This window comes from Agrobacterium sp. ST15.13.015 (genome assembly GCF_027871645.1).
GTDB classification, from domain to species: domain Bacteria; phylum Pseudomonadota; class Alphaproteobacteria; order Rhizobiales; family Rhizobiaceae; genus Agrobacterium; species Agrobacterium leguminum.
This window is the reverse complement of the sequence record NZ_JAQAHF010000008.1, coordinates 57672-114993: the sequence shown is the minus strand read 5'-3', so window position 1 is coordinate 114993 and position 57322 is coordinate 57672. Positions and strand designations below refer to the sequence as shown.

General features: G+C 60.6%; 52 protein-coding genes and 1 tRNA gene (1 of these 53 running past the window's edge). 26 read left to right on the top strand and 27 right to left on the bottom strand.

Annotation, left to right across the window (positions count from 1 at the left end; translation table 11 throughout):
* Positions 1–134: 134 nt before the first annotated feature.
* From PIB16_RS14290 to PIB16_RS14260, 7 genes are all read right to left on the bottom strand, one after another.
* The gene (locus tag PIB16_RS14290) at positions 135–1763 is read right to left on the bottom strand and encodes an alpha-D-glucose phosphate-specific phosphoglucomutase (protein WP_104679825.1); all 1629 of its coding nucleotides are present in this window, start codon (positions 1761–1763) and stop codon (positions 135–137) included.
* Positions 1764–1767: 4 nt separating this feature from the next.
* The gene (gene glgA / locus PIB16_RS14285) at positions 1768–3210 is read right to left on the bottom strand and encodes a glycogen synthase GlgA (protein WP_065657373.1); all 1443 of its coding nucleotides are present in this window, start codon (positions 3208–3210) and stop codon (positions 1768–1770) included.
* A gap of 5 nt (positions 3211–3215) precedes the next feature.
* Positions 3216–4478 carry a glucose-1-phosphate adenylyltransferase gene (glgC, locus tag PIB16_RS14280; protein ID WP_003522150.1) on the bottom strand — a complete coding sequence of 421 codons (1263 nt, stop codon included), beginning with the start codon at positions 4476–4478 and terminating at the stop codon, positions 3216–3218.
* A gap of 21 nt (positions 4479–4499) precedes the next feature.
* Positions 4500–6707, bottom strand: coding sequence for a 1,4-alpha-glucan branching protein GlgB (gene glgB / locus PIB16_RS14275; protein ID WP_035263407.1), 2208 nt, complete (start codon positions 6705–6707; stop codon positions 4500–4502).
* Positions 6707–9169 (bottom strand): glycogen/starch/alpha-glucan phosphorylase, encoded by a 2463-nt coding sequence (locus PIB16_RS14270; RefSeq protein WP_065657372.1) that lies wholly within the window; start codon positions 9167–9169, stop codon positions 6707–6709. Before PIB16_RS14270 ends, glgB begins: the two co-directional genes overlap by 1 nt.
* Positions 9170–9608: 439 nt before the next feature.
* Positions 9609–10379, bottom strand: coding sequence for a class II glutamine amidotransferase (locus PIB16_RS14265; RefSeq protein WP_065657371.1), 771 nt, complete (start codon positions 10377–10379; stop codon positions 9609–9611).
* Positions 10380–11093 carry an aspartate/glutamate racemase family protein gene (locus PIB16_RS14260; protein ID WP_065657370.1) on the bottom strand — a complete coding sequence of 238 codons (714 nt, stop codon included), beginning with the start codon at positions 11091–11093 and terminating at the stop codon, positions 10380–10382. It lies immediately after the preceding gene.
* A gap of 166 nt (positions 11094–11259) precedes the next feature.
* On the opposite strand from PIB16_RS14260, the gene PIB16_RS14255 reads away from it, so the two are divergent.
* Positions 11260–11721 carry an Lrp/AsnC family transcriptional regulator gene (locus tag PIB16_RS14255; RefSeq protein ID WP_003522155.1) on the top strand — a complete coding sequence of 154 codons (462 nt, stop codon included), beginning with the start codon at positions 11260–11262 and terminating at the stop codon, positions 11719–11721.
* An 18-nt stretch (positions 11722–11739) separates the two neighbouring features.
* On the opposite strand, the gene PIB16_RS14250 is transcribed toward PIB16_RS14255, so the two are convergent.
* The 3 genes from PIB16_RS14250 to PIB16_RS14240 all read right to left on the bottom strand — a co-directional run bounded on the left by PIB16_RS14250 (position 11740) and on the right by PIB16_RS14240 (position 14616).
* Complete coding sequence (locus PIB16_RS14250) at positions 11740–12723, bottom strand: aldose 1-epimerase (protein WP_065657512.1); 984 nt, start codon at positions 12721–12723, stop codon at positions 11740–11742.
* 158 nt (positions 12724–12881) lie between these two features.
* A complete protein-coding gene (locus tag PIB16_RS14245; protein ID WP_065657511.1) occupies positions 12882–13775 on the bottom strand; it encodes an NAD(P)-dependent oxidoreductase in 894 nt (297 codons plus the stop codon).
* An 85-nt stretch (positions 13776–13860) separates the two neighbouring features.
* Complete coding sequence (locus tag PIB16_RS14240; RefSeq protein ID WP_065657510.1) at positions 13861–14616, bottom strand: SDR family oxidoreductase; 756 nt, start codon at positions 14614–14616, stop codon at positions 13861–13863.
* A 220-nt stretch (positions 14617–14836) separates the two neighbouring features.
* On the opposite strand from PIB16_RS14240, the gene PIB16_RS14235 reads away from it, so the two are divergent.
* The 7 genes from PIB16_RS14235 (at position 14837) to cydX (ending at position 23362) form a co-directional block, all read left to right on the top strand.
* Entirely contained in the window at positions 14837–15868 is a 1032-nt protein-coding gene (locus PIB16_RS14235) for an L-idonate 5-dehydrogenase (protein WP_065657369.1), read from the top strand.
* Between the two features lie 459 nt (positions 15869–16327).
* Complete coding sequence (locus tag PIB16_RS14230; protein WP_003522458.1) at positions 16328–16906, top strand: GbsR/MarR family transcriptional regulator; 579 nt, start codon at positions 16328–16330, stop codon at positions 16904–16906.
* Positions 16907–16923: 17 nt separating this feature from the next.
* Entirely contained in the window at positions 16924–18720 is a 1797-nt protein-coding gene (cydD, locus tag PIB16_RS14225; RefSeq protein ID WP_104679826.1) for a thiol reductant ABC exporter subunit CydD, read from the top strand.
* Entirely contained in the window at positions 18717–20408 is a 1692-nt protein-coding gene (cydC, locus tag PIB16_RS14220) for a thiol reductant ABC exporter subunit CydC (RefSeq protein ID WP_271045782.1), read from the top strand. The genes cydD and cydC overlap by 4 nt, the downstream gene beginning before the upstream one ends.
* 67 nt (positions 20409–20475) lie before the next feature.
* Entirely contained in the window at positions 20476–22053 is a 1578-nt protein-coding gene (locus PIB16_RS14215) for a cytochrome ubiquinol oxidase subunit I (RefSeq protein WP_065657366.1), read from the top strand.
* Positions 22054–22059: 6 nt separating this feature from the next.
* Positions 22060–23217: a cytochrome d ubiquinol oxidase subunit II gene (cydB, locus tag PIB16_RS14210; RefSeq protein ID WP_065657365.1), complete on the top strand. Its 1158-nt coding sequence runs from the start codon at positions 22060–22062 to the stop codon at positions 23215–23217.
* Between the two features lie 22 nt (positions 23218–23239).
* Positions 23240–23362, top strand: coding sequence for a cytochrome bd-I oxidase subunit CydX (cydX, locus tag PIB16_RS14205; protein WP_065657364.1), 123 nt, complete (start codon positions 23240–23242; stop codon positions 23360–23362).
* Between the two features lie 233 nt (positions 23363–23595).
* Here the strand turns inward: cydX and PIB16_RS14200 are convergent, their stop codons facing one another.
* The 7 genes from PIB16_RS14200 to PIB16_RS14170 all read right to left on the bottom strand — a co-directional run bounded on the left by PIB16_RS14200 (position 23596) and on the right by PIB16_RS14170 (position 28963).
* Entirely contained in the window at positions 23596–23784 is a 189-nt protein-coding gene (locus PIB16_RS14200; protein WP_003522463.1) for a hypothetical protein, read from the bottom strand.
* Between the two features lie 22 nt (positions 23785–23806).
* Positions 23807–24178: a DUF3597 domain-containing protein gene (locus PIB16_RS14195; RefSeq protein ID WP_271045781.1), complete on the bottom strand. Its 372-nt coding sequence runs from the start codon at positions 24176–24178 to the stop codon at positions 23807–23809.
* Positions 24179–24190: 12 nt separating this feature from the next.
* Positions 24191–24442: a GlsB/YeaQ/YmgE family stress response membrane protein gene (locus PIB16_RS14190; RefSeq protein WP_003522465.1), complete on the bottom strand. Its 252-nt coding sequence runs from the start codon at positions 24440–24442 to the stop codon at positions 24191–24193.
* A gap of 150 nt (positions 24443–24592) precedes the next feature.
* Entirely contained in the window at positions 24593–25450 is an 858-nt protein-coding gene (gene nadC, locus PIB16_RS14185) for a carboxylating nicotinate-nucleotide diphosphorylase (protein ID WP_065657362.1), read from the bottom strand.
* Position 25451: 1 nt separating this feature from the next.
* Entirely contained in the window at positions 25452–27023 is a 1572-nt protein-coding gene (locus PIB16_RS14180; protein WP_065657361.1) for an L-aspartate oxidase, read from the bottom strand.
* Complete coding sequence (gene nadA, locus PIB16_RS14175; protein ID WP_059756932.1) at positions 27020–27991, bottom strand: quinolinate synthase NadA; 972 nt, start codon at positions 27989–27991, stop codon at positions 27020–27022. The genes PIB16_RS14180 and nadA overlap by 4 nt, the downstream gene beginning before the upstream one ends.
* A gap of 69 nt (positions 27992–28060) precedes the next feature.
* Positions 28061–28963: an NUDIX hydrolase gene (locus PIB16_RS14170; protein WP_065657509.1), complete on the bottom strand. Its 903-nt coding sequence runs from the start codon at positions 28961–28963 to the stop codon at positions 28061–28063.
* 206 nt (positions 28964–29169) lie between these two features.
* Here PIB16_RS14170 and PIB16_RS14165 point away from each other — a divergent pair, with 206 nt between their 5' ends.
* Positions 29170–29544, top strand: a complete 375-nt coding sequence (locus PIB16_RS14165) for a PAS domain-containing protein (protein WP_065657360.1) — start codon at positions 29170–29172, stop codon at positions 29542–29544.
* Between the two features lie 73 nt (positions 29545–29617).
* Positions 29618–30118, top strand: a complete 501-nt coding sequence (locus PIB16_RS14160) for a hypothetical protein (protein ID WP_065657359.1) — start codon at positions 29618–29620, stop codon at positions 30116–30118.
* A 76-nt stretch (positions 30119–30194) separates the two neighbouring features.
* Here the strand turns inward: PIB16_RS14160 and PIB16_RS14155 are convergent.
* Together PIB16_RS14155 and PIB16_RS14150 are read right to left on the bottom strand one after the other, a co-directional pair.
* Positions 30195–30270: transfer RNA gene (locus PIB16_RS14155), tRNA-Ala, on the bottom strand.
* A 152-nt stretch (positions 30271–30422) separates the two neighbouring features.
* Positions 30423–30809 carry a TIGR02300 family protein gene (locus PIB16_RS14150; protein ID WP_003522472.1) on the bottom strand — a complete coding sequence of 129 codons (387 nt, stop codon included), beginning with the start codon at positions 30807–30809 and terminating at the stop codon, positions 30423–30425.
* Between the two features lie 199 nt (positions 30810–31008).
* Here PIB16_RS14150 and cmk point away from each other — a divergent pair, with 199 nt between their 5' ends.
* Together cmk and rpsA are read left to right on the top strand one after the other, a co-directional pair.
* The gene (cmk, locus tag PIB16_RS14145; protein ID WP_065657358.1) at positions 31009–31668 is read left to right on the top strand and encodes a (d)CMP kinase; all 660 of its coding nucleotides are present in this window, start codon (positions 31009–31011) and stop codon (positions 31666–31668) included.
* Between the two features lie 170 nt (positions 31669–31838).
* On the top strand, positions 31839–33539 hold the full coding sequence (rpsA, locus tag PIB16_RS14140) for a 30S ribosomal protein S1 (RefSeq protein WP_004437832.1): 1701 nt from the start codon (positions 31839–31841) through the stop codon (positions 33537–33539).
* Positions 33540–33872: 333 nt separating this feature from the next.
* On the opposite strand, the gene PIB16_RS14135 is transcribed toward rpsA, so the two are convergent.
* The 4 genes from PIB16_RS14135 to PIB16_RS14120 form a co-directional block, all read right to left on the bottom strand.
* A complete protein-coding gene (locus tag PIB16_RS14135; RefSeq protein WP_065657357.1) occupies positions 33873–35420 on the bottom strand; it encodes a hypothetical protein in 1548 nt (515 codons plus the stop codon).
* A gap of 254 nt (positions 35421–35674) precedes the next feature.
* Positions 35675–35983 carry a hypothetical protein gene (locus PIB16_RS14130; RefSeq protein WP_065657356.1) on the bottom strand — a complete coding sequence of 103 codons (309 nt, stop codon included), beginning with the start codon at positions 35981–35983 and terminating at the stop codon, positions 35675–35677.
* 48 nt (positions 35984–36031) lie between these two features.
* The gene (locus tag PIB16_RS14125; protein ID WP_065657355.1) at positions 36032–37258 is read right to left on the bottom strand and encodes a hypothetical protein; all 1227 of its coding nucleotides are present in this window, start codon (positions 37256–37258) and stop codon (positions 36032–36034) included.
* Positions 37259–37340: 82 nt separating this feature from the next.
* Positions 37341–37967 (bottom strand): ribonuclease D, encoded by a 627-nt coding sequence (locus PIB16_RS14120; RefSeq protein WP_003522478.1) that lies wholly within the window; start codon positions 37965–37967, stop codon positions 37341–37343.
* Positions 37968–38143: 176 nt separating this feature from the next.
* Here PIB16_RS14120 and PIB16_RS14115 point away from each other — a divergent pair, with 176 nt between their 5' ends.
* From PIB16_RS14115 to PIB16_RS14080, 8 genes are all read left to right on the top strand, one after another.
* Positions 38144–38758 (top strand): nucleoside 2-deoxyribosyltransferase, encoded by a 615-nt coding sequence (locus PIB16_RS14115; RefSeq protein ID WP_174000396.1) that lies wholly within the window; start codon positions 38144–38146, stop codon positions 38756–38758.
* Complete coding sequence (locus tag PIB16_RS14110) at positions 38755–39504, top strand: SDR family oxidoreductase (protein WP_065657353.1); 750 nt, start codon at positions 38755–38757, stop codon at positions 39502–39504. Before PIB16_RS14115 ends, PIB16_RS14110 begins: the two co-directional genes overlap by 4 nt.
* A gap of 553 nt (positions 39505–40057) precedes the next feature.
* Positions 40058–41245: a M24 family metallopeptidase gene (locus PIB16_RS14105; RefSeq protein WP_065657352.1), complete on the top strand. Its 1188-nt coding sequence runs from the start codon at positions 40058–40060 to the stop codon at positions 41243–41245.
* A 120-nt stretch (positions 41246–41365) separates the two neighbouring features.
* The gene (locus tag PIB16_RS14100; protein WP_065657351.1) at positions 41366–42970 is read left to right on the top strand and encodes an ABC transporter substrate-binding protein; all 1605 of its coding nucleotides are present in this window, start codon (positions 41366–41368) and stop codon (positions 42968–42970) included.
* 63 nt (positions 42971–43033) lie between these two features.
* A complete protein-coding gene (locus PIB16_RS14095) occupies positions 43034–44041 on the top strand; it encodes an ABC transporter permease subunit (RefSeq protein WP_065657350.1) in 1008 nt (335 codons plus the stop codon).
* Positions 44038–44952: an ABC transporter permease subunit gene (locus tag PIB16_RS14090; protein ID WP_065657349.1), complete on the top strand. Its 915-nt coding sequence runs from the start codon at positions 44038–44040 to the stop codon at positions 44950–44952. The genes PIB16_RS14095 and PIB16_RS14090 overlap by 4 nt, the downstream gene beginning before the upstream one ends.
* A 3-nt stretch (positions 44953–44955) precedes the next feature.
* Positions 44956–45795, top strand: a complete 840-nt coding sequence (locus PIB16_RS14085) for an ABC transporter ATP-binding protein (RefSeq protein ID WP_003522485.1) — start codon at positions 44956–44958, stop codon at positions 45793–45795.
* Positions 45792–46637 (top strand): ATP-binding cassette domain-containing protein, encoded by an 846-nt coding sequence (locus PIB16_RS14080; RefSeq protein ID WP_065657348.1) that lies wholly within the window; start codon positions 45792–45794, stop codon positions 46635–46637. Before PIB16_RS14085 ends, PIB16_RS14080 begins: the two co-directional genes overlap by 4 nt.
* Positions 46638–46687: 50 nt before the next feature.
* On the opposite strand, the gene PIB16_RS14075 is transcribed toward PIB16_RS14080, so the two are convergent.
* Both PIB16_RS14075 and PIB16_RS14070 read right to left on the bottom strand, forming a co-directional pair.
* On the bottom strand, positions 46688–48157 hold the full coding sequence (locus PIB16_RS14075; RefSeq protein WP_065657347.1) for a mannitol dehydrogenase family protein: 1470 nt from the start codon (positions 48155–48157) through the stop codon (positions 46688–46690).
* Between the two features lie 109 nt (positions 48158–48266).
* Positions 48267–48941 carry a GntR family transcriptional regulator gene (locus PIB16_RS14070; RefSeq protein ID WP_065657346.1) on the bottom strand — a complete coding sequence of 225 codons (675 nt, stop codon included), beginning with the start codon at positions 48939–48941 and terminating at the stop codon, positions 48267–48269.
* Between the two features lie 232 nt (positions 48942–49173).
* On the opposite strand from PIB16_RS14070, the gene PIB16_RS14065 reads away from it, so the two are divergent.
* Entirely contained in the window at positions 49174–50292 is a 1119-nt protein-coding gene (locus PIB16_RS14065) for a mandelate racemase/muconate lactonizing enzyme family protein (protein WP_065657345.1), read from the top strand.
* Between the two features lie 186 nt (positions 50293–50478).
* Here PIB16_RS14065 and PIB16_RS14060 read toward each other — a convergent pair whose 3' ends face one another.
* Both PIB16_RS14060 and PIB16_RS14055 read right to left on the bottom strand, forming a co-directional pair.
* The gene (locus tag PIB16_RS14060) at positions 50479–51501 is read right to left on the bottom strand and encodes an LLM class flavin-dependent oxidoreductase (RefSeq protein ID WP_065657344.1); all 1023 of its coding nucleotides are present in this window, start codon (positions 51499–51501) and stop codon (positions 50479–50481) included.
* 135 nt (positions 51502–51636) lie between these two features.
* Positions 51637–52554, bottom strand: a complete 918-nt coding sequence (locus PIB16_RS14055; protein WP_065657343.1) for a LysR family transcriptional regulator — start codon at positions 52552–52554, stop codon at positions 51637–51639.
* Positions 52555–52786: 232 nt separating this feature from the next.
* Here PIB16_RS14055 and PIB16_RS14050 point away from each other — a divergent pair, with 232 nt between their 5' ends.
* The 5 genes in view from PIB16_RS14050 to PIB16_RS14030 are tightly spaced (at most 25 nt apart) and all read left to right on the top strand, a layout consistent with a single transcriptional unit that may run on beyond the window.
* Complete coding sequence (locus PIB16_RS14050; protein ID WP_065657342.1) at positions 52787–53995, top strand: ABC transporter substrate-binding protein; 1209 nt, start codon at positions 52787–52789, stop codon at positions 53993–53995.
* 25 nt (positions 53996–54020) lie between these two features.
* On the top strand, positions 54021–54806 hold the full coding sequence (locus PIB16_RS14045) for an ABC transporter ATP-binding protein (protein ID WP_065657341.1): 786 nt from the start codon (positions 54021–54023) through the stop codon (positions 54804–54806).
* Position 54807: 1 nt separating this feature from the next.
* Positions 54808–55509, top strand: a complete 702-nt coding sequence (locus PIB16_RS14040) for an ABC transporter ATP-binding protein (protein ID WP_065657340.1) — start codon at positions 54808–54810, stop codon at positions 55507–55509.
* A 2-nt stretch (positions 55510–55511) separates the two neighbouring features.
* A complete protein-coding gene (locus tag PIB16_RS14035; protein ID WP_065657339.1) occupies positions 55512–56399 on the top strand; it encodes a branched-chain amino acid ABC transporter permease in 888 nt (295 codons plus the stop codon).
* 1 nt (position 56400) lies between these two features.
* Positions 56401–57322: the 5' portion of a branched-chain amino acid ABC transporter permease gene (locus PIB16_RS14030; RefSeq protein WP_065657338.1), read on the top strand. It continues 86 nt past the right edge of the window; the window shows 922 of its 1008 coding nt (coding positions 1–922); its start codon is at positions 56401–56403; the stop codon falls past the right edge of the window.

Here is a 57322-nt window from a genome sequence, read left to right as displayed (position 1 = left end):
ATGCGTTGGCAGATCCTCGGCACAAGGCCGAGAATGACGTCGAGTTTGGAGAGAGGTCTGCTACTTCTCAGACGTCCTTGTGGCCGCCTCCCGTCTTTTCGATTCTGCGCCTCTCCAGCAACTGAACAAAACCCTCAGGTAATAACGCTCGGCTCGCTACGGCCGGTATGGGCCTTGATGCCGGCGATCGTATCGGCAACGGAAATCAGGTCGGCAAGCGCCTCCTGCGTTTCGATGCCGTGACGGGCTGCATCCGGCTCGTAACGCTCGACATAGAGGCGAAGCGTGGCGCCCGCAGTACCCGTGCCGGAAAGGCGCAGCACGATGCGCGAACCGCCTTCGAACAGGATGCGGATGCCCTGATTCTTGCTGACCGACTGATCGACCGGATCGTGATAGGCAAAATCATCCGCCGCCGCGACCTTCAGATTGCCGTAGCTGGTGCCGGGAAGTGTGGCGAGTTTTTCGCGCAGGGTTGCGACCAGCGTGTTGGCGGCGTCCGAATCGACTTCCTCATAGTCATGGCGGGAATAATAGTTGCGGCCATATTCGGCCCAATGCTTTGTGACGATGTCCTTCACGCTTTCCTTGCGCGCGGCGACGATGTTCAGCCAGTAGAGCACGGCCCACAGGCCGTCCTTTTCGCGCACATGGTTGGAGCCGGTGCCGAAGCTTTCTTCGCCGCAGATCGTTACCTTGCCGGCATCCATGAGATTGCCGAAGAATTTCCAGCCGGTCGGCGTTTCATACATGCCAAGGCCGAGCTTTTCGGCCACACGGTCCGCTGCCGCACTCGTCGGCATGGAGCGGGCAATGCCGGAAATGCCGGCGGCATAACCGGGGGCGAGTTTCGCATTGGCGGCGATGATCGCCAGACTGTCGGACGGCGTGACGAACATGCCCTTACCGACGACCATGTTGCGGTCGCCGTCGCCATCCGACGCCGCGCCGAAATCTGGACCTTCCGGGCTCATGACATCGTCATAAAGCTCCTTGGCGTGGACAAGGTTCGGGTCTGGATGGTGGCCGCCGAAATCCGGCAGCGGCGTTGCATTGCGGACCGAGCCCTTCGGCGCGCCGAGGCGCTTTTCGATGATCTCCACGGCATAGGGGCCGGTGACGGCGCTCATGGAATCGACCACGACCCTGAAGCCGCCGGCGATCAGCGCGCGGATGGCGGCGAAATCGAACAGTTCTTCCATCAGAGCGGCGTAGTCGGCAACCGGGTCGATCACCTCGACCGCCAGTTCGTCCACCTTGAAGCTGCCCATCTTGTCGAGATCGATATCGGCGGCGTCGGAGATTTTATAGCTGTCGATGACCTTCGAGCGGGCGTAGATCGCATCGGTGATCTTTTCCGGTGCGGGGCCGCCATTGCCGATATTGTATTTGATGCCGAAATCTTCGTTCGGGCCGCCGGGATTGTGGCTTGCGGAAAGCACGATGCCGCCGAAGGCCTTGTATTTGCGGATGACGTTGGAGGCGGCAGGCGTCGAGAGAATGCCGCCCTGACCGACCAGAACCTTGCCGAAACCGGCGGCGGCGGCCATCTTGATCGCCTTCTGGATGACTTCGCGATTGTAATAACGGCCATCGCCGCCGATCACCAGCGTCTGGCCCTGAAAGCCCTCAAGCGCGTCGAAGATCGACTGGATGAAGTTCTCGGCGTAATTTTCCTGGGCGAAGACTGGCACCTTCTTGCGCAGGCCGGATGTGCCCGGCTTCTGGTCCTGATAGGGCTTCGTCTGAACGGTCTTGATCATTGTTTCAATGGCCTTTCGAAATAAGCTGGCTGTAAAGCGCGGCGTAAAGACCGGCGCTCTTTTCCCAGGAAACATCGGATTTCATTCCGAGTTTCTGCATTTGTGTCCATAGTTTCGGGTCGTGGTAATAACGGACGGTCCGGCGGATCGCCTGTTTCAGACCATCGAGCGTGACGGGTGAAAATTGCACGCCGGTCGCCGATTTATTGGCGATGGCGGCATGGTTGGCGTCGATCACCGTGTCGGCAAGGCCGCCGGTGCGGGCGACGACCGGAATGCAGCCATAACGCAGCGCATAAAGCTGGGTGAGGCCGCAGGGTTCGAAACGCGAGGGAATGATGATCGCATCGCAGCCCGCCTGCATCAGATGCGACAGCGGCTCGTTATAACCGACAGCAACGCCGATGCGGCCATGGTGGCGGGATGCTGCCGCCAGAAGCGCGCCTTCCAGCGCCACATCGCCGGCGCCCAGCACCACCAGACGGCCGCCGAGGGAAACGATCTCGTCCACGGCTTCCGCCATGAGGTCGATGCCCTTCTGCCAGGTGAGGCGGGAGATGATGCAGAAAAGCGGGCTGTCATCATCGTCGATGCGGAAATGTTCGGCAACCGCCTTCTTGTTCAGGGCGCGGTTCTTGAGATTGGCGGCTGAATAATTGTCGTGGATCAGATGGTCCGTCGCCGGGTTCCAGACATCGGCATCGATGCCGTTGACGATGCCGTGCAGCACATGGGCGCGGCTGCCGATGACGCCGTGCAGGCCCATGCCGAATTGCGGGGTGAGGATTTCCTCGGCATAGGACGGGCTGACGGTGCTGAGCGCCGTTGCCGTCTGCAGTCCGCCTTTCAGGAAGCTCACATCGTTATAATATTCGATGCCTTCCATGCCGAAGGCATGGGCGGGCAATGCAAGCTTGCTGAAGATATTCGCGCCGAACTGGCCCTGAAAAGCGATGTTGTGGATGGTGAGAAGGCTCGGAATCTCCGGCGTTTCGGCATAACGCATATAGACCGGCGCCATGGCGGCCTGCCAGTCATGAGCATGCAGCATATCCGGCCGCCAGCCGGGAAGCGCGCCGGCGGCGATGCGGGCCGCAGCCAGCGACAGCGCCGCGAAACGCTTCCAGTTGTCCGGATAATCCTTGCCGGTCTGGTCGAGATAGGGGCCGCCGGAGCGCTCGTAATAGGCCGGCGCATCGAGAATGAGGAGGTCGAGCCCCTCATGCCGCACTTCGAGCACATCGGCTTTTTCGCCGAGCAGATCGGTAAATTCGAAACATTTGACGGGGTCGGTCACGGCGGCTTTCACCGCCGGATATCCGGGTATCAATGTGCGCGTCGTGACGCCATGGGCTTCCAGCGCGATGGGGAGCGCGCCGGCAACGTCGGCGAGCCCTCCGGTCTTGATCAGGGGATAGATTTCGGATGAAACCGAAAGGACATTCATGGGCTCTACAGGTCCAGCTTGTCGATCATCGATTGGGTGATAAGGCAAATGCCGTTTTCGGTGCGGCGGAAACGTTTGGCATCCAGTTCTGGGTCTTCTCCTACAATCAGTCCTTCCGGAATGACCACGCCATGGTCGATGACGACATTGCTGAGCTGGGCATGACGCCCGATCTTCACACTCGGCAGTACTACGGCATTCTCAAGGCGGGAGTATGAATTAGCGCGCACCCCGGTAAACAGCAGGCTGCGCTGAAGCGAGGCGCCGGAAATGATACAATCGCCGGAGACGACCGAAGACACGGCTGAGCCGCGGCGGTTCTCGTCATCGTGCACGAATTTTGCCGGCGGCGTGATTTCCGCATAGGTCCAGATCGGCCAGGACTTGTCATAGATATCGAGGTCCGGCACCACATCCGTCAGGTCGATATTAGCCTGCCAATAGGCGTCGATGGTGCCGACATCGCGCCAGTAAGGACCATGCTCGAAATCCGAACGCACGCAGGAGTCTGCGAAGCGATGGGCGACGGCTTTGCCGTGTTCGACGATATAGGGAATGATGTCCTTGCCGAAGTCGCGGCTGGAAGTCGGGTCGGCGGCGTCGCGGCGCAGGGCTTCCATCAGGAATTTCGTGTGGAAGACGTAGATGCCCATCGAGGCGAGAGCAAAGCCTTCATTGCCGGGAATGCCCGGCGGATCGGCCGGCTTTTCGATGAAATCGATGATTTCGTCTTTTTCATTCACATGCATCACGCCGAAGCCGGTCGCTTCCATGCGCGGCACTTCAAGGCAGCCGATCGTCACGTCCGCACCGGAATCGACATGCTGCTGCAGCATGTATTCGTAATCCATTTTGTAAATGTGGTCGCCGGCGAGGATGACCATATATTCCGGCGCATAGGGCTCGATGATGTCGATGTTCTGGTAGACGGCGTCGGCCGTGCCTTCATACCATTGCGTTTCGGAAACGCGCTGGGAGGCCGGCAGGATATCGAAGCTTTCGTTACGTTCAGGGCGGAAGAAGTCCCAGCCGCGCTGCAGGTGCCGAATGAGCGAGTGCGCCTTGTATTGCGTGGCGACGCCGATGCGGCGAATGCCGGAATTGAGCGCGTTGGAGAGCGCAAAATCGATGATGCGCGCCTTGCCGCCGAAATAGACGGCGGGTTTTGCCCGGCGGTCCGTCAGCTCCTTCAGGCGGCTTCCTCTGCCGCCTGCGAGGACATAGGCCATTGCATCGCGTGCCAAAGGCTGAACTCTTTTTTCCGACATGGTGTCCTCCCTCTCTGTCTGTCAGTTTTCCGGCTCGAGCATGATCGTTGCGAGTGGCGGCAGGACGAGCATTGTCCCGATGTCTCCCCCGGCATCGACCGCCTGAACGCGTCCGCCATTTCCCTTGCCGCTGCCGCCATAAATTTCGGCGTCGGTGTTGAGAATCTCCCTCCACCGCCCCGCAAGCGGAAGCGGCACATAATAGTTTTCCCGATAGACCGGCGTGAGATTGCAGATGACCGCCACCGGCTTTTCACCCGGCGCCATGCGCAGCCAGGCGAAGACGGAATTGTCGTGGTCATCCACCACAAGCCAGCGGAAACCTTCCGGTTCGCAGTCGCGGGCGTGCAAAGCGGGTTTTGAACGGTAGGTGAGGTTGAGATCGCGCACGAGGCGGCGCATGCCCTCATGCATCGGATATTGGCGCAGGTTCCAGTCGAGCGAGCCCTTTTCGCTCCATTCGCTCCATTGTGCGAATTCCTGTCCCATGAACAGCAGCTTCTTGCCGGGATAACCCCACATGAAGGCGTAATAGGACCGCAGATTGGCGAATTTCTGCCAGTCGTCGCCGGACATCTTGGCGATCAGCGATCCCTTGCCGTGCACCACCTCGTCATGGGAAAGCGGCAGCACGAAATTTTCGCTGAAGGCGTAAAGCAGGCCGAAGGTCAGCTCCTGATGGTGGAACTTGCGATGCACCGGCTCGCGCGAGAAATAACTCAGCGTATCGTGCATGAAGCCCATATTCCATTTGAAGCCGAAGCCGAGGCCGCCCTCGTGGACGGGCTGCGACACTTTCGGCCAGGAGGTGGATTCCTCGGCAATGGTCATGACGCCCGGATGGGTGCCGTAGACGAGGGAATTCATCTTCTGCAGGAAGCGGACGGATTCGAGATTTTCCCGTCCGCCATATTCGTTGGGGATCCACTCGCCTTCCTTGCGGGAATAATCGAGATAGAGCATCGAGGCGACCGCATCCACGCGCAGGCCGTCTAGATGGAATTTTTCGGCCCAATAAAGCGCATTGTTGATGAGGTAGGACATCACCTCGATGCGGCCGAAATTATAGATGGCCGTGTTCCAGTCGGGGTGAAAACCCTGACGCGGATCGGCATGTTCGTAAAGCGCCGTTCCGTCGAACCAGCGCAAGCCGTGCTCGTCGGTTGGAAAATGCGCCGGAACCCAATCGAGCAAGATGCCGATGCCGACCTTGTGAGCGCCATTGACGAAACGCGCAAAGCCCTCCGGATCGCCGAAACGGGCGGACGGCGCATAAAGCCCGGTCGTCTGGTAACCCCAGGAAGGGTCATAGGGATGTTCGGTGATGGGCAGGAACTCGATATGGGTGAAGCCCATATCCGTGCAATAGGGAATGAGCTGGGCGGCCAGTTCGTCCCAGCTCAGGAACGTGCCGTCCTCGCGCCGCCGCCAGGAGCCGGCATGCACTTCGTAAATGCTGATCGGCTGGCGGCGCTGGTCCACCTGCGCCCAATGTTCCCGGTGGGCCTGGTCTTCCCATTTCTGGGTAAGTTCCGGTGCGGTAACGGAGGCGTTCTTCGGCCGCAACTCGGCGCGCCGCGCATAGGGGTCGGCTTTGAGGGGCAGAAGCTCGCCGTTTGCGCCGAGGATTTCGAACTTGTAGGCGCAGCCGGCATAGACGTCAGGCGCGAAGATTTCCCAGATGCCGGTATCCTTGCGGAACCGCATGACATGCCGGCGGCCATCCCAATTGTTGAAATCGCCGACGACGGAAACGCGCCGCGCATTGGGAGCCCAGACGGCGAAGTGGAAGCCCTCGACGCCCTCGAGCTTCAGAGGATGTGCGCCCATCCTGTCGAAGAGCCGCAGATGCGATCCTTCGCGGACGAAATAATCGTCCATGGGGCCGAGAACTGGGCCGAAACTGTAGGGGTCGGTCACCGCCCATTCGGCGTCGTCGCGGCTGGCGCGATACCGTACCGGCTGTCGCTTCGAAAGATCGATGCGGCCTTCGAAAAAGCCATCCGGATCGAGCCGCTTCAATTCGCCCACGAAATTTCCGTCCAGCGTCAGGACGGAAACCTCCTCGGCGCCGGGAATGAAACAGCGGGCGGAAAACCCTTCCGGCGTTTCGTGAACGCCGAGAAGGGCAAAGGGATTGGAATGCAAACCGCTCTTGATCGCCTCGATTTCAGCCTTCGTGATGTCGCCAGTCTTTTTCTCTTCGGCCGAATTGAGCGGTTTTTTCATCAGGCTCTCCAGATCTCGGTGGCATATTGGCGGATTGTCCGGTCGGACGAGAACCAGCCCATACGCGCCGTGTTGCGCACTGTCTTGGCATACCAGCTATCTGGATCGCTCCAGATCGCGTCCACCTCGCGCTGCGCATTGGCATAGGCGTCGAAGTCGGCGGCGACCATGAACCAGTCGCTGTTATAAATACCGTCGATCAGGCCGGCGAAACGGGAGCGGTCATCCGGCGAGAAGACGCCGGAGGCGATGGAAGACAGCGCCTGCGACAGCTCGGCCGATCCTTCGATGATCGCGCGGGGATTGTGGCCGTCGGCGCGCGCCTTGGCCACTTCATCCGCCGTCATTCCGAAGATGACAATATTCTCCGCGCCGACATGATCGCGCATTTCGACGTTCGCGCCATCGAGCGTGCCGATGGTGAGCGCGCCGTTGAGTGCGAATTTCATGTTGCCGGTGCCGGAAGCTTCCATGCCGGCCGTCGATATCTGTTCGGAAAGGTCGGCGGCGGGAACCATGATTTCCGCAAGCGAGACGTTATAGTTCGGAACAAACACCACTTTCAGAAGCCCGCGCACGGCCGGATCGTTGTTGATGACCCGGGCAATATCGTTGGCAAGCTTTATGATCAGCTTCGCGTTGTGATAACTCGGCGCCGCCTTGCCTGCGAAGAACTTAACGCGCGGCACCCAATCCAGTTCCGGGTGAGAACGGATCTGATCGTAAAGCGCGACCGTTTCCACGAGGTTCAGAAGCTGACGCTTATATTCATGGATACGCTTGATCTGGATGTCGAACATGGCCGAGGGATCGACGCGGATGCCCATGCGCTGCGCGACAGTATTGGCAAGCCGCACCTTGTTCAGACGCTTCACCTCGGCGAATTTTTCGCGGAAACCGGCATCGTCGGCAAAACGGTCGAGCGCGGTGAGCTTTTCCGCATCGTCGAGGAAATCGTCGCCGATTGCTTCGCGCAGCAGGCTGGTCAGGCCCGGATTGCACTGCATCAGCCAGCGGCGCGGTGTGATGCCATTGGTCTTGTTGTTGATACGCTCAGGATAAAGGCTATGCAGGTCGGCAAAGACCGTTTCCTTCATCAGGTCGGTATGAAGGGCGGAAACGCCGTTGATGGAATGCGAGCCGATGAAGGCGAGGTTGCCCATGCGCACGCGGCGTTCGCCGCCTTCATCGATCAGCGAGATCGAACGGATCTGCTGATCCGTCATCTTCTTTTCCTTGCGGGCGTAAACCAGCGTGTTGGCGTTGATCGCATAGACGATCTGCATATGTCTTGGCAGAAGACGCTCGAGCAGCGGTACCGGCCAGCTTTCCAGCGCCTCCGGCAGAAGCGTGTGGTTGGTATAGGAGAACGTGCCCTGCGTGATCTTCCACGCTTCCTCGAATTCCAGACCGTGCACATCGCACAGAAGACGCATCATTTCGGCGATGGAAATGGCCGGATGCGTATCGTTGAGCTGGATCGAGACCTTCTCGGGCAGCGAGGTGAAATCGGGATATTGCTGCAAATGGCGGCGCAGAATGTCCTGCAGCGAGGCGGAGGAGAAGAAGAACTCCTGCCGCAGGCGCAGTTCCTGACCGGCCGGCGTCGCATCGGCGGGGTAGAGAACCCGCGTCAGGCTTTCCGCCTTGTTGCTTTCGCGCAATGCGCCGATATGGTCGCCGGCATTGAAGGCGGCCAGCAGAATGGGGTCGATAGGCTGCGCCGACCACAGGCGAAGCGTATTGACGCGGGTGCCGCGCCAGCCGACGACCGGTGTGTCGTAAGCCATGGCGATCACGCGTTCGGCCGGTTTCCAGACGAAACGCTGCGGATCTTCATAACCGCCGATGGTTTCCACCGAGCCGCCGAAGCCGACCTCATAGGAGCTTTCGCGGCGCTCGAATTCCCAGGGGTTGCCGTGCGCCAGCCAGGTTTCCGGCAGTTCCACCTGCCAGCCATCCGCCATCTGCTGGCGGAAGAGGCCGTGCACGTAACGGATGCCGTAGCCATAGGCGGGGATGTCGACGGTCGCCATGGATTCCATGAAACAGGCCGCAAGCCGGCCGAGGCCGCCATTGCCGAGCGCCGCATCCGGCTCCAGACCGGCGATGACATCCAGATCGACGCCGAGCGAGGACAGGGCATCGCGGATTTCGTGCATCAGGCCGATATTGGAGATGGCGTCGCGCATCAGGCGGCCGATCAGGAATTCGAGCGACAGATAATAAACGCGCTTGGAATTGTTGGCATAGGCCTTGCGGGTGGATTCCATCCACTTGTCGATGATGCGGTCGCGCACGACGAGAATGGTTGCGGTCAGCCAGTCATGCGGCTTGGCAACCTTGACGTCCTTGCCGATACGGTAGGTGAGGCGTTCGATGATTTCCGACGCCATGATTTCCGGGTTGGAACTGCGCGGGGCGGGACGGGGAAGATCGGCGGCGTTAAGATTATTGATCATTGGTCGGTCAGCACCTTGGTGGGAGGAGAGGGTCTGAGAGGTTGATCCGGCTTGCCTTTGCTGATGCCAGTTTATGCATCGATATGGAGGCGTGGCAACAGCATTTTTTTCGGAAAATTGAACAGCTTAGCGCAATGAAAAATAAGTGTTTTTCTCGGCGCCCAAAGGATCGCCGAAGGCATTGATCGCCCTGTCTGCGCCGTTCTTCAGCGAATTTTCTTGGTCCTTGCGATGCCGGGCATCGCGCGGAAAAGGGGAAGAGGCTGCAATACTTCTGAAATGGTTCACCGGTCCTGAAATCTGTTTCGAACTATCGGATCACACACTAGCCTTCGCGGTTGCGAAAATTCAATGAAAATAAACAGGGCATCGCCGCTGCCGCGCCGACCTGTGGTGGAGCGGTGTAAAAACCGGCTGCGATCATCGCCAGTGGCGCTGTTTACGGCAGGAGGAAAGGCTCCATGGCCATCTCGCCGGCGCGGATCGTCACCCTGGTATTGGGGGGAACGGCGCACCAGGGCGCGCAATCGAAGGAAAAGGGTTCGGAACTCAATGCGATGCCGTCATCAAGCCCGCGCCAGTAGAGTGTCGGCGGCTTGTCGTCGCTCGACCAGCGGAAGGCATGCAGGCAATCGCCATCCATCAGCACGGCGCTGAATCGCAGTGCGGAAGAAACACCTGCCGCCATCATCTTTTCCTGGCAGAGCCGCAGCGCGGTGGAAATGGCGCGAACCGGCTCGGCATCGAGGCCATGCCCGGCGGCGATGAGGAAGATCGCTTCGCTGTCGCCGGTGCCGCGTCGCGACGCATAGATATCGTCGGGAATGAGGGAATCGATGTCGCGCCTGATCTGCTCGTAACCGCCGATCTGGCCGTTATGCATGAACAGGTATCGCCCATGCGCAAAGGGATGGCAGTTGGCGCGGGACACTTCGCCTGACGTGGCGGAGCGGACATGGGCCATGAACATGCCCGAGCGGAGCTGGTGGCAAAGCGCCGCCAGATTGGCGTCGGACCAGGCGGGCCTTGTATCGCGAAAAACGCCGGGCGTTCCGCGTTCGCCATACCAGCCAAGGCCGCAGCCATCGCCATTGACGACGGTTTTCGCTTCCCTTGCGGCCATGGACTGGCTGACCAGCGATGCTTCCGGCTCGATCAGCAGACTGTCGAGCCAGACCGGCTTACCGGAATAGGCAAAGAGGCGACACATTCATGCGGCTCTGTTCAGGGCCTTGTTTCCGAGCGCGAAGCCGACGGCGGCCTTCGCGTGAATGGCGGTCGAATCGTAACCCGGCAGCGGCAGGGCATCGGGATCGATCAGCAGCGAAATCTCGGTGCAGCCGAGAATGACGGAATCGACGCCGAGTGCGCGGGCCTTCTCGATGACCGCGAGATAACGCTCTCGCGAGCAGGACTTGATTTCGCCCTGGCAAAGTTCACCGAAGATGATGTCGTGGATTGCAGCCCGGTCTTCCGCATCGGGCACGACCACCTCGACGCCGTGGCGGCGCATGCGGTCGGTGTAGAAACCATGTTCCATCGTGTAGCGGGTGGCGAGCAGCAGCGGCTTGCGGCGTCCATCCGCCTTCAGGGCTGCGGCGGTTTCATCGATGATATCGATCAGCGCCACGCCGGACATCTTCTCCACGGTGTCCGCGACCAGATGCATGGTGTTGGTGCAGATCAGCACGCAATCGGCGCCCGCATTGGCAAGCCGCGCGCCGGCAGCGCCCAGAAGGGCACCGGCCTCATCCCAGCGATCGGCCTTCTGAAGGGCGACGACCTCTGAAAAATCGAGCGAATGCATGACGATGTCGGCCGAAACCAGCCCGCCGCGGTTGTCACGCACGGCCTCGTTGATCATGCGGTAATAGGTTGCGGTGGATTCCCAGCTCATGCCGCCAATCAGGCCGATCCGTTTCATAAGAGTTCCCTTATCAAGTTTGATTAAAATAATAATGCCATCCTCTGGGCGAAAACAGCATGCGTTTTTGAAGGGATTTCATGGCCTAGATGCAAAATTAGGGCGTTCTTTCACTAAAGATCGCAAATTTCTTGCGCTGTTGCGCTAACCTGTGCATCCTTCGCCGATGATTGATGACCGTGACCGCCGAATCCTTGCGATTCTCCAGGAGAATGCAGAAACGCCGCTTGCAGATATTGCGGAGGAAGTGTCGCTGTCGCTGTCCGCCTGTTCGCGGCGCATTACGCGGTTGCGGGCGGAAGGTTATGTGACGGGTACGATGGCGCTGCTCGACCGGCGCAAGATCAACCTGCCGACCACGGTTTTCCTGCTGGTGAGAACCGGCCTGCATGCGGAGGACTGGCTGGACCGGTTCCATGCCGCCGTCAGCACCATACCGGAAATTGTCGAGGTTCACCGGCTGACCGGCAATTTCGACTATATTCTGAAACTCGTGCTGCCGAATGTTGAATATTACGACACGATCTACAAACAGATCCTGCGCCGCGTCGAGCTTTACGACATGTCCGCCTATATCTCGATGGAAACGGTGAAGCTGTCGTCTTCGCTGCCGACGACACATATCTGAGCGATCATCGAGCCTTGATCAGCGCCCCGTCTCGAAACGAACACCGAAGCGGAAGCTTCGCGTCTCGCCCGGTTGCAGTGTAATCGCATCCGAGAGTTCCGGCTGGTTGAAGGCGTTGGTCGGCGTTTCCACCGGTTCGAGCGCGATAGATTGGCGCCTGTCGCGGGCGAGCGTATCGCCGGTGAAGACATGCATGTGCCCGCGCTCCTGCCATACCGTCAGGCTCGAACCGTCGTGCCGGTTTTCCAGCCTCGTCTCGTAAAGCCCGTTTTCGGATGCGATGAGGTCGGTGAAGCAGACATCGAGCACATGGCCGGCCAGCGGCGTATGGAGAAAGCGGGTGTCGTCCCGTTTGATCATCCCGCCCTGTGGGTCCTGCAGGGGGATCAGATCCTCGTCTGTTTCAATTGCCGTTCGCGAGGGCAGCGTGAGGAGAAGATCATCGATAGACGTGGTGCCGGGCAGCCGGAAATAGGGATGCCAGCCGGCGGCGAAAGGCAGGGGCCGGTCATCGCGATTGATGCCGCGTATGTCGATGGTGACCCCATGGCCGGCGAAACGATATTCCACCTCGATGGCAAGCCGATAGGGATAACCCATGAAATCCGCAGGCTCTATTTCGGCGCGGAAGACGAGAATGTGAGCGCCGGTTTCCTCGAAAGACTCGGCAAGCGCGAAGGGCAGAGCTCTGGCAAATCCATGGAAGATGAGGGCTTCATGGGCAAGCACCGGCTCAATGCGGTGCATCTGCCCGCCAAAACTGAACCGACCATCAGGGATGCGGTTGGTGAAGGGGGCGAGAATGCCGTTTCTTACGCCATTTTGCGACTGCATTTCGGCAGGCGTCGAATATCCGTCGACAAGATTTTCACTTTTGCCGCCATCGGCAGAGACCGGCCGCCAGCTTAAAAGCGTCGCGCCCTCGTAAGCGATTTCGGCAGTGAAACCGTTTCCAGAAACGGTCAGACCGGCAATCCCCGTGCCTGTGGTGGAGGGTGTCATCGGGAAATTGTCCTTTGCATGCATGCGTCTGCGGTCATCGGGGCAGCTGCCGTGCCGATTCGCCCGATCATCATCGCTGAAGGACAATTTCGCAATGGCCGTTAAGGGCCCGCAAGGGCTGTATCAACAGGCTCCTGCCATCCATGTCTGCCGGGCAATCAGTCGGGAAAGGTGCGTTTCGCGCCGGTGAAATATTCCATCAGCGCGGCCTGATCCTCCCCACCCAGCCCGGCCGCCGTCAGCATGCGGTGCACCTCGGCGCAAACCGCCGTCAGCGGCATGGCAGTGTTGGTGCGCCGGGCGAGATCCTGCGCGCCGTTGAGGTCTTTTACCATATTGTCGATGCGGCCGGTGCGGCGGTAATCCTTCGCCACGTAGCGCGGCATATATTCCTGCAGGATAGCGCTGTCGGCGCGGCCGCCCTTCAGCGCCTGCGGGATTTTGGCGGCATCGACGCCGGCATCCAGCGCAAGCTGCGTTGCTTCCGCCACCGCAAGGAAGTTCAGCCCGCACAGAACCTGGTTGATGAGTTTCGTCGTCTGCCCCGCGCCGCAGGGTCCCATATGAGTGTAATTGCTGGCCACATGCCGCAGCACGCGGTGCGCATCGGCCACATCCGTTTCGCTGCCGCCGGCCATCAGCGTCAATTGCCCGATGAGCGCCTTGGGCGCGCCGCCCGAAAGCGGGCTGTCCACCCAGCGCAGGCCTTTTTCCGCGGCATCGGCAGCCAGTTCCTTCGTCGCTTCCGGATCGATGGAGGACATGTCGATGATGAGCGTGCCGGGCTTCGCCCCCGTCGCGACGCCATCCTTGCCGAAGACGGCGATGCGAACGATTTTCGGCGAATTGAGGCTGAGGATCACCACATCGGAAACCGAAGCCGCTTCCGCCGCCGTCCCCGCGCTCTGCGCGCCAAGGCTCGTCAGCGCCGCCACCTTTTCCGCATCCAGATCGAAAACCGTCAACTGATTTCCGGTCTCGATGAGCCGTGTGCCGATTGCCCCGCCCATGGCGCCGGCGCCGATGAGGGCGACTTTGTTCTTCTCGGTCATGGTGTTCACGGCCTCCTCCCAAAGTGTCGTGGTGTCGTCGGTTCAAAACCGGATGGCCGCAGCCGGCCATCCGGTTTCGGTGTTTTTAAAGCGAAGCGGTGATGCCGCCGTCGACATAGAGAATATGTCCGTTCACGAAGGACGAGGCATCGGACGACAGGAAGATGCAGGCGCCGACAAGCTCTTCGACCTTGCCCCAGCGACCGGCGGGCGTACGCTTTTCAAGCCATGCCGAGAAGGTTTCGTCCGCCACCAGGGCGGCGTTGAGCGGCGTGTCGAAATAACCGGGCGCGATGGCGTTGCACTGCAGGCCGTATTTGGCCCAGTCCGTCGCCATGCCTTTCGTCAGGTTGCCGACGGCGCCCTTGGTGGCGGTGTAGGGCGCGATGCCGGGGCGGGCAAGGGCGGTCTGCACGCTGGCGATGTTGATGATCTTGCCACGGCCGCGGCTGATCATGTGGCGCGCGGCCGCCTGTCCGGCGTGGAACACCGAGGCGATGTTGGTCTGCAACAGGCGCTCGAAGGCATCTGCCGGAAAATCCTCAAGCGGCGTGCGGTGCTGCATGCCGGCATTGTTGACCAGAATATCGATGGGGCCGACTTCCTCCTCGAAACCGTCGATGGCCTTGCGCACCGCTTCATGATCGGTGGCGTCGAAGGCAAGCGTTTTCGCGTTCTTGATGCCGGCTGCGGCAGCTTTCAGCTTCGCCTCGTCGCGCCCGTTCAGCACCACTTCCGCTCCTGCTTCCGCCAGCCCTTGCGCCAGCGCGAAGCCGATGCCCTGGGACGAACCCGTGATCAGGGCGCGGCGGCCGGAAAGATCGAACAATTTAAGGCCCACTGTTTCCTCCAGTCTCTCGACATTGCATTCATACAGGTTTATGTTATCGATAACATTCATCCCTTTCAGACGTGGATGTCAAGGCTTAAACGCCCGGTTTCGGTACGGATTGGGCGGGCGGGGAGGCCGCACGACGTGCAAATGCACGGCAGGCGGCGGTGACAGGGATGCGGATTATTTTGTCGCGCCGCTCTGGCGCGATGTCGAACGGGAGATATTTATGAGAGCGATTGTTGCCCATGGGGCGAAGGATGTGCGCATCGAGGAGCGGCCCGAGGAAGCGCCGGGACCGGGAGAAGTGCGGCTTCGTCTGGTCCGGGGCGGAATATGCGGCAGCGATCTGCATTATTACAATCATGGCGGCTTCGGCGCGGTGCGGCTTCGTGAACCCATGGTGCTCGGCCATGAGGTCTCCGCCGTCATCGAAGAACTGGGCGAGGGCGTGGAAGGGTTGAAGGTCGGCGGTCTGGTTGCCGTTTCGCCTTCCCGCCCATGCCGAACCTGCCGCTTCTGCCAGGAAGGCTTGCACAACCAGTGCCTCAACATGCGCTTTTATGGCAGCGCCATGCCTTTCCCGCATATTCAGGGCGCTTTCCGTGAGTTTCTGGTGGCCGACGCCCTGCAATGCGTGCCGGCCGATGGGCTTAGCGCTGGCGAGGCGGCCATGGCGGAGCCGCTGGCGGTAACGCTGCATGCCACGCGCCGCGCTGGCGATTTGCTGGGGAAACGCGTGCTCGTCACCGGCTGCGGCCCTATCGGCATTCTGTCCATTCTGGCCGCGCGCCGCGCCGGCGCCGCTGAAATCGTCGCCACAGACCTTTCGGATTTCACGCTCGCCAAGGCGAAAGAAGCGGGTGCGGATCGTGTCATCAACAGCAAGGATGAGCCCGACGCACTTGCCGCCTATGGCGCGAACAAGGGAACCTTCGATGTTCTCTATGAATGCTCTGGCGCCGCCGTGGCGCTTGCCGGCGGTATTACGGCGCTTCGTCCGCGCGGCATCATCGTCCAGCTCGGCCTTGGCGGCGATATGAGCCTGCCGATGATGGCGATCACCGCCAAGGAACTGGATCTACGCGGCTCTTTCCGCTTCCACGAGGAATTCGCCACCGGGGTCGAATTGATGCGCAAGGGCCTGATCGACGTCAAGCCGTTCATCACCCAGACCGTCGATCTCGCCGACGCCATCTCGGCCTTCGAATTCGCCTCGGACCGCAGCCGTTCGATGAAGGTGCAGATCGCTTTTTCGTAAGTAAGGTTTCTACGCGCGAATGCGCCGACGTTTTGATCGGCGGCGGGTCATCCCGCCGCCGATTTTTTCGACGGGTTCTTGCCCGTGGAGACTCGTGATGATGTTATCGATATCATCAACTGCTTTAGGTACGTCATTCCGGCCTTGAGCCGGAATCTAGCCGACGCGCGTCTGCGCGGCGAGAGAGTCCTTTCAGCCCAAGGACTTGGGCTGGCTGGATTCCGGCTCAAAGCCGGAATGACGGTGGGAAAGTGACGGACGCCAGCAAACGCCCCAGCCTGTCATACCCCTAACGCCACTGCCGCATATTTTGCCCCGGGCTGCACCCACGACCGTCTTTACCGAGGTCGTCTCTGCCCGTTTGCACATTTTGACGCAGGTCAAAAAGGTGATTTGCTGCTCGTCGTTTTTTGCGTTATCGAAATTTCAGAAATTACTGAAAATTCAGGAAACGTAAAAATGCCAACCAGCCTGTCCCCGCTCGTTCAGTCCTTCGTGCTGCATTTCGGTGAGATGGGCAGCCGCTGGGGCATTAACCGCACCGTCGGCCAAGTCTATGCTTTGCTTTATATTTCGCCGCAGCCATTGTGTGCGGACGAGATTGTGGAGGCGCTCGGCATCTCCCGTTCCAACGTGTCGATGAGTCTGAAGGAGTTGCAGGCGTGGAACCTTGCAATTCTCAAGCATTTTCCCGGCGACCGGCGCGATTTTTTCACGACGCCTGACGATGTCTGGCAAATTCTCCGCACCCTTGCCGAAGAGCGCAAGAAGCGCGAGATCGATCCCACGCTCAGCGTGCTGCGCGAAATTCTGATGGAGACGCCGGAAAACGAAGATGAGCGGCATGCGCAAAAGCGCATCGACGAGATGAAGACGCTGATCGAGCAGCTGACCGGCTGGTATGACGATGTGAAGCGGCTGGAGACGGAAAGGCTGGCTTCGCTTCTGGCGCTCGGTTCGAAGGTTACGAAGCTTCTGGAGGCCAAGGACAAGATCGTCTCCCTCGCCAGACCCCGTGGCGCTAAGAAGGACGGGTGAGGAGATCGGCCGTGAGCATGTCCGTGGAAATACGCCAGGGGACCAATGGTGACGGGTCAGTCTGTCCCGCTCCGGTTGGAGTCTCGCCCGACGCGACGCGGCGGCGCTTCTTCAGCAAGGCCAATCGCAAAACCTCTCGCGACAGAGCGGCCGGGCGGGCGAAAATGACAGGCGCGCCGGCGGTTGGGAGATCCGTTGCCTTGCTGCATGTGCTGGCGGCTTTGCTCTGGCTGCCGCAGGCAGGTTTGCTTGCCTTTTCAGTCGGAAGAATTGCCGATGGCGCGCCGATGATGGCGATTGTGCCGGCTGCGGCTGCGGTTCTCATCCTCGGCCTCATCAAGGCATGGCTGGAAAAGATCGCGGCGCGGCTGTCGTTTCGCGCTGCCCGTACCGTGCTGTCGCAGCGGCGGCTGGAAGCGCTGCAGGCTGTGGCGAAGGTTTCCCCGCTCGATCTGTCGCGCACTGCCTCCGGTGAGGCGGCAGGCGTCGTGGCCGAGGCGGCGGAAGCGCTGGTGCCTTATCTTTCCCGTTTCCAGCCGGCGCGGATGAAGGCGACCATCGTGCCGCTGGTTTTCGTGCTGGCGATCCTGCCCTTTACCTGGATTGCGGCGCTGGTGCTGCTGCTCGCCATGCCAACCATCCCGCTTTTCATGGCGCTCATCGGCTGGCAGGCCAAGGCTGCCAGCGAAAAGCAGCTTGCCGAGACGGGCAATATGAATGCCTTCCTGCTCGACCGCCTGCGCGGACTGGAAACGATCCGCACGCTGAAAGCCGTCGATCTGACGGCGGAACGTCTCAGCGCCGATGCGCAGAACCTGAAGACGCGGACGATGGCGGTGCTCAGGATCGCCTTTCTCTCCTCGGCGGTGCTGGAGCTTTTCGCAGCGCTCGGCGTTGCCATGACCGCCGTTTATATCGGTTTTCATCTGCTCGGTTTTCTCAATTTCGGCGCCTGGGGCGAGAAGCTGACACTTGCCGAAGGTCTTTTCATCCTGCTGCTGGCGCCGGCCTTTTTCGAGCCGCTGCGGGAACTCTCCGCCGTCTGGCACGACCGTGCGGCCGGTGAAGCAGCGCTTGATGCGCTCGGCAAATTGACGGCCGGCGGTGCGGCCATCGCCGGCGAGGGCGCGGATATGGCGTCTGTCCCATCCCCGACGCCCGGTCTGCTGGAGATCGACAATCTCTCCTTCGCTTATCCGAGCGCTCCACCTGTCATCCAAAATTTCAACCTGACCGTTCAGCAGGGTGAGCGGATAGCAATTCTTGGGCCTTCCGGTTGTGGCAAATCCACTGTACTCTCCTTGATTGCCGGGCTGGCCGAGGCTGGAGAGGGCTCGATCAGGATCGGCGGCGTCAAGCTCGATCATGCGACGGCGGATGGGCTGCGCAGGACGATTGGCTGGGTCAGCCAGAAGCCGTTCTTTTTTGCCGGTTCGCTGAAGGCGAATATTCGTTTCGGCCGTTCGGTTGTCAGCGATGGCATGGTGGAAGAGACGCTGCGCCGCACCGGGCTCGATGGCTTGTCGCAGGCGCGCCGGCGCCTGCAGATCGGCGATGGCGGATATGGAATTTCGGGCGGGGAGGCGGTGCGGCTTACCATTGCGCGTGCTTTTGCAGACCCCGCAACGCAGCTTGTTCTGGCCGATGAGCCGACAGCCCATCTCGACCGGGAAACGGCTGCTCTCGTCACGGAAAACCTGCTGCAACTGGCAAATGGCAGGACATTGATCGTCGCGACCCATGATCCGGTGCTTGCGGCGCGCATGGACAGGATCGTGGATATGACGGCGATCCATTCGAGGGGGCAGCTATGATCGCGCGTTTTGCGATATTGAGACCCATTATCGGCCTGTTCTGGTCGGCACGGCGCGGCATGCTGCTGGCGGGCGCGGCTCTGGCGGTGACGACGGTGCTGGCGGGCATCGGCCTTCTCGGCGTTTCCGGCTGGTTCATCACCGCAACGGCAATTGCCGGTCTTCTGCCGGCAACGGCCTATGCTTTCGATGTCTTTGCGCCTTCGGCCGCCATTCGTCTTCTGGCGCTGGCGCGCACCGCCGCCCGTTACGGCGAACGCATGACGACCCATGACGCCACGCTTTCCGTGCTTGCAGCACTTCGGGAAAAGCTGTTTCGCGGCTTTGCCGCGCCGCAGGCCGCGAAATCCCTGGAGGCGAGGCCTGCGCGCCTGCTGAACCGGCTGACGGCGGATATCGATGCGCTGGATTCGCTTTATCTGCGCGTGCTGGTTCCCGCCGCCGTCGCGGTCCTTGCTGCAATCGCGACAGGCCTCGGGCTTGCTTTTCTCCATCCTCTGGCGGGCATTCTGGCGGCGGTTTTCCTCGTCGCGGCGGGGCTTGGAATTTCGGTTCGCGCCGCCTTGCGGGCGGAAACATTCTCGCGCCGCCGGGCAATCGGGCTGGAAGCCCTTCGCGCCCGCACGGCCGATCTCGTGAGCGGGCAGACGGAGCTCTTGACCACCGGCCGCCTTTCCGCGCAGGTCGCGGCGGTGAAACGGGCGGATGATTACCTCTCTGCCTGCGATGATACCCTGAACCGCATCGAAACCAGTGCCGGTTTTTCCTTCGGGGTTTCAGCGGCCGTTCTTTTGAGCGCCGCCCTTCTTGGCATGGCCTGGCTTGCGGAACAGGGGGCGGTAAGCGCGCCGGCCGCAGCACTCGGGCTGCTCGTCTGTTTTGCCGCGCTGGAGCCTTTCACGGCGTTGCGTCGTGGGGCGATGGAGCTTGGGCGCACGCTGTTTTCCGCAAGGCGCATCGCGCCGCGTCTTTCGGCAACGGCTGAAGGCCGCTGTCCCGTCTCGCCGGTCAAGCGCATGACGGCAGAGCTCAAAAATGTGCGTCTGGAGCGGGAAGGGAACGACAATCCGGTCCTGACGAATATCAACATTGCAATCGCCTCCGGGGAACGGATTGCCATCATCGGCCAGAGCGGTGCGGGCAAGACAAGCCTCATCCAGCTTCTGGCGGGTGAATTGCGGCCGGCGGCGGGCACGGTCAGCGCCCTGCCGTCCACCCTGATGACGCAGCGAAGCCAGCTTTTCCGCGACAGCATCGCCGACAATCTGCGGCTGGCGAAACCCACCGCAACCGGGGCCGAATTATGGGACGCGCTCGAGGCGGCAGGCCTTGCCGAACACGTCAAAACCTTGGCCGCCGGGCTGGAGACAAGGCTTGGCGAGGCGGGCCAGGGGCTTTCCGGCGGCCAGTCGCGCCGGCTGGCGCTCGCCCGTTTCCTGCTCGCTGATCGGCCGCTGTGGCTTCTCGACGAGGTGACGGAAGGGCTGGATGGCGAAACCGCCCGCGACGTGCTCACCCGGCTGTTTGCGAGGGCGCAGCGAAAGACTGTCGTGATGATCACCCATAATCGCCGCGAGGCGGAATTTGCCGATCGCATCATCGTGCTGAAAGAGGGGCGTCAATTTGATGAATGTCAAAGCGGCACCCCGGAATACGGCGTAGTGCTGGAGACACTGCGCCCGGACTGAGATTTTTTGAGAGCCGGCGTCGTCTTTGAAATGGAAGGCCGGCCTTCCGGAAAAGGTGGATAGGACTATGGAACTCGACATAGTGGCGCTGTCGCGCCTGCAATTTGCAGTGACGGCTTTATATCACTTTCTGTTCGTTCCCCTGACGATCGGACTATCGGTGGTGATCGCCATCATGGAAACGGTCTATGTCATGACCGGCCGCACGGTCTGGCGGCAGATGACGAAATTCTGGGGCACCCTGTTCGGCATCAACTTCGTGCTCGGCGTTTCCACCGGCATCGTCATGGAATTCCAGTTCGGCATGAACTGGAGTTACTACAGCCATTATGTCGGCGATATTTTCGGTGCGCCGCTGGCGATCGAAGGCATGATGGCCTTCTTCCTGGAAGCCACCTTCGTCGGCCTGTTCTTTTTCGGCTGGGACAAGCTGTCGAAACTCGGCCATCTCGTCGCGACATGGTGCGTGGCGCTCGGTTCGAATTTTTCGGCGCTATGGATATTGATCGCCAATGGCTGGATGCAGAACCCGACGGGATCGGCCTTCAATCCCCAGACCATGCGCATGGAAGTGACGGACTTCTTCGAGGTTCTGTTCAACCCGGTAGCGCAGGCGAAGTTCGTTCACACGGTGTCTGCGGGTTACGTGACGGCCTCCATCTTCGTGCTCGGCGTTTCGGCCTGGTATGTGCTGAAAGGCCGCCATGTCGATCTTGCCAAGCGTTCGATGACGGTTGCCGCCTCCTTCGGTCTGGCGTCCGCGTTGTCGGTCGTCGTGCTGGGTGATGAAAGCGGCTATCTCTCCACCGAACACCAGAAGATGAAGCTCGCCTCCATCGAGGCCATGTGGGAAACGGAGCCGGCACCGGCGCCCTTCACGGCCATCGGTTTTCCCGATCAGGAAGCACGCGAAACGCATTTCGCAGTGAAGATCCCGTGGGTGATGGGCCTCATCGGCACCCGCTCGCTCGACACGCAAATTCCGGGCATCAACGATCTGGTGGAGCAGGCCAAGACCCGCATCCGCGACGGTATCAAGGCCTATGACGCGCTGATGCAGATACGGGCCACCGGCAAAGGCGCGGAGTTGCCGGAAGAGGTGCGTGGCACCTTTGCTGAACTCGGCCATGAGCTCGGTTATGCCCTGCTGCTGAAACGATATGTCGACGATCCGCGCCAGGCGAATGAAGAGCAGATCGCCAAGGCGGCGGCGGATACCATTCCGCATGTTCCGACCCTGTTCTGGGCTTTCCGCATCATGGTCGGCCTTGGCATCTTCTTCATCCTGCTGACGGCGACGTTCTTTTATCTTTCGGCCCGCCGCCGGCTGGATCATTATCCGTTGCTGCTGAAAGTGGCGGTCTTCGCCATTCCCCTGCCGTGGATCGCGGCGGAAATGGGCTGGGTGGTGGCCGAGTTCGGCCGCCAGCCATGGATCATCGAAGGCGTGCTGCCCACGGCCGCGGCCGTCTCCAACCTCAGCGCTTCCACGGTCCTCATCACGCTCCTGTGTTTCATCGCCATCTACACGGTGCTGTTCATCGTCGAAATGGGGCTGATGCTGAAGGCGATCCGCAAGGGGCCCGAGCCGGACCATGAGCCGGAAGCGCCGCTCGTTCCTGAAAAACTCGTCGCTGCGGAGTAAACGATCATGATATTGCATCAACTCATCGACTACGAAATCCTCCGCGTCATCTGGTGGCTGCTGCTCGGCGTGGTGCTGATCGGTTTTGCCGTGACCGGCGGATTCGATCTCGGTACCGGCGCGCTTCTGCCCTTCGTGGCGAAAACGGATATCGAGCGGCGTGTCGTCATCAATTCCATCGGCCCCGTCTGGGAGGGCAATCAGGTCTGGCTCATCCTTGGCGGCGGCGCGATCTTTGCCGCCTGGCCGCCGCTTTATGCGGTGTCGTTTTCAGGGTTTTACCTGGCGATGTTCGCCACCCTGTTTGCGCTGATCCTGCGGCCGGTCGGCTTCAAATATCGCTCCAAGCGTGAAAGCGCCGCCTGGCGCACCGGCTGGGACTGGGCGCTCTTCATCGGCGGCTTCGTTCCGGCGCTAATCTTCGGCGTGGCCATCGGCAATGTGCTGCAGGGCGTTCCCTTCCACCTCAATGACGATCTCAGGATTTTCTACGATGGCACCACGCTGTTCGAGCTTCTGAACCCCTACGCCATCCTCTGCGGTCTCGTTTCCGTCGCCATGCTCATCATGCACGGTGCGGCATGGCTGGTGCTGAAGACGGATGGCCCGGTCGCTGCCCGCGCGCGCAGTTTCGGCAGCGTCGCGGCGCTTGCCACCACCGTTCTTTTTGCGCTCGGCGGCGTCTTTCTGTGGCTCGGTATCGATGGCTATCGCTTCACCTCGGAGGCCGTCACCGACGGTCCGTCCAATCCGCTGTCGAAGACGGTCGAGGTTGCGGGCGGTGTCTGGTTTGCCAATTATGCGGCGCATCCCTGGATGATGCTGGCGCCGGCGCTCGGTCTTGTCTTTCCGCTCGTCGCTTTCGTTTTGCTCCGCGCCCGCAGGGAAGTGCTGGCGCTGCTTTCCAGCTCGCTCGCGATTTTCGGCATCATCGCAACTGTCGGGCTGACGATGTTTCCCTTCATCCTGCCGTCTTCGGTCGATCCGAAATCGAGCCTGACGGTTTGGGATGCATCTTCCAGCCATATGACGCTGTTCATCATGCTGGTCGTCGCCCTCATCTTCATCCCGATCATCGTTGCCTATACGTCATGGGTCTATCGCGTGCTGTGGGGCAAGGTGGATGAAAAGGCGATCCGCGACGATAGTGGTCATGCTTATTGATTGAGAAAGAAGGAGATCGAACATGTGGTATTTCGCCTGGCTGCTCGGCCTGCCTCTCGCCGCCATCTTCGCCGTCATGAACGCCATGTGGTATGAGCTGATGGAAGAAAACGCGAAAAAGGCCGAAGTGAAGCTGGATAAATAGGGCTTTGGCGGAAGCCTCTCCTCCGTCATGCCGGACTAGATCCGGCATCCAGCCACGGCGCGTCTGCGCCGTGAAAAGAGTTTCTCGCGATCAAGGCCTTGATCGCGCTGGACCCCGGATCTGGTCCGGGGTGACGGAGTGCGGATGATGCAACTCCTCTAAATATGAATGGGCGGCATCCGGTTGGGATACCGCCCCTTTTGCTATAACTGACGTGCCTGCGACGCGCGGCGTCAGTGGATCGCGATGCCGCGCTTGTCCGCTTCTTCCTTGATGATGTCTTCGACGATGGCCCTCTTCAGATTTGGATTTCCAAGAAGATAGTCGTCGGCGATCTCGAAGATCGATTTCGGATTCTCGGTCCTGTGCAGGGTGTCGAGGTCCTGGCCGATCTGCTCTCGAAGGCTGGAATAGTCGTCCATCACGGCGCTCCCGTTTATCGGTTCAATCCAGAAGGTCGGCTGGAACCTTGCCGCCGTTTTCGGACAGTTTCTTGATGACGGCCTTATGCAGCCAGATGTTCATGGTCGCGGAATCCGAAGTGTCGCCGGTATAGCCGAGTTCGCCGGCCAGTTCCTTTCGGGCGCTGAGGCTGCTGTCCAGATTGAGCGCTTTCAGAAGGTCGACGATCGAATGTTTCCAGTCGAGTTTCTGGCCGTTCTGCTTGACCGCCGCATCCAGGATCGAAGCGACGTCGACATTGCCGGTGGGGGCCGGAGCCGCGGCTGTCGGAGCGGGTGCGGCCGGAGCCGAAGTCTGCGGTGCGGCTTCGGCCTTGCCGAAAATAGCGTTCTTGATCTTGTCGAAAAAGCTCATGGTGTCCTCCCCTTAGCGGCGAAATGCCCGCCCGACGGCGATGAGAATGCAGGCGCCGATGAAGCCGGCGATGAGATAGCCAATCCAGCCTCCGAGCGAAATGCCCACGAGCCCCAGAAGGAAATTGGCGACGATGGCGCCGACAATGCCGAGGATAATGTTCATGAAAAGACCCATATTGCTTTTCATGAACTGTTCGGCCAGCCAACCGGCTACGCCGCCGATGATGATTGCTGCAATCCAGCCAACTTGTGCGTCTTCCATAACAAGCCTTTCCTTTGTAAGAGAGGTCCGCAGGCATATGGACAGGCTTTTGCGCGCACTGATCCCCCCGCCTTGAATAGACCCCAGGCGGAGCAATAACGGCGATATGGGCGATTGGTTCCGTGCGGCGAACTATGCGCCGCATATTCTTTAGCTCTGGCTTTGAAAGTCGAGGCCGATATCGAGAACCGGCGCGCTGTGGGTCAGCCAGCCGACGGAGATGAGATCGATGCCGGTTGCGGCGATGGCTGCGGCCGTCTGTGGATTGATGCGGCCCGACGCTTCGGTAATGGCGCGACCGGCGACGATCCCCACCGCCTCGCGCAGCTGTTCGGGTGTCATATTGTCGAGAAGGACCGCATCGACGCCCTCATCCATGACCTCGCGCAACTGCGCTAGCGTATCGACCTCCACCTCGATCTTGACGAGATGCCCCACGCCCTGCCGGGCACGGCGGATGGCGTCGCGCACGCCGCCGGCCACGGCAATATGGTTGTCCTTGATGAGAACGGCGTCATAAAGCGCAAAACGGTGGTTCATGCCGCCGCCGGCGCGCACGGCATATTTTTCAAGCGCTCTCAGCCCCGGCGTCGTCTTGCGGGTGCAGGCGACCGAGGCCTTGGTGCCGGCAATGGCGGCAGCGATTTTTGCGGTGACGGAAGCGATGCCCGACAGGTGACCGAGGAAATTCAGCGCCGTGCGCTCCGCCGTCAGAAGGCCGCGTGAGGGGCCTTCGATCGTTGCGATGATATCGCCGGGCGTCACGGCGGCCCCATCCTGCACGTGCCGTTTCATCACGATGGCCGGATCCACGAGCTGGAAAGCGAGTTCTGCCGCGTCGAGACCGGCGATAACGCCCGGTTCGCGCGCGGCCATGACGACGACCGAGCGATGATCGGCGGGAATGACGGCGACGGACGTGATGTCGCCCGCCAGTCCGAGGTCTTCCAGAAGAGCATTGCGCACGAGCGGTTCGATGATGAGGCGTGGCAGGGGTGAAAGGGTCATGTCAGGCGCTCCGCGCAAGGCTGGCCGAGGAATGGCTGGAAGAGGAAAATTCATGGGCGATGGTGAGAACGTCGCTGAGGTTCAGCCTGCGCCTTGCGGCCGTCGCATGTTTTTCAGGGAAATCGTCGCGGAAATGCGCGCCGCGCGATTCCGTGCGCAGCGCCGCAAAGACGGCGATGGCCAGCGCGACAAGGGCAGGATCGGATGCCGGGCCGTTCCGCTCAGCCAGTGGCAGAAGATCGCGGATCGCGCCCCCCAGCCCTTCCGCACGTCTTACGATGCCGAGATGGCGGGAAACGATGGGCCGGACGGGGGAGAGGTCGGCTGCCGGGACATCGGGCATGGGGAGTGTTGCGATATCCGCTGCCCGTTTTTCCGCATATGCCTGCCTGCCTGCAATGTCTTCTGCGGCACGCATGCCCATGGCCGCCGCTTCCAGCAGGGAATTGCTGGCAAGCCGGTTCGCGCCATGCAGACCCGTGCAGGCGGTTTCGCCGGCAACCCAAAGGCCCGGCACTGAGCTTCGGCCTTTACCATCGGTGGCGACCCCGCCCATATGGTAATGCACCGCCGGGCGCACCGGCACGAGCTCACGGGCGGGGTCTATCCCGGCCTCGCGGCAGAGCAGGTCGATCGAGGGGAAGCGAGCGGAAAAGCCGGAGCCGAGCGCCTTGCGGGCATCGAGAAAGACCTTGCCGCCGCGCAGGATTTCGCGGTCGATGGCGCGAGCGACAATATCGCGGGAGGCGAGTTCCGCACCCGGAACGGCCGCCATGAAACGTTCGCCATTTTCATTGAGAAGCAGCGCGCCTTCGCCCCGCACCGCCTCGCTCACCAGCGCCAGCGGCCGTCGGGGCGAGGAAAGCGCCGTTGGGTGGAATTGCACGAATTCCATATCGGCGATGATGGCGCCGGCGCGGGCGGCGAGCATGATGCCCTGCCCGAAATTGCCGGAGGGATTGGTCGTCGCCTCATAAAGCCCGCCGAGACCGCCGGTGGCAAGAACGACCTGGCTTGCTGGCAAAGTGAAGCAGCCTTTTGGCCCGATGCAGGCGAGGCCGACGATGACGCCATTTTCCGTCAGCAGGCGGCGAACCTCCGTGCCTTCCAGAACGGTTATGGACGGCGTGCGAAGAACGGCGGCGGCGAGAGCCCTGACGATGGCCGCGCCCGAGCCGTCGCCTTCGGCATGCAGGATGCGCCTTCTGCCATGGGCGGCCTCCAGCCCGAAAACGAGCCTGCCCTCGGCATCCCGGTCGAAGCGCACTCCGGCCCGCTCCAACGCCTCGATGACGGCGGGGGCGGCGGAAACGATCTCTGCGGCCATTTCAGCGTCGCAGAGGCCGTCGCCTGCGGCGAGCGTATCGGCAAGATGCAGCGTGGCGCTATCGTCCGGCCCGAGGCTGGCGGCAATGCCACCCTGTGCCCAGGCGCTGGAGGTCTCGCCGCCGAGAACGCTGCGTGTGAGAAGCAGCACGGGCTGCGGCGCAAGCGTTAGCGCCGCCATCAGGCCCGCAATGCCGCTGCCGACAATGACCGTCCAGCCCGTATGCGACGGGAGGCGTTCGCTCATACTTCCAGCATCCTTTCCACGGCGCGGCGGGCGGCGACAGCGATGGCCGGGTCGACCGTCACTTCGTGGCGGTTTTCCTCCAGCGCCGTGCGGATATTGCCAAGCGTGATGCGTTTCATATGCGGGCAGAGATTGCAGGGGCGGATGAATTCGACATCCGGGTGATGCACGGCGACATTGTCGCTCATCGAGCATTCCGTCAAAAGCACCACGCGGGCGGGGCGCTCGCGGCCGACATAATCCGACATGACGGCGGTGGAGCCGGAAAAATCCGCAGCCTCGACGACATCGGGCGGACATTCCGGATGCGCCAGCACGGTGACGCCCGGATGGCTTTCGCGCAATTCGCGAATATCATCGGCGGTGAACAGTTCATGCACCTCGCAATGGCCGCGCCAGGCGATCAGCTCGACATTGGTTTCCCGCGCCACGTTCTTCGCCAGATATTCATCCGGCAACATCAGCACGCGCGGCACGCCGAGCGATTCCACCACCTGACGGGCATTGCCGGAGGTGCAGCAGATGTCGGAGGCCGCCTTCACCGCCGCGGACGTGTTCACGTAGGTCACGACCGGAACGCCGGGATAAGCCTTGCGCAGAAGCGCGATGTCCTCGGGCGTGATGGAATCGGCCAGCGAACAACCGGCGGCCATATCCGGAATGAGCACGGTTTTCTCCGGATTGAGCAGCTTTGCCGTCTCGGCCATGAAATGCACGCCGGCCAGAACTATGACATCCGCTTCCACCTCCATCGCCTTGCGGGCAAGGGCGAGGCTGTCGCCAACGATATCGGCGACGCCGTGGAAGATTTCCGGTGTCTGGTAATTATGGGCGAGGATGACGGCGTTGCGCTTGCGCTTCAGCTCAAGGATCGCCTCCACATCGTCCTGAAAGCCCATCCATTCGGCCTTGGGAATGACGCGGGCAACGCGGTCGTAAAGGCTTGCGGCGGAAATCTGCTCGTTCACGGTGCTCTCCCATTTATACTCTTTTTGAGTATATCTATCGCAAAGACATATTCTCATTGTGAGCATATGTCAATTGCGGGAGAGCGGCAGTTTCGTTCCGGAAAGGGCGCGTTCATCGAGAACGGTCTGGCGGAAGCGGAAGAGCTTTGCCGGGCGTCCGCCGGTTTCGGTCGCCATCTCGCCGGTCTCTTCCACCAGTTGCTGCTGTTCGATAAGCCGGCGGAAGTTCTGCTTGTGCAGCGTCAGCCCGGCCAGCGCCTCGATGGCGCGCTGTAGCTGCAGGAGCGTGAAGGCGTCGGCCATCAGTTCGAACACCACGGGACGATATTTGATCTTGGCCCGCAGACGCGCGATGCCGGTGGCAAGGATGCGGCGGTGATCGGCAAACATTGGCCTGCCGAAATTGATCCGCGGTTCGCCCTGCGCCTCTTCGACCAGCCCGGCTTCATACAGCAACTCGTAACGCTGCAGGGTCAATTCCTCGTTCCAGCCTCCGCCATCGAGGCCGAAGGTGAAATCCGCCCGCAAATGGCGTTGGCTTTTGGAGGCGGGATCGGAATCCGCCCAGGCGCGCAGCCTGTCGATGATGCTGTCCAGAACTTCCGGGCGTCCCTGACGGTGATCCTCCCAGGGGAAATATTCGTACCAGCCGTGCCAGAGCGGGCGTTTGCCGCCGGAGGCCTCCTGTTCGTGAACCAGCCCGAGATAACCGATGGAGATGGTTCTGCCGCCTAAAATGTCGTTGTTCCGGTCGCGATCGGCGAAAGTATAGAGTTGTTCGAGATAACCGACGGGGTGATGGGTCTGTTCGTGAATCCATTCCCGCAAGCCGCTCTGAAGCGTTCTGTGCCCGAATTCGAACGGTCCCGACGGAAGCGCTGCGCCTTCCCGAACGGTCATGACCCGCGGCTCATCCGTGGTGATGGCGGTGACGACGGCGATGAGTTCGGCATGGGCAAGCCCGATGGTCACGGCGGCTCCTCTGGTCGTTGGCGCAAGATCAATCTTCTTTGGCACAGGAAGGTTGCTTCGCCAACATGGCGGCAGAAAAGGGCTGTCGATAAATAGTCTCACTGAAAACGGGGCGCCATCAGACAAAAGGATGAATTCTTGTGGTTAGTCGTCCGTCATCTGATATGTTACAGACCCGCACGAGCATTTCAGACTGTAGAAGGCCGATGTTGGAGAATATATCTCTCGAAGAGACACTTGTGGGTTATTACACCTGGAACATCGGGCAAAACCTGATTTACCTCGATGCCGTGGCGGCCCGCCTGCGCGAATTCTCCGCGGAAAAAGCCGCTTGCGGCATTCCGGTCGAGGATTTCATCGCGCAGATAGAAAGCGGCTCGCGCGCACGCGTCGCCAAGGCGGTCTACAATTCGCTGACAAATGGCGTGTTCTATGATCAGGAATATCGCATTCAGCTCAAATCTGGCGGCTTCCGCTGGTTGCGGACAACGGGACGGGTGCTCCTCGACAGCGACCAGCTTCCGATCATGGCCATGGGCACGGTGCGGGATGTCAGTGCGGGCAAGATTTTATTGATGTGATAAGCGGCGGGCCTCTTCGCGGGGTGGCGGCCGATCGATTTTAATTTGTTCATTGTTTTGATGTTGCGGTGACATGGTCCGGCAGATCGCAATTTTGCTGTTTCAGATCGTCCTGGCCATTGGCCTCGGCATAGCCGGCATCCGCATCGCCTCGCTCGTCAATGGCGAGGCAACCCCGGCGCCAGCAGGCCTTGCGGCCAATACGGAACTACTTTGGACGACCTCGCCGGTGCGGGTCGATCCGCGTAGCCAAAACTACGAGCGCATTCCGACGCCTCCCGATCTTTATCCGCTGAAGATGCATGCGGACCAGCGCCTGCGCGTCATCTCCAGCAGCCGTTTCACCTTCAAGGGTCAGGAATTCCGCCTCGCCGGCGTGGAGGATGTCGAGCGCAACCGCGTTTGCGCCGGCCCCGACGGCCGCCGTTACGCCTGCGGCCTCAACGCCTTCAAGGCGCTGGAGAACCGGCTGCGCGGCAGATATCTGGAATGTCGGACGGTGGAGGAAGGTGGTGCCGGCAGTTCCGTGGAGTGCCGGATCAACGGGCAGGATGTACGGGCGCTGCTGCAATAGGCGATCGGGTCGAACGACTAGCGAGATGCGCGAGAGCGACTGGCCGAAGGGAAGATATTTTTTGTCTGGGAAGGTTTGGTGGAGCTAAGCGGGATCGAACCGCTGACCTCTTGCATGCCATGCAAGCGCTCTCCCAGCTGAGCTATAGCCCCATAAGGGTTCCGGCATTTCTTCCGGTTCCGGGAACCGAAGCGGTTGTTGTTCCGTTCGGTGGCGGCTTACTACTGCGGCTTTCCGACGAGTGCAAGCATAAAAAACGGCCCGGCGTCATTTTTTTGTCGTCGGGCCGAATTATCAAGTAAAATCAAGCTTCTTCGTCGTCGCCCGATACGCCGATGATGCCGGACATGTCGTCGTCGTCATCTTCGTCGTCGGTTTCGAGGAAGGTGTCGTCGTCGTCATCGATTTCGACGTCATCGTCGTCGCCGAGATCGGGGATATCGTCGCCGTTGTTGTCGCCATCGGCATCTTCCAGCGAGACGAGTTCGACTTCCGTGTTTTCGGTATCGACTTCCGCCACTTCCTCTTCTTCAGCCTGCTCCATCTTGGCCTGGGCGGTGCTTTCCTCGAAGAAGGAGAGCGGCCAGGACTTGCCGGTGTAGGGAGAAACGACCGGATCGCGGTTCAGATCGTAGAACTTCTTGCCGGTATCGGGGTCTGTGCGCTTGGTACCAAGTTCCGCTTTTGCCACTGTCTAAGCCTCAAATTGTCGAATGAGTTTCGGTGTGTACGCCGTAAAACCGGCATAGACGGTAAAATTTATAGCCGGTCCCCTTAATCGTTGCGCTCTTTCGTGTCAAAGACAAACTTCGGGTGCCGCCTGCCTCGGCGCAACCCCTATGCGGGGATGCCGATATAAATAGGAAGGTGTTGCGCACTCTATTATATGAATGACGAATGCACAGGCGGAAAGCTTCATGACCTTCACGATCGCCATAGACGGGCCGGCTGCGGCGGGCAAAGGAACCCTGTCGCGCAGGATCGCCGAGACCTATGGTTTCCACCATCTCGATACCGGGCTGACCTACAGGGCGACCGCCAAGGCGCTTCTGGATGCCGGCCTGCCGCTCGATGATGAGGCCGTGGCGGAGAAGATCGCGCTGGAAGTCGATCTTGCGGGGCTCGATCGCGCCGTTCTTTCCCGGCACGATATCGGCGAGGCCGCATCCAAAATCGCGGTGATGCCGCCGGTGAGGCGTGCGCTCGTGAAGGCGCAGCAGCGTTTTGCCGCAAAGGAGCCGGGCACGGTGCTTGACGGCCGCGACATCGGCACGGTGGTGTGCCCTGAGGCGCCGGTGAAGCTTTACGTCACGGCCTCTGCGGACGTGCGGGCGCGACGCCGTTACGATGAAATTCTGGCCAATGGCGGCAGCGGCGATTATGATGCCATTTTCGCTGAAGTGAAAAAACGCGACGAGCGCGACATGGGCCGCGCCGACAGCCCGTTGAAGCCGGCTGAAGACGCGCACTTGCTAGATACGTCGGAAATGAGTATAGAGGCGGCGTTTCAGGCCGCGCGGAAGATCATCGACGCCGCCCTGAAGAGATAGGTTTCTCGCGGAACGGCTTCCTGCCGTCCGCGTTTAGTCCGGAATTGCCCGAAGACATGTCCTTGCGCCGGAAAGCCTTTTGAAAAGGCGGGCATGGGGTCGGGTATCAACAACACTAGCCCACCGGCGCTTTTGTATTCGCCATAGCGCGGATGCAATCAGGAGATTTCATGTCAGTATCTACCCCCACGCGCGAAGATTTCGCAGCGCTTCTCGAAGAATCCTTTGCCTCCAACGATCTTGCCGAAGGCTATGTTGCCAAGGGTATCGTAACGGCAATCGAGAAGGACGTTGCCATCGTCGACGTCGGCCTCAAGGTTGAAGGCCGCGTACCGTTGAAGGAATTCGGCGCGAAGTCCAAGGACGGCACGCTGAAGGTCGGCGACGAAGTCGAAGTTTACGTCGAGCGCATCGAAAACGCCCTCGGCGAAGCCGTTCTGTCGCGCGAGAAGGCTCGCCGCGAAGAAAGCTGGGTCAAGCTCGAAGCCAAGTTCGAAGCTGGCGAGCGCGTCGAAGGCGTCATCTTCAACCAGGTCAAGGGTGGTTTCACCGTCGATCTGGACGGCGCTGTTGCCTTCCTGCCGCGTTCGCAGGTGGACATTCGTCCGATCCGCGACGTTACCCCGCTGATGCACAACCCGCAGCCCTTCGAAATCCTCAAGATGGACAAGCGTCGCGGCAACATCGTTGTCTCGCGTCGTACGGTTCTCGAAGAGTCGCGTGCCGAGCAGCGTTCTGAAATCGTTCAGAACCTCGAAGAAGGCCAGGTTGTTGACGGCGTCGTCAAGAACATCACCGATTACGGTGCGTTCGTTGACCTCGGCGGCATCGACGGCCTGCTGCACGTCACCGACATGGCATGGCGCCGCGTCAACCATCCTTCGGAAATCCTCAACATTGGCCAGCAGGTCAAGGTTCAGATCATCCGCATCAACCAGGAAACCCACCGTATCTCGCTCGGCATGAAGCAGCTCGAGTCCGATCCGTGGGATGGCATCTCCGCCAAGTACCCGGTTGGCAAGAAGATCTCCGGTACGGTCACGAACATCACCGACTACGGTGCATTCGTTGAGCTGGAGCCGGGCATCGAAGGCCTGATCCACATTTCCGAAATGTCCTGGACCAAGAAGAACGTACACCCCGGCAAGATCCTGTCCACGAGCCAGGAAGTTGACGTTGTTGTTCTCGAAGTCGATCCGTCCAAGCGCCGTATCTCGCTCGGTCTCAAGCAGACGCTTGAAAACCCGTGGCAGGCATTCGCTTACAGCCATCCGGCTGGTACGGAAGTCGAAGGCGAAGTCAAGAACAAGACCGAATTCGGCCTGTTCATTGGCCTCGAAGGCGATGTCGACGGCATGGTTCACCTGTCGGACCTCGACTGGAACCGTCCGGGCGAGCAGGTCATCGAAGAGTACAACAAGGGTGACGTCGTCAAGGCTGTCGTTCTCGACGTTGACGTCGAGAAGGAACGCATCTCGCTCGGCATCAAGCAGCTCGGCAAGGATGCTGTCGGCGAAGCCGCTTCTTCCGGCGACCTGCGCAAGAATGCAGTCGTTTCCGCTGAAGTCACTGCGGTCAACGATGGCGGCATCGAAGTGAAGCTCGTCAACCACGAAGACCTCACCTCGTTCATCCGTCGCGCTGACCTTTCCCGTGACCGCGACGAGCAGCGCCCTGAGCGCTTCTCCGTTGGCCAGGTTGTCGACGCCCGCGTCGTCAACTTCTCGAAGAAGGACCGCAAGGTCATGCTTTCGATCAAGGCTCTGGAAATCGCTGAAGAGAAGGAAGCCGTCGCACAGTTCGGTTCTTCCGACTCGGGCGCTTCGCTCGGCGACATCCTCGGCGCGGCTCTGAAGAACCGCGGCGAATAATCGCTCCGATCTTTGAAATAAAGAACCCGCCGGAATTTCCGGCGGGTTTTTTGTTGGGTTCAACGGGCCTTGCCCGCTTGAGCGCGAAGGGTAAGGCTTCTCTCGACGTCATCCTCGGCCCTGTGCCACTGCTGTCCGGTTTAAATTTGATGGACATGGCGCACGGTGTTGCTCCTCTTTCGTGTCCGAGATCGTCGCCAAACGCTCGAATACGAGTAGAATCAACACCGTGCGCCATGTCCACCAAATTTAAACCGGACAGCAGTGGGACAGGCCCGAGGATGACGTCGGAGTGATTGGCGCGACTTACATTCCAACCTGATCACGCCGAATTCAGAGCATGCCGCTCATCTTCAGATAATAATTTTCCGCGCTGTCGTCGGAAGCCACCGCCGTCGGGCTTTCCTGCGTGTCGATCCCGTCATTGGCGGCGATGCGCTCTTCTTTTTCGTCCTGACCGTCGGAATTATCAGCACCGGCTTCGGCCTCGTCATTTGCCTCATCATCGGAAAACGGGCCGCCTCCGCGCGGCGGCGTTTCCGATTCATAGTCCTCATCCGCAGGCGGATAGGCGACGAGCGGCAGCGGTGTGCCGTCTTTTACCAGAGCCGCGGCGATCAACGATTGCGAAGCCGATTGCTCCAGCATCGCCATCCTCGCTTCCGGGTCGAGCATGGCCCGAGGCAGCGGCTGGGTTTCGGGGCGATGGGTCGCCGTTTCCGTTTCCTCACCCGAGGGGCGGGCTGCGGCTGTTGCGAGGGCCGATTTTTCGGTTGGCTGATCGTCGGACGGTTGCTGCGCAACACCTTGCGGCGCGGGCGGAGGCTCTTGCGTGCCGGTCGGCTTGAGCGGAAGTTTGCCGGCGGTGGCGGCAAGCAGCAGGCTGTTCACGGTCTCCGCGTCGTCTGCGAACAAACCGGATGGCGGGGTAAGGCCCGTGCGGATTTCTTTCTGCTCCGGCTTCATCGTCTCCCGATGCGGAAGGGCAGGGGGGGCTTCGCCCGTTTCGGCGCGGGGCGGATTTGCCGGGCGGGCCTCGGCCGATACTTCCTTCATCACGCTGCCGGTTTGTGGCGGAAGCGGACGTGCCGTGTTTTCGGCTCTTCCATCCGGCTTTACGGCAACGGTCGGCATATCATGTGTGTCGGCAGGCGGGGTGGAAAGCGTGGGCCGGGGGTCCAGTTGCGCCGTTAGCACCGCCACTGTGGCTTTCATCGCTGCGCCACTGAGGGCGAGCGGCCCGATGAGCAGCGGCAGGAGCCGGCTGACGGTGGTGGAATTTGCCGTCTGCGCTGTCGCGGACGAAGAAGGGCGCGCTTCCGCATTCTGGCTCTGTGCGTTCTGCTGTTTCGGCTGGGCCGATTGTGCGGGGGCGGGGTTGGAGGAATTGTTCTGCTGATAGGAGGAAACCACCGCCTTTGCCGCAAGGTCCGTTCCCTTGTAACGGGAAAGCTCGATCAACAACGCGAGGCGGGCAGCATCCGGCCCGGTCGGCTGTTTCAGGATTTCGGCAAGCATCGAAAGGGTCAGGCCCTGCAGGGCCTTGCCGACCTGCTGTTCCAGCGCCAGGCGTTGTGGCGCCGGCAGGGTGCGGAGCGCCTCCGTCAGCCGCGTCACATAGGTCTCTATGGCTTCGCCATCCCGCCGGGGCAGGTTCATCAGCTTGCCGAGCGCTTCCGCCAGAACGGCGGTGCTGCGCGAGAGCTGAAATTCGCTGGTGAGGGAGGCGATTGCCGCGCGGGCAAAAAGGCTGCTGTTTTCAGGGGCGGGAATGTTCGGTTGCGGCGGTGCAGCCTCTTTCACCTGCTCGCGCGGTGTCAGTGAAACCGTGGTTCCATAGGCGGCATCGGTTGCCGCAATTTTCGGTACAGGCGGTAACATGCTGCGCTCCGTTTCTATCGGTGACCGCCGCTGGCTGCGAAAGGGCCAATCCCCATTGGCTCTGTGATCCGCATCTGGCTTGAATGTTGAAAAATCGCCGCGCCGGTGATGGACAGGTGTCATCTCGCCCGCTCATGCGGGAGCGCCGTATACGCCTCTGGCCGCAATGCCGGTTGCAGCGCATACAGAATCATCGAGCTCAATCTTGGCTTGCAGATGTTAAGATTTGGCTAACCAACGAATTGCGCGCCCGGTCAGGGCGAAATGCCGATGAACATGCGGTAAAGGCCGTTATCGTCGGAATTGACCGAGGAAATATGGTCGGGATCGCTGGGCGCCGTCTCAAAAGCTTCCGGCGGCATGGCATCGAGCCAGCTTGCCTTGGGAAGATTTCGATCCGGTTGAATGTTGACGGGGTCGATGAGGCTGTCTTCCTCAGCGGGCGCGGTGAAGGCCGCATCATCCGGAACGAGCGACGGGGCGGCCATGGATAGCAGCGCCTGCGCGGCATTCGGTTCTGTGTCGTAAACGGCGCTGCCGGATAGGCCGGAAATATCGGTCATGTCTGAACTCACATCATGTTTCGCTCAAGTGACGATCGGAAGCGGCAATCATGCCGCCTTTTTCTTCAGCAGTTCATAAAGGCCATTGTCGTCGATCGAGATCGGCAAAATGGGGTTGCGGGCATCTTCGACAAGCGCCTGCGCATCGAGCAGTTTTTCGCCGTCGTCGTCCGCATCCAGATCGGTGACTGCTTCTGTCTCCGCCGGCTCATTTTCGTTTTCCGCCGGGGCGGCTTGCTCAGCCGGCACAGCCGCAAGCACGGCGATCAGCGCCGTTTCCGACGATGTGCCGGCTGGCGCCTGAGGGTCGACGCTTTCCGTTTTTTCGTCGCCGGAAGCATCGATATGCTCCTTTACGACGTCCTGAAGCTCCTGCACGTCTTCAAGCTTGCCCTGCGCATCGCGCGCCTGGATATCCTGTTCCCGCTCGGCCTTCACCTCGGCATCGTTGATTTCGCCGATACGATCCTTGCCGCGTTCGGCCTGCAACTCTTCCCTGGTTTTCGGATCGGCGACATCTTCGAGACGCTGAATGACTTTCAGGGTTTCACGCGTCATGAAGCGGGTGCCCTGCGCCTGTTCGTCCAGGGCCTCCTTCACGGCGCGCGCCTCATCGCCATAGGGGTTGGCGACGGCGGAGATCATCTGCCGGGCGGAGACGCCGAGTTGTTTGAGGCCTGTCGATTCTTCCAGATCGTCGACGCTTTTCGGCAGGGTCGCGCGCGCCGCCATGATGGCTTTCGACATCTGCTCGCCGAAATCCTCTTCCGTGCCTGTGAGGCCTGCGCCCTTTGCGATGCGGGCGGCAAGGGCGGCCATGGGATCGGTCTTGCTGTTGACGCCATTGTTCAGCACGTCCACGACCTCAGCCTCCGAAACGCCGAAGGATTTCAGGGAAATCTTCGTGGCTTTCCCCTGTGCATCGGTTTTTTCGAAGCTGTCGGTCAGGGTCAGCGCATCCTGAAGTCTTCGCGCGAAGGAAAAGCTCGATTCGTCCTTTTCCTGTGTGATGCCCAGCGCGGAGGAAAAACGGGAGACGAGCGAGGCGAAGGCATCGGCATCGGGTTTCATGACGCCGAAGAGATAGGCGCTTATCTTCTCATTGGCGGCGCGCTGGCTTTCGTCCGGCTGCGGGTTTGTCTTGACCGCATCGTCCTTTTTGGTGCCGTTGGCCTTTTCCTGCTCTTCGCGCTGGCGTTCCTCGATGGTTTCGACCATCGAGCGCATGAGGTCGCTGACTGCAATGCCCGCCGTCTGCTGTAGCGGAGTAATCATCCCTCAAAGTCCCCGGCCGCCAAAGTTGCGGCCGAGAATAGGCAATTCTGGTAAATCAGTGCTTAAACCAGATGCGACTCGCTCAGCTATGGGCGAAAATATCGGTTTCTTCCCAGCCGAGGAGGTCGAGCTTTGCGCGGGTCGGGAGAAAGGCGAAGCAGGCGTCGGCATGGTCGAGGCGGCCGTCACGCACGAGACGCCCTGTCAGCTTGTCGCGCAGCGCGTGCAGGTGCAGCACGTCAGAGGCGGCATATTCGAGCTGCGCCGGCGACAGGGTCTCTGCCGCCCAGTCGGAAGATTGCTGGGCCTTGGAAATATCGACTTCCAGCATTTCTTTGAGGTTATCCTTCAGCCCGTGCCGGTCCGTATAGGTGCGGGTCAGTCGCGAGGCGATCTTGGTGCAGAAGACCGGTGTGGTCGTCACGCCGAAGGTGTGAAACAGGACGGCGATATCGAAACGGCCATAGTGAAAAATCTTCTGGCGGGCAGGGTCGGCAAGCATCCGGACGAGGTTCGGCGCTTCCTTTTGACCGGCGGCAATGCGAATGACGTCCGCCGTGCCGTCGCCCGGTGAAAGCTGAACGACACAGAGGCGGTCGCGGCGCGGCACCAGTCCCAGCGTTTCCGTATCGATTGCGATGGCGCCGGTGTAACGCGCGGCATCTTCGGCGGAAATATCGCCTTCGTGGTAACGGATGGGTGCTGCCATGTCCTGCTCCAGAAATTCCAGTTTCCTGCTCCGGCTATAACGGAAAGAGCGGCGGGACGATACCGTTTTATCGGCTCGTACAGTGCGCCACGCCGCATGCCCTTGGCACTTGCCTTTGCGAAAGCCCCCGGGTTAGGGTCGGGAAATCCTTTCCTGACAAATCGCATGAATTCCCGATGACAAAGAAAATCTATCTCGCCGGACCGGAAGTATTCCTCCCGAACGCGCGAAAAATGCTCGACATCAAGGCCTCGCTGGCGCGGGAAGCCGGTTTCACGCCGCTTTCGCCGGGCGATCTGCAAATTCCGCCGTCGGACACCAGGGTCGGTCACGGCTGCAACATCAATGCCGTCGATGAGCGGATGATGCTCGAAGCGGATGCGGTGATTGCCAATCTCACGCCGTTTCGCGGCATTGCCGCCGATACGGGAACCAGCTATGAGCTGGGCTTCATGTGCGCGCTGGGCAAGCCGGTTTTCGCCTATACCAATGTCGCGGCCAATCACTTCACCCGCATCAAGGCGCATTATGGCGGCGTCGCCACCCTGGATGAAACGGGCCGTTATCGCGGGCCGGACGGGCTGTCGATCGAGAATTTCGACATGGTCGACAATCTCATGCTGCATGGCGGGATTTTGCGGCGCGGCGGCGTCATCATCGTTGGCAATGCTCCCGAAGAGGCTTTGTATACGGATCTCGAGGCCTACAGGCGCTGTCTTACGGCGGCGGCCGAAAAGTTACTGACACCGATTGACCCTGAAAAAACGACTAGAGTGGAGGCATCATCATGAGCGGAACCATCCTCATCACCGGCGCGACATCCGGCTTCGGACAGGCCACGGCGCGGCGCTTCGTCAAGGAGGGCTGGAAGGTCATCGGCACGGGCCGGCGGGCGGAACGGCTGGAGGCGCTTTCAGCCGAGCTCGGTTCCGCCTTTCATGGCCTCGCCTTCGACATCACCGACGAGGAGGCGACAGGCAAGGCGCTGTCCGGATTGCCGGAAAGCTTCCGGGATATCGACGTTCTCGTCAACAATGCCGGCCTCGCACTCGGCACCGCGCCCGCACCGCAGGTGCCCTTGAAAGACTGGCAGACCATGGTGGACACCAACATCACCGGTCTCCTGAACATTACCCACCATTTGCTGCCGACGCTGATCGGGCGCAAGGGTATTGTCGTCAACCTCTCGTCTGTGGCTGCGCATTATCCCTATACGGGCGGCAATGTGTATGGCGGTACCAAAGCGTTCCTGCGGCAGTTTTCGCTCGGCCTGCGTTCCGACCTGCATGGCAAGGGCGTGCGGGTGACATCCATCGAGCCCGGCATGTGCGAAACGGAATTTACGCTGGTGCGCACCGGCGGCAATCAGGAAGCCTCGGACAATCTCTACAAGGGCGTCAATCCGATCACGGCGGACGATATTGCCAACACCATCCACTGGGTCGCCTCGCAGCCCAAGCATATCAACATCAACAGCCTCGAACTCATGCCGGTCAACCAGTCCTTCGCCGGCTTCCAGGTCTATCGGGAAAGCTGATTTTCCCGCGATTTTGGGGAGTGCTGAAAAACCGGGCAGGAATTTTCGAGCTATGCAGAAATGCAATGCTGCATTGCGAGACTTGCTCTGTTAAAAATCACGGATACCGCTATATTCAAATCATCGAAGCGACGCACTCCTCCTCCCAGCGTCGCTCGATGTGGATCGGTGGTACTCCTCCTCCCAATCACCGATCAAGTTTGAAGCCTGCCGCACCTCCTCCCGCGGCAGGCTTTTTCCTTTTCTGGGCGTCTATTCCTTGAATATTTTGGGCTGTCGATTTTCAGCGCACCGGCTTAGTGCTGAAGACGGTCCGCGGTCTCCCCTTGGATTTCCGGGGGATTTTGAATTTCTGCGTCAAGGCAATGAGCGTTGAAATCAGGCGTGCGTCGATCACATTTTCGTTATGTCTAGATAAATTTGCACAGTTTTGTGGTGGCGTGCCCTGCCGGGCCATTGCTTACCCCCGGCCCTGTGTTTAAGCATGAGCAAAAGAACGCTTGGGAGGTTGCCGGCACGCCTGTGTCTGCGGCCCGAAAGCGGCGGGGAGAGAATGGCAGACTTTCAAGAGGCGCTGAAGCGGTTTCAGCCGATCGCGGTTTCATCGATCGCTGAAGACGAGCTCAGGTTGCGACTACGCGGCCTGCAGGCGCGAATGATCCAGCAAAATATTAAGGCGGTCTGGCTCGATGCATCATCGTCGCTGACCTATTATACCGGCCTGTCGCTTGGTCTTTCCGAGCGCATTCACGGCGCCCTGGTGCCGGCGGAAGGCGTGCCGGTCTATGTCAGCCCGACCTTCGAGGAGCCGAAGCTTCAGACGCTCATCCGCATTGCGGGTGAGGTTGCCGTCTGGGAAGAGGATGAAAGTCCCTTCGACCTGATGGCAAGACGTATCGGTGCCTTGACCTGTCCCGGTCATCTTGTCGCCATCGATCCCGCCACCCCCTTTGTTTTCGCATCGGCCCTCATGCAGCGCCTTGAAGGGCGCATCATTTCCGCCCAGCCGATGATCGTCGCCCAGCGGCAGGTCAAATCCGCAGCCGAGATCGCCATCATCCAGACGGCGATGGACGCGAGTTACGGCGTGCACAAGGCCGTGTTCGAGGGGCTGCGTCCCGGCGTTTCCACCACGGAAGTCGCTGATTTCGTTAATGCGGCGCATATTGCCCTTGGCCTGAAGCCGCTTTTCGTGGCGGTGCAGTTCGGCGAGGCGACGGCCTATCCGCATGGCGTGCCCCATGCGCAGACGCTCAGCGAAGGCGATATGGTGCTGGTCGATCTCGGCGGCATTCTTCATGGCTATCGTTCCGATATCACCCGCACCTATGTCTTTGGCAAACCGACGGAACGGCAGCGTTTCCTCTGGAACGCCGAGCGCGACGCGCAGGCGGCGGCCTTTGCCGCCGCCAAAGTCGGCGCTGCCTGCTCGGATGTGGACAGGGCCGCGCGCGACAGCCTGAAAGCGGCCGGCTTCGGCCCGGATTATCAGCTTCCCGGCCTGCCGCACCGCACCGGCCACGGGCTTGGGCTGGATATTCACGAAGAACCCTATATCGTTGCAGGAAATGCCACGGCGCTGGAGCCGGGCATGTGTTTTTCCATCGAGCCGATGCTGTGCGTTTATGGCGAATGCGGCGTCCGTCTCGAGGATATAGCCTATATGACGGAGGCGGGACCGCGCTGGTTCTGCCCACCGGAGAAGAACCTCGACCGGTTGTTTCAGCCGGTCGCCGGGTAATTGGTCGGGAGGCAAAGGACCGAACGGCGATAGGGGTGATCCCATGTCGCTGCTGACCAGAAGAGGTAGGCCCCCGGACGGGGCCGCAGGAACTCAGAAAAAGAGGGAAAGGACCACCAGATGAAAACGCTGACCCGCAGTTTGCTTATCGCCTCTGCGATTGCGATCACTTCCGCCATGCCCGCCATGGCGAAGACCTTCGTTTATTGCTCCGAGGCATCGCCGGAAGGCTTCGATCCGTCGCCTTATACCGCAGGCGGCACCTTCGATGCCTCCGCGCATCCGGTCTATAACCGTCTGACCGAGTTCAAGAAGGGCACGACCGAAGTAGAGCCTGGCCTTGCGGAAAAATGGGACGTTTCCAAGGATGGTCTCGAATACACTTTTCACCTGCGCAAGGGCGTCAAGTGGCACTCCAACGACAAGTTCACGCCGAGCCGCGAATTCAACGCTGACGACGTGATCTTCAGCTACAACCGCCAGGGCGACGCGAAGAACCCGTGGAACCAGTATATCGCAGGCATCACCTACGAATATTACAACTCCATGGAAATGCCGTCCCTGATCAAGGAAATCGTCAAGGTCGACGATTACACGGTCAAGTTCGTGCTGACCCGCCCGGAAGCGCCGTTCCTCGCCAACATCGCCATGCCTTTCGCTTCGATCGTGTCGAAGGAATATGCCGATACGCTGGAAAAGGCCGGCACCAAGGAAGACTTCAACAACCTGCCGATCGGCACCGGCCCGTTCAAGTTCGTCGCCTATCAGAAGGACGCGGTCATCCGCTACCAGAAGAACGCCGACTACTGGGGTGAAGCTCCGAAGATCGACGACCTGATTTTCGCGATCACGCCTGACGCCGCCGTTCGCCTGCAGAAGCTGAAAGCTGGCGAATGCCACCTGATGCCATACCCGGCTCCGGCCGATCTGGCGACCATCCGCGCCGACAAGAACCTCAAGCTCGATGAGCAGCCGGGTCTGAACGTCGCTTACTTCGCCTACAACACGACCGTTGCACCTTTCGACAAGCCGGAAGTGCGCAAGGCGCTGAACATGGCGATGAACAAGCAGGCGATCATCGACGCCGTGTTCCAGGGTGCCGGCCAGGTTGCCAAGAACCCGATCCCGCCGACAATGTGGTCCTACAACGACAGCATCAAGGACGATGCTTACGATCCGGAAGCTGCCAAGAAGGCCCTCGAAGCCGCTGGCGTCAAGGATCTGTCGATGAAGATCTGGGCAATGCCGGTGCAGCGTCCTTACATGCCGAACGCCCGTCGTACCGCCGAGCTGATCCAGTCGGATTTTGCGAAGGTCGGCGTCAAGGCCGAGATCGTTTCCTTCGAATGGGGTGAATACCTCAAGAAGTCCACCGAAGTGAAGCGCGACGGCGCTGTCATCCTCGGCTGGACCGGCGACAATGGTGACCCGGACAACTTCCTCAGCGTTCTCCTGTCCTGCGCCGCAACCGGTGAAGGCGGTGCGAACCGTGCACAGTGGTGCAACAAGGAGTTCTCGGACCTGTTGGCCAAGGCAAAGCAGACCACCGACGTTGCCGAGCGCACCAAGCTTTATGAGCAGGCACAGGTGATCTTCAAGGAACAGGCTCCGTGGGCGACGCTTGCGCACTCCACGCAGTTCGTTCCCATGTCCGCCAAGGTTTCCGGCTTCACCATGAGCCCGCTTGGCGACTTCACCTTCGAAAACGTCGACATCGCGGAGTAATCCCCGAACAACCGGACGCGCGGAAGAACCCTGTTCTTCCGCGCGTCTTTTCAGGAAAAAACCATGATCCGGTTCATTCTCGGCAAACTTCTCTATCTCGTTCCGACCTTCCTCGGGATCACCATCGTCGCCTTCGCCTTCGTGCGCGTCCTGCCGGGCGATCCCGTGCTGTTGATGGCGGGCGAGCGTGGCATTTCGCCCGAAAGGCATGCGCAGCTTGCCGAACAGCTCGGTTTTGCTCAGCCCATCTGGCAGCAATATCTCCATTTCCTTGGACGGCTGCTTCAGGGCGATCTCGGCAATTCGCTGGTCACCAAGAAGCCGGTTCTCACCGAGTTCCTGGCGCTCTTTCCCGCGACAGTCGAGCTTGGTCTCGTCGCCATCATCATTGCAACGCTCATCGGCGTTCCCGTCGGCGTCATTGCCGCCATCAGACGTGGCTCCTGGTTCGACCAGATTTCCATGACTACGGCGCTCGTCGGCTTCTCCATGCCGATCTTCTGGTGGGGTCTGCTGCTCATCATCATGTTCTCCGGCATCCTGCAATGGACGCCGGTGTCAGGCCGTATCTCGCTGATGTATTTCTTCCCCTCCGTTACCGGTTTCATGCTGATCGACAGCCTGATTTCGGGACAGAAGGGCGCGTTTGCCTCGGCTCTGTCGCATCTCATCCTGCCCTCGGTGGTGCTCGCCACCATTCCGCTTGCGGTGATTGCGCGCCAGACGCGTTCAGCCATGCTGGAAGTACTCGGTGAGGATTATGTGCGCACGGCTCGTGCCAAGGGGATGTCTCCTTCGCGCGTGGTCGGCATTCATGCGCTGCGCAACGCCATGATCCCTGTTATCACCACTATCGGTCTGCAGATCGGCGTGCTGATGGCTGGCGCGATCCTGACCGAAACCATCTTTTCCTGGCCGGGCATCGGCAAGTGGATGATCGATTCCATCTCTCGCCGCGACTATCCGGTCGTGCAGAGCGGCCTGCTGTTGATCGCGGGTCTGGTGATGATCGTCAACCTGCTCGTCGATCTGACCTATGGCCTCATCAATCCGAGGATCCGTCACAAATGACCGATGTGATCACCACTCCGGGCGTGCGCCTCTCAGACGCCGCCATCCGCCGCCGGATGATCGCCGATTTCTGGTTCTATTTCCGCCAGAACCGTGGCGCCGTTATCGGGCTTGCCGTGTTCATCCTTCTCGTGCTGGTCGCGGTTTTTGCGCCGCTGATCGCGCCGCATGATCCGACCCAGCAATATCGCGATGCGCTGCTCGTGCCGCCGGTCTGGCAGGAAGGCGGCCGTGCCGGCTTCTTCTTCGGCACGGACGCCGTCGGGCGTGACATGTTGTCCCGCCTGATATACGGCGCGCAATATTCGCTGTTCATCGGTATCGTTGTCGTTTCCATCGCGCTCGTCGGCGGCATCGTCATCGGTCTCATTGCCGGCTTCTTCGGCGGCTGGGTCGATACCGTCATCATGCGTGTTATGGACGTCATCCTGGCGTTTCCGTCGTTGCTGTTGGCGCTGGTGCTGGTCGCGATCCTCGGCCCAGGCCTCACCAATGCCATGATCGCCATCGCCATCGTCTATCAGCCGCATTTTGCCCGTCTGACGCGCGCTGCCGTCATGAGCGAGCTCAGGCGTGAATATGTCACGGCCGCGCGCGTGGCCGGTGCCGGCAATTTCCGGCTGATGTTCAAGACCATCCTGCCGAACTGCCTTGCGCCGCTGATCGTGCAGGCAACGCTTTCGTTCTCCTCTGCGGTTCTCGATGCGGCCGCACTCGGCTTCCTCGGCATGGGCGCGCAGCCGCCTGCCTCCGAATGGGGCACGATGCTGGCGGAAGCGCGTGAATTCATCCTGCGCGCCTGGTGGGTCGTGACCCTTCCGGGCCTGACGATCCTGATCTCGGTGCTCGCCATCAACCTCATGGGTGACGGCCTGCGCGATGCGCTCGATCCCAAACTGAAGCGGAGCTGAGCGATGAGCCTGCTGAAAATCAAGAACCTCACTGTCAAATTCGCCACCGCCACCGGCGCCTTCACGGCCGTCAACGGCATCGATGTTTCCGTCGACAAACACGAGGTACTGGCCATCGTCGGCGAGTCCGGTTCCGGCAAGTCGGTATCGATGCTCGCCGTCATGGGGCTTCTGCCCGATACGGCGACGATTACCGCCGACGAGATGACCTTCGATGGCAAGAACCTTTTGGCCATGTCGCCGCAGGAGCGCCGGAGGGTGATCGGTCGCGAGATCACCATGATCTTCCAGGAGCCGGTCGCCTCGCTCAACCCGTCCTTCACGGTCGGTTTCCAGATCGAGGAGGTTCTGCGCCTCAATCTCGGCATGAGCGGCGCTGCCGCGCGTGCGCGCGCCCTGGAGCTGTTCCGGGCTGTCGGCATTCCCGAGCCGGAAACCAAGCTTAAGGCCTATCCGCACCAGATGTCGGGCGGCCAGTGCCAGCGCGTGATGATCGCCATCGCAATCGCTTCCAAGCCGCGCCTGCTGATCGCCGACGAGCCGACCACTGCGCTCGATGTGACGATCCAGAAGCAGATCCTCGATCTGCTGATGAACCTGCAGGCGGAATATGGCATGGCGCTGATTCTCATCACCCATGACATGGGCGTGGTGGCGGAAACCGCAGATCGCGTCGTCGTGCAATATAAGGGCCGCAAGATGGAGGAGGCGGATGTCTTGAGCCTGTTCGAGGCCCCGCAGCATCCCTATACCAAGGCACTGCTTTCGGCCCTGCCGGAAAATGCCACCGGCGACCGTTTGCCCACGGTTTCCGATTTCTTCGGCAAGGAGGGCGTTCAATGAGTATCGTTGTCGAAGGCAAGGGCATTACCCGCGACTATCACGTTCCCGGCGGCCTGTTCGGCGGCGCCAAGACGGTGCAGGCCCTGAAGGGCATCGACTTTACCGTCGAGCGCGGCAAGACGCTCGCCATCGTCGGTGAATCCGGCTCCGGTAAATCGACGCTGGCCCGCATCATCGCGCTGATCGATCCAGCATCCGGCGGCGAACTGAAGATCGAAGGCAAACCTGTCGATATCGCCAGACGCCGTCCGGACACGCAGATGCGCTCCAAGGTGCAAATGGTGTTCCAGAACCCCTATGGCAGCCTCAATCCGCGCCAGAAGGTGGGCGACGTGCTGATGGAACCGCTGGTCATCAACACCAAGATACCGGCTTCCGAGCGCCGCGAGCGGGCCGAAGCCATGCTGGTGAAGGTCGGTCTCGGTCCTGAGCATTTCAACCGTTATCCGCACATGTTCTCCGGCGGCCAGCGCCAGCGCATCGCCATTGCGCGCGCCCTGATGCTGAACCCGGCGCTGCTCGTGCTGGACGAGCCGGTCTCCGCGCTCGATCTTTCGGTGCAGGCGCAGGTGCTGAACCTTCTCGCCGACCTTCAGGAAGAATTCGAGCTGACCTATGTTTTCGTCAGCCATGATCTTTCGGTGGTGCGTTACATCGCCGACGATGTGATGGTCATTTCGAAGGGTGTGGCGGTGGAGCAGGGCACGCGCGAGGAACTCTTCGCCGATCCGAAGCATCCCTATACCCGCCAGCTTTTCGCCGCCACACCGATCACGGATGTCGATGCCATCCGCGCCCGCGTGGAACGCCGCAAGGCGGCACGGCTGGCGGCGACAGCCTGAAGGCTGACGACCGAGGTTAGGAACAGGCCGGATTGCCGGCCTGTTCTTTTTCAGGACTTCAGGAAACGCTCGACTGCCGCAAGCGCGCCCTGCTCCCGAATGTCTCGATAGGCGGCTTTCAGGGCTGGGACGAAGGTTTCGTTCCCGGGCAGGTCGCTGCCAAATGTGCGTTCGAAAGTCAGAAAACGGTCGACGACCGCATCCGGCGCCATTGCCAGTTGATCCGGCGCATCCCACTCCTTGAAAGCGGGATCGAGAATGGTGATCGGCTGCCCCTTTTCATTCTTGTCCGCGCAGGACCTGATCCAGAGCGCGACGGCGAAAATGACCGTCCGGCTTTCAGCCTTCTCCGCAAGCAATTCGCGCAAGGGGCCAAGAATGCGCAGCGGCACTTTCTGCGACGCATCGGAGGCGATCTGCATGGTCTTGTGCTGCAATGAGGGATTGGCGAAACGATCCCGCAGGCCGGCTGCGAATTCCGCCCCGTCGACGGCGGGATCGAGCGTCCGTTCGATCTCGCACCAATAGGCGTCGATGAAATCGCGCACGGGCTTTTCACCCCATGCATCCGCCACCGTCGCAAGGCCGGCAATCTGGCCGATGGCGGCGATGGCGCTGTGGGAGCCGTTCAGCATTCTGAGCTTCATATGCTCGTATGGCTCGACATTGGCGACGAATTCCACGCCCGATTTCTCGAGCGCCGGCCTTCCATGCGGAAAACGGTCCTCAATGACGAAACGGAAATAGGGTTCGGCCACCACCGGCCAGGCATCGCTGAGGCCGAGTGCGGTCGAAATCGCCTCCCGGTCCGCATCTGTGGTGGCGGGAACGATCCGGTCCACCATCGAGCAGGGGCAGGCAATATTGGTTTCGATGAAGGACGCCAGTTCCGGATCGGCCAGTTCCGCAAATTCCAGCAGCAGCTTTTGCAGCACATGGCCGTTGGCGGGCAGGTTGTCGCAGGAAAGGAGCGTCAGGGGCTGAGAACCTTGCCTGCGCCTGCGCCGTGTGGCCGCAAGGATGAAGCCGAAGATGGAGCGCGGCCGCTCCGGGTTTTCGAGATCATGGACGATATCGGGATGATCGCGCAGCAGGCTGCGGGAGGCGAGATTGGTCAGGTAACCCTTCTCCGTCACGGTCAGTGTGACGATGAGGACGCGCGGATCGGCCATCCGCTCCACCAGCCGTTCGGGCTCTTCCGGGGCGACGATGGTTTCGAGAATCGAGCCGATGATGCGCAGGCGCTCGCTCTCCCCGTCTCGCAGGCAAAAGGTGTAGAGATTATCCTGCGGCTCGATGGCGTCGCGCGTATCCGGGCTGCGCAGCGATGCCGCAACGATGCCCCATCGGGTTTCGCCGCGATTAAGGCAATCGTCGATGAAGACCGCCTGATGAGCCCGATGAAAGGCCCCGACGCCGAGGTGGACGATGCCGGGCGTGACGCTTTGGCGGTCATAGACGGGTGTCGTGACGGATTGCGGCAGGCGGGGCAGGGTTGCAGCGGAAAGCCGGTCTGTCATCGATGCGAAATCCCCATGCCGAACGGGACGATTGTGGCTCGCGCCGCTCTCATTGCGGCGTCCGGCTTATGGCGCATCACGTCAGTTCCTCCCCCAATATGCGAAATGATCAGGCGCCGGCCTCTTTGAGCAGCCGGACCTGGCGCAGCGTATTCTGGCGGCTGCGCTCGAGATGCCGCCACAGGGCATCGACGATCTGGGCCTTACTGCCGGCGGCGATGGCATCGGCGATATTCTGGTGCTCTTCGACCGAGCGGGCGTAGTCGCCGAGGATCGAGACGAAAACCGTGTGGGTCTGGTCGAGAATGCGCTCATGCGAGCCGGAAATGACCGGAATGCGCGCCGCCGACACAAGGGTCGTATGGAAGCTGCGGTCGTACAAAAGCGCTTTCGACAATTCGTCGAGCGTCGAGCCTTTGGCGAATTTACGATGTTTCGCAAGGCTTTCCAGAAGTTCCGCGTGCAGCGCTCCATCCAGTTGCCCGGCGTCGAAGGCCACTTCCACCGCGCCTTTTTCAAGCAGCATTCTGGCGGCGTAAAGTTCCTCCACATCCTCCACGGTGAAATCGCGCACAACCATGCCGCGCCGGGAGGAATTGACCACCAGCCCATCGGCCTCGAGTTTCAGGCAGGCTTCCTTCACCGGCGTGGGGCTGATGCCGAGATCGGCGGCAAGCTCATTGGGCAGCAGGCGTTCGCCGCCGCGCAATCTGCCGCTGACGATGCGTGCGCGCAGTTCCCGGTGCGCCTGTTCGGCGAGCGTGACTTTGACCAACGAGTTCATGGCGGCATCATTGCCCAGCTTAGAAGAGCTGGCAATGGCTGAATATTAAAAATAAAAAATTTTTTATTTTACAAAGACCATTTTTGCTTTAGCTCTGTCCGTCAGTGGGGAGCCGGCTGCTGGAGGAGGGCGGTCTGGCAATTTCCCTAAAGCCATCTTCGCGGCCCGTGGTCGCGGGGACGCGGCGTCTATTCCTCCCCGCAAGCAATCAGCAATCGAGGAATGACCGATCATGAAAATTACCGCCGTCGAACCTTTCATCCTGCACCTGCCGCTGACTTCGGAGTCCATTTCCGATTCCACCCACAGCATCACCCATTGGGGCGTCGTCGGTGCAAAGATCACCACCAGCGATGGCCTTGAGGGCTATGGTTTTACCGGCACCCACGCGCATCTGCCGTCGGACAGGCTGATCACATCCTGCATCAGCGATTGTTACGCGCCCTTGCTGGTGGGGGAGGATGCGTCGGAGCAGTCGAGGCTGTGGACGAAACTGGCCCGTTATCCGGCGCTGCAATGGGTCGGCAGGGCAGGCATCACCCATCTGGCGCTGGCCGCAGTTGACGTTGCGCTGTGGGACCTGAAGGCGAAAAAGGCGGGCGTGCCGCTCTGGCACTATCTCGGCGGCGCGCGCACTGCGGCGGTGGAAGCCTATAATACCGATATCGGCTGGCTTTCCTTCACGCTGGAGGATTTGCTGACGGGTAGCGCGAGAGCGGTGGAGGAGGATGGGTTTACCCGGCTGAAGATCAAGGTCGGGCATGACGATCCGAATATCGATATTGCCCGCCTCGCCGCCGTCCGTAAGCGTGTCGGTTCGTCCATCCGCATCGCCATTGACGGCAACGGCAAGTGGGATTTGCCCACATGCCAGCGTTTCTGCGCGGCGGCGAAAGATCTGGACATTTACTGGTTCGAGGAGCCGCTCTGGTATGACGATGTGACGAGCCATGCACGGCTGGCGCGCAATACGTCCATTCCGATTGCGCTCGGGGAGCAGCTTTACACGGTGGATGCGTTCCGCTCATTCATCGATGCCGGTGCGGTTGCCTATGTCCAGCCGGATGTGACCCGGCTTGGCGGTATCACCGAATATATTCAGGTTGCCGATCTCGCGCTCGCCCATCGCCTGCCCGTGGTGCCGCATGCCGGCGAGATGAGCCAGGTGCATGTGCATCTGAGCTACTGGCACCCGGCTTCGACCATTCTCGAATATATTCCCTGGATCAAGGATCACTTCGAAGAGCCGATCCATGTGCGGGACGGTGTCTACAAACGTCCGGAGCGCCCCGGCGCCAGCACGACGCCGCTGGCGGAAAGTTTCGCCCGTTATGGCAAGGCGGTGAAATGAGCAGCGGTATAAAACCCGGATTTTAAGGGAGGGAAGCCCGCCCTCCGTCATGCCGGACTAGATCCGGCATCCAGCCACGGCGCGTTTGCGCCGTGAAAAGAGTCTTTCGCGATCAAAGACTTGATCGCGCTGGACCCCGGATCTAGTCCGGGGTGACGGAGTACGGATGATGCAATTTTTCCAAATTTAGCGCCAGCCAAGAGCCGGCGCCACTTGCTTGAGGATCGTCTCGATCACATGGGCGTTGTAATCGACGCCCAGCTGGTTCGGCACGGTCAGGAGCAGCGTGTCGGCCTCGGCGATGGCCTCGTCGGCTTTCAGCTGTTCGATCAGTTTTTCCGGCTCGGCGGCATAGCTGCGCCCGAAGATCGCGCGTGTCTTGTCGTCTATATAACCGATCTTGTCATCGCCTTCGTTGCCGTAACCGAAATATGACCGGTCGCGGTCGTTGACGAGGGCGAAGATGCTGCGGCTGACCGATACACGCGGTTCGCGGGTGTGGTCCGCTTCCTTCCAGGCTTCCCGGAAGGTGCGGATCTGCTGCGCCTGCTGCACATGGAAAGGCTCGCCCGTTTCATCCGTCTTCAGCGTGGAGCTTTGCAGGTTCATGCCGAGCTTTGCCGCCCAGACCGCCGTTGCATTGGAACTCGAACCCCACCAGATGCGCTCGCGCAGCCCTTCGGAATGCGGCTCCAGCCGCAAAAGGCCGGGCGGGTTCGGGAACATCGGGCGCGGATTCGGTTCGGCGAAACCTTCGCCTTTCAGAAGCTCGAGGAAGACTTCGGTGTGCTGACGCGCCATGTCTTCTTCGCTCTGGCCTTCGGCCGGGCGGTAACCGAAATAGCGCCAGCCATCGATCACCTGCTCCGGCGAGCCGCGGCTGATGCCGAGCTGCAGGCGTCCGCCGGCGATGAGGTCGGCCGAACCGGCGTCCTCCGCCATGTAGAACGGGTTTTCATAACGCATGTCGATGACGCCGGTGCCGATCTCGATCTTTTTCGTGCGCGCGCCGACGGCGGCCAGCAGCGGAAAGGGCGAGGCAAGCTGGCGGGCGAAATGGTGCACGCGGAAATAGGCGCCGTCGGCGCCCAGCTCTTCCGCCGCGACGGCGAGGTCTATCGATTGCAGCAGCGTATCGGCGGCCGAACGGGTCTGCGACTGAGGCGAGGGCGTCCAGTGGCCGAAGGACAGGAATCCGATCTTTTTCATGATGACCTTCCAGATGTCGGAGGATGCCGGTCTTCACAAACCGGCTTCGTTGTTGTCAGTCATATAGGCTGGCACGCGTATCCTCCAACCGGCCGGGCGTAGACACGGTGTCGCCGAAATGTGAACGATGGCTGTTCAGACCATCATCCGGCGGTCGAGGATGAAGAGTTTTTCATGCGCGCGCGCCGTGGTGAGAATGAAGTCCATCAGCGAGCGCACACGCGGCACATTGGCAAGGTCCTGATGGCTCGTCAGCCAGTAGCCGCGCCGCAGTTCCACTTCGCCGGCAAGCACCATCTGCAAATCCGGAAAGCGCGCGGCGATGAAATTCGGCAGGATGCACAGGCCCCGGCCGCTCAGCGTGGCAGTCAGCTGCGCGAAAATACTCGAGGACTGAAAGCCCGGACGCAGGCCGGGCAGCACATCGCGCATATAATCAAGGCCGGGTGAGAAGATCAGGTCCTGTACGTAACCGATGAAGAAGTGATCGAGCAGGTCCTCGCGCTTGGTGATTCTCGGCCGTCCGGCGAGATAGGAACGCGAGGCATAGATATGCAGCGTATAATCGATGATCTGTTCGTTGATATAGGGACCGGCCTTCGGCGGATCGAGCGTGACGGCGACATCCGCCTCCTTTCGGGAAAGCGCCATGATCTGCTGGATCGTCACCATTTCCACCATGATGTGGGGATGCGTGATGGCGAAGTCTTTCAGCCTTTCCACGAAGAAAAAATTGGAAAAACCTTCAGGCGCGCTAAGGCGTACCACGCCGCGCAGCAGGCTGCCGCTTTCGGAAATATCCGATTGCAGCCTTTCCGCTTCTGCCTCGATACGCTCGACCGTATCCACCAGCCGCCGCCCGACGGTCGTCAGTTCATAACCGCGCGGGTTTCGCTCGAACAGCTTGGTTTTAAGCGAGAATTCCAGCCGGTCGATATGGCGGGAGACGGTGGCGTGGCTGGTGCGCAGGCTTCGGGCTGCCGATGAGAGCTGTCCGGTGCGAGCCACGGCCAGAAAATATTGCAGGTCGTCCCAGGTGAAAGGGGTAGCCATATTTGTCTCCCATCAAGAGTTCTGTTCAAAAATGAACAGTTCCTGTTCGCAATTTGATGATGCCCCGCTCTTGTGTCAACGGCCGAATTCGAGAAGTCTAGGCTCAGGATGCATCGCTTTGAGGAGGGCGGTGTGACCGTTCAGGTGCAATGGCATGGAAGCCCGCAGGCGGTTTCGTTCACCGTTGCACAGACCCATCTGAGGCTCGCAATCATCTCTGGGAGGAGAAGTCATGCGTAAGAGTATCGTTTTATCCACGGCCATGGCGCTGGCCGCTGGCACCGCCGCTTATGCCGCCGAGATTTCGGACGGCAAGGTCAAGATCGGCATCTTGAACGACCAGTCGGGCGTCTACGCCAATTTCGGCGGCAAATACTCTTATGAAGCCGCGAAGATGGCGGTCGAGGATTTCGGCGGCAAGGTGCTCGATGCGCCGGTGGAAGTGGTGACCGCCGACCACCAGAACAAGGCGGACGTCGCCTCCAATATCGCCCGCCAATGGTACGATACCGAACAGGTCGATTCGATCATGGAACTGACCTCGTCGTCGGTCGGCCTTGCCGTGCAGGCGCTGTCCAAGGACAAGAAGAAGATCACCATCAATACGGGTGCGGCAACCACCGAGCTGACCGGCAAGCAGTGCAGCCCCTATGGTTTCCATTGGGCCTATGACACCTATTCGCTGGCGGTCGGCACCGGCGGCGCGCTCGTCAAGCAGGGCGGCGACAGCTGGTTCTTCCTGACCGCCGACTATGCCTTCGGTTATTCGCTGGAAGAAAACACGTCGAATTTCGTCAAGTCCAATGGCGGTAAGGTTCTGGGTTCCGTGCGCCATCCGCTTGCCACGACGGACTATTCCTCCTTCCTGCTGCAGGCGCAGTCCTCGGGCGCGAAGGTCATCGGTCTTGCCAATGCCGGTCTCGATACCTCCAACGCCATCAAGCAGGCGGCCGAATTCGGCATCGTCGCCGGCGGCCAGCGGCTTGCGGCGCTTCTCTTCACGCTTGCAGAAGTCCACGGCCTCGGTCTCGAAGCGGCTCAAGGGTTGACGCTGACGGAAGGTTTTTATTGGGACCGCGACGATGAATCGCGCAAGTTCGGCGAACGCTTCAAGGAACGCACCGGCGCCATGCCGAACATGGTGCATGCCGGCACCTATTCCGCCGTGCTGCACTACCTGAAGGCCATCGAAAAGGCCGGCGCAGACGATGCCGATGCCGTCGCCAAGGCCATGAAGGAAATGCCCGTCAACGACGTCTTTTCGAAGGACGGCCATGTGGCCGCCAACGGCCGCATGATCCACGACATGTATCTCATGGAAGTGAAGAAGCCGGACGAAAGCAAGCAGCCGTGGGATTATTACAAGGTACTTGCCACCATCCCCGGCAAGGAAGCCTTCATGGACCCCGCAAAGAGCGGTTGCCCGCTGGTAACGCAGTAAAGAAGAATAAAAAGGGGAAAGCTTGATGACGATCGCTCCCGCCCTTGCCGGGCAGGCCGAACCTCGCGTCGTTCTTTCGGCGCGCGGTCTCTCCAAGACCTTCGGCGCATTCGCGGCCGTGAAAAACGTCGATCTCGACGTCCACCATGCCCGCGTGCATGCGCTTATCGGTCCGAACGGTGCCGGCAAAACCACGGTCTTCAACCTGTTGACCAAGTTTCTCCAGCCGACAGGCGGGGCGATCACCTTCATGGGAACGGACATAACAAGGACGCCGCCGGACAAGGTGGCGCGTCTCGGCCTCGTCAGGTCTTTCCAGATATCGGCGGTGTTTCCGCATCTGACGGTTCTGGAAAATGTGCGGGTGGCGTTGCAGCGGCCGAACAGCCTTGCAACGCAGTTCTGGCTGCCGCTCTCCTCGCTCGACAGGCTGAACGCCCGCGCCGAGGAACTGATCGCCATGGTCGGCCTGACACGGGAAAAACATGCGCTTGCGGCTGATCTTTCTTACGGCCGCAAGCGGGTTCTCGAAATCGCCACCACGCTGGCGCTCGATCCGAAGGTTCTGCTGCTGGATGAACCGATGGCCGGCATGGGCGGCGAGGATGTCGCCCATGTCGCCGAACTCATCCGCGAGGTGGCAAAGACACGCGCGGTGCTGATGGTCGAACATAATCTGAAAGTCGTGGCCGATATCTGCCACCACGTCACGGTCTTGCAACGCGGTGAAATTCTGGCGGAGGGCGATTATGCCACCGTTGCCGCCGATCCGCGCGTGCGCACGGCCTATATGGGCACGGAGGAGGCTTGATATGGCGGCAATGCTCGAAGTCTCCAATCTGAAATCCTGGTATGGCGAAAGCCAGGCGCTGCACGGTGTCGATCTGACGGTCGGCGAGGGCGAAACCATCACCATTCTCGGCCGCAACGGTGTGGGCAAGACCACGACGCTGCGCACTATCATGGGCATCATCCGAAACCGCAAGGGCGTCATCAAGCTGGGCGGCAAGGATCTGATGCCGGTGCCGCTGCATCGCACGGCGAAATACGGCCTTGGTTTCGTGCCGGAAGAGCGCGGCATCTTCGCGACGCTGAGCGTCGAGGAGAACCTGAAGCTGCCGCCCGTCGTCGCATCCGGCGGCATGACGCTCGATGAAATATACGAGCTGTTTCCCAATCTTTACGAACGCCGCACCAGCCCCGGCACCAAGCTTTCCGGCGGCGAGCAGCAGATGCTGGCCATGGCGCGCATCCTGCGCACCGGGGTTAAGGTGCTGCTGCTTGACGAACCGACCGAAGGGCTTGCCCCGGTCATCGTGCAGCGCATCGGCGAGGTGCTGCAGAAACTGAAGAGCCGCGGCATGACCGTTGTTCTGGTCGAACAGAATTTCCGTTTTGCCAGCCGTATCGCCGACCGTTTCTACCTGATGGATCACGGCCAGATGGTCAGCAATTTTCCGGTCAGCGAGCTTTCCGGCCGCATGGGCGAGCTCAACAAGGTGCTGGGGGTTTAACGATGACGATGATCTTCGGCGTTCCAATTCAGGCATTGCTCGGGCAATTGCTGGTGGGCCTTATCAACGGGTCGTTTTATGCGCTGCTGTCGCTCGGCCTTGCCGTCATTTTCGGCCTGCTGCGCGTCATCAATTTTGCCCATGGCGCGCAATATATGCTCGGCGCTTTCGTCGCCTTCCTCGGCCTGCAATATTTCGGCATCAATTTTTGGGTGGCGCTCATCGTCACACCTTTCGTCGTGGCGCTTTTCGGTGCGATCGTCGAACGCTTCCTGCTGTCGCGGCTTTACGATCTCGATCCGCTTTATGGGCTACTCTTCACTTTCGGTCTCGCGCTGGTGGTGGAAGGCACGTTCCGCTGGCTTTATGGCGCTGCTGGCCAGCCCTATTCGGTTCCGCCGCAGCTTGCCGGCGGCACCAATCTCGGCTTCATGTTCCTGCCGAATTACCGCGCTTTCGTCGTCGTCATTTCGCTCATCGTCTGCATCGCCACCTGGGCGTTGATCGAAAAGACGCGGCTTGGCTCCTATCTGCGCGCTGCGACGGAAAACCCGACGCTGGTGCAGGCTTTCGGCATCAACGTGCCGGTGCTGTTGACGCTGACCTACGCGCTGGGTGCCGGCCTTGCCGGTTTCACCGGGGTTCTCGCCGCGCCGATCTATCAGGTCTCGCCGCTGATGGGCACGAACCTCATCATCGTCGTCTTCGCCGTGGTCGTGGTCGGCGGCATGGGGTCGATCATGGGCGCCATCGTCACCGGTTACATGCTGGGCGTCGCAGAGGGCCTCACCAAGGTGTTCTACCCGGAAGCCTCCAACATCGTCATCTTCGTCATCATGGCCTTTGTGCTGCTCATCCGCCCCGCCGGACTTTTCGGAAAGGACGCCTGATATGTCCAAAGCCACCCATAGCCCCACCGCTGGAGCAATGCCGCAAACGGAGGTTTCGACGACTGCCGGCACCATCAAGACCGTGCTTATTCTTGCAGGGCTTGCCGTCCTCATCGCCGCGCCGATGTTCGTTTATCCGATCTTTCTGATGAAGCTCCTGTGCTTTGCGCTGTTTGCGTGTGCCTTCAACCTCCTGATCGGTTACACCGGGCTGCTCTCCTTCGGCCATGCGGCGTTTTTCGGCGGTGCAGCCTATTTCACCGCCTATTCGGTGAAGGAATGGGGCGTGACGCCGGAAATCGGCCTTGTCATCGGCATGGCGGGGGCGGCGCTGCTCGGTCTCGTCATCGGCTTCTTCGCCATTCGCCGCCAGGGCATCTATTTCGCCATGATTACGCTCGCGCTGTCGCAGATGTTTTATTTCTTCTGCCTTCAGGCACCCTTCACCCATGGTGAGGATGGCTTGCAGGGCGTGCCGCGCGGCCATCTTTTCGGCCTTCTCGACCTCAATGCGCCGCTCAACATCTATTACACGGTGCTTGTCGCCTTTGTGTTGGCGCTTCTTGTCATCTGGCGTTTCGTCAACTCGCCCTTCGGCATGATCCTGAAATCGATCCGCGAAAACGAGCAGCGCGCCATTTCGCTGGGCTATAGCGTCCAGCGCTACAAGCTCGGTGCTTTCGTGATGTCGGCGACGCTGGCCGGTCTCGCGGGTGGCCTCAAAGCGCTGGTCTTCCAGTTTGCGACGCTCACCGACGTCACCTGGCAGATGTCGGGCGAAGTGATCCTGATGACCCTGCTCGGCGGTATCGGCACCATGATTGGCCCGATCTTCGGTGCGGGTCTCGTCGTCACCCTGCAGAACTATCTCGCGACGTCCGATTTCCCGGTCACCATCATCACCGGCCTCGTGTTCATGGCCT

Coding starts and splice junctions, on each gene's coding strand:
- PIB16_RS14290 (WP_104679825.1), bottom strand. CDS start 1,763: ATGATCAAGACCGTTCAGACGAAGCCCTATCAGGACCAGAAGCCGGGC.
- glgA (WP_065657373.1), bottom strand. CDS start 3,210: ATGAATGTCCTTTCGGTTTCATCCGAAATCTATCCCCTGATCAAGACC.
- glgC (WP_003522150.1), bottom strand. CDS start 4,478: ATGTCGGAAAAAAGAGTTCAGCCTTTGGCACGCGATGCAATGGCCTAT.
- glgB (WP_035263407.1), bottom strand. CDS start 6,707: ATGAAAAAACCGCTCAATTCGGCCGAAGAGAAAAAGACTGGCGACATC.
- PIB16_RS14270 (WP_065657372.1), bottom strand. CDS start 9,169: ATGATCAATAATCTTAACGCCGCCGATCTTCCCCGTCCCGCCCCGCGC.
- PIB16_RS14265 (WP_065657371.1), bottom strand. CDS start 10,379: ATGTGTCGCCTCTTTGCCTATTCCGGTAAGCCGGTCTGGCTCGACAGT.
- PIB16_RS14260 (WP_065657370.1), bottom strand. CDS start 11,093: ATGAAACGGATCGGCCTGATTGGCGGCATGAGCTGGGAATCCACCGCA.
- PIB16_RS14255 (WP_003522155.1), top strand. CDS start 11,260: ATGATTGATGACCGTGACCGCCGAATCCTTGCGATTCTCCAGGAGAAT.
- PIB16_RS14250 (WP_065657512.1), bottom strand. CDS start 12,723: ATGACACCCTCCACCACAGGCACGGGGATTGCCGGTCTGACCGTTTCT.
- PIB16_RS14245 (WP_065657511.1), bottom strand. CDS start 13,775: ATGACCGAGAAGAACAAAGTCGCCCTCATCGGCGCCGGCGCCATGGGC.
- PIB16_RS14235 (WP_065657369.1), top strand. CDS start 14,837: ATGAGAGCGATTGTTGCCCATGGGGCGAAGGATGTGCGCATCGAGGAG.
- PIB16_RS14230 (WP_003522458.1), top strand. CDS start 16,328: ATGCCAACCAGCCTGTCCCCGCTCGTTCAGTCCTTCGTGCTGCATTTC.
- cydD (WP_104679826.1), top strand. CDS start 16,924: ATGTCCGTGGAAATACGCCAGGGGACCAATGGTGACGGGTCAGTCTGT.
- cydC (WP_271045782.1), top strand. CDS start 18,717: ATGATCGCGCGTTTTGCGATATTGAGACCCATTATCGGCCTGTTCTGG.
- PIB16_RS14215 (WP_065657366.1), top strand. CDS start 20,476: ATGGAACTCGACATAGTGGCGCTGTCGCGCCTGCAATTTGCAGTGACG.
- cydB (WP_065657365.1), top strand. CDS start 22,060: ATGATATTGCATCAACTCATCGACTACGAAATCCTCCGCGTCATCTGG.
- cydX (WP_065657364.1), top strand. CDS start 23,240: ATGTGGTATTTCGCCTGGCTGCTCGGCCTGCCTCTCGCCGCCATCTTC.
- PIB16_RS14200 (WP_003522463.1), bottom strand. CDS start 23,784: ATGGACGACTATTCCAGCCTTCGAGAGCAGATCGGCCAGGACCTCGAC.
- PIB16_RS14195 (WP_271045781.1), bottom strand. CDS start 24,178: ATGAGCTTTTTCGACAAGATCAAGAACGCTATTTTCGGCAAGGCCGAA.
- PIB16_RS14190 (WP_003522465.1), bottom strand. CDS start 24,442: ATGGAAGACGCACAAGTTGGCTGGATTGCAGCAATCATCATCGGCGGC.
- nadC (WP_065657362.1), bottom strand. CDS start 25,450: ATGACCCTTTCACCCCTGCCACGCCTCATCATCGAACCGCTCGTGCGC.
- PIB16_RS14180 (WP_065657361.1), bottom strand. CDS start 27,023: ATGAGCGAACGCCTCCCGTCGCATACGGGCTGGACGGTCATTGTCGGC.
- PIB16_RS14165 (WP_065657360.1), top strand. CDS start 29,170: ATGTTGGAGAATATATCTCTCGAAGAGACACTTGTGGGTTATTACACC.
- PIB16_RS14160 (WP_065657359.1), top strand. CDS start 29,618: ATGGTCCGGCAGATCGCAATTTTGCTGTTTCAGATCGTCCTGGCCATT.
- cmk (WP_065657358.1), top strand. CDS start 31,009: ATGACGAATGCACAGGCGGAAAGCTTCATGACCTTCACGATCGCCATA.
- rpsA (WP_004437832.1), top strand. CDS start 31,839: ATGTCAGTATCTACCCCCACGCGCGAAGATTTCGCAGCGCTTCTCGAA.
- PIB16_RS14135 (WP_065657357.1), bottom strand. CDS start 35,420: ATGTTACCGCCTGTACCGAAAATTGCGGCAACCGATGCCGCCTATGGA.
- PIB16_RS14130 (WP_065657356.1), bottom strand. CDS start 35,983: ATGACCGATATTTCCGGCCTATCCGGCAGCGCCGTTTACGACACAGAA.
- PIB16_RS14125 (WP_065657355.1), bottom strand. CDS start 37,258: ATGATTACTCCGCTACAGCAGACGGCGGGCATTGCAGTCAGCGACCTC.
- PIB16_RS14120 (WP_003522478.1), bottom strand. CDS start 37,967: ATGGCAGCACCCATCCGTTACCACGAAGGCGATATTTCCGCCGAAGAT.
- PIB16_RS14115 (WP_174000396.1), top strand. CDS start 38,144: ATGACAAAGAAAATCTATCTCGCCGGACCGGAAGTATTCCTCCCGAAC.
- PIB16_RS14110 (WP_065657353.1), top strand. CDS start 38,755: ATGAGCGGAACCATCCTCATCACCGGCGCGACATCCGGCTTCGGACAG.
- PIB16_RS14105 (WP_065657352.1), top strand. CDS start 40,058: ATGGCAGACTTTCAAGAGGCGCTGAAGCGGTTTCAGCCGATCGCGGTT.
- PIB16_RS14100 (WP_065657351.1), top strand. CDS start 41,366: ATGAAAACGCTGACCCGCAGTTTGCTTATCGCCTCTGCGATTGCGATC.
- PIB16_RS14095 (WP_065657350.1), top strand. CDS start 43,034: ATGATCCGGTTCATTCTCGGCAAACTTCTCTATCTCGTTCCGACCTTC.
- PIB16_RS14090 (WP_065657349.1), top strand. CDS start 44,038: ATGACCGATGTGATCACCACTCCGGGCGTGCGCCTCTCAGACGCCGCC.
- PIB16_RS14085 (WP_003522485.1), top strand. CDS start 44,956: ATGAGCCTGCTGAAAATCAAGAACCTCACTGTCAAATTCGCCACCGCC.
- PIB16_RS14080 (WP_065657348.1), top strand. CDS start 45,792: ATGAGTATCGTTGTCGAAGGCAAGGGCATTACCCGCGACTATCACGTT.
- PIB16_RS14075 (WP_065657347.1), bottom strand. CDS start 48,157: ATGACAGACCGGCTTTCCGCTGCAACCCTGCCCCGCCTGCCGCAATCC.
- PIB16_RS14070 (WP_065657346.1), bottom strand. CDS start 48,941: ATGAACTCGTTGGTCAAAGTCACGCTCGCCGAACAGGCGCACCGGGAA.
- PIB16_RS14065 (WP_065657345.1), top strand. CDS start 49,174: ATGAAAATTACCGCCGTCGAACCTTTCATCCTGCACCTGCCGCTGACT.
- PIB16_RS14060 (WP_065657344.1), bottom strand. CDS start 51,501: ATGAAAAAGATCGGATTCCTGTCCTTCGGCCACTGGACGCCCTCGCCT.
- PIB16_RS14055 (WP_065657343.1), bottom strand. CDS start 52,554: ATGGCTACCCCTTTCACCTGGGACGACCTGCAATATTTTCTGGCCGTG.
- PIB16_RS14050 (WP_065657342.1), top strand. CDS start 52,787: ATGCGTAAGAGTATCGTTTTATCCACGGCCATGGCGCTGGCCGCTGGC.
- PIB16_RS14045 (WP_065657341.1), top strand. CDS start 54,021: ATGACGATCGCTCCCGCCCTTGCCGGGCAGGCCGAACCTCGCGTCGTT.
- PIB16_RS14040 (WP_065657340.1), top strand. CDS start 54,808: ATGGCGGCAATGCTCGAAGTCTCCAATCTGAAATCCTGGTATGGCGAA.
- PIB16_RS14035 (WP_065657339.1), top strand. CDS start 55,512: ATGACGATGATCTTCGGCGTTCCAATTCAGGCATTGCTCGGGCAATTG.